The sequence below is a fragment of the Halomonas halmophila genome, assembly GCF_006540005.1.
GTDB classification, from domain to species: domain Bacteria; phylum Pseudomonadota; class Gammaproteobacteria; order Pseudomonadales; family Halomonadaceae; genus Halomonas; species Halomonas halmophila.
Genome location: NZ_BJOC01000023.1, coordinates 1 through 57,032, shown reverse-complemented (window position 1 = coordinate 57,032; position 57,032 = coordinate 1). Strand labels below are relative to the sequence as shown.

Here is a 57,032-nt window from a genome sequence, read left to right as displayed (position 1 = left end):
CGCGCATCGAAGGCGTCGGGATGCGTCAGCAGGTGGCTTATCACCTCCTGAAGACGCCAGGCGGGACGATCAGCCCGGTCGCGTCGCATAGCGTCCACGACATCGACCACGGCGGCAGCACGTTCAAGTTCTCCCAGCGTCTCGCCACCCAGGCCCTGTGGGTACCCATTGCCATCCAAGCGCTCATTGATGCGCTGCACCACCGAAGTATGCACCGCGCTGGCCAGCCAATGACAATGACGCATGCGCGGCTGGAGAATGTCGACATGCTCGCGCATCCGTTGTTTATCATCAGTACTCGGCGCGGCCAGCTCCCAGAGATCGGCCGGCAACAACGCCTTGCCCAGATCGTGCAGCATGGCCGAAGCCACAACCGCCTTGCACAACTCATGCGGCGGTGAAACCTCCTGCAGCAAATCGAGCAGATGTACTGCGACGCTCACGCAGTGGCGAACCAACCGGGTCTCCTCGTGCAGACAGTGCGTAGCGAACAGCAACGCCTCGCGATCCTCTTCATGCAGCAACAGCAGCAGGTCAGCGTGCCGCGATAACTGGACCGAGGAAACCTCGCCGCCTTGATGCAGTTCGAGAATCTGGGCATCCAGGTAGTCGGCGACACGCGACAGTCGCTTTGCCATGGGCGTGGCATAACGGCACATGTTGCGACGCCCTATCGTGGGGGAAGCAGTCACCGATGCCAGGAACAAGGGTGATGGCTGCCTGGAGGCATCTGCGCCCTCGACATGGCGTGCCGCCTCCTGCTCGATAGCGCGCACGAAATACCACAGTTTGCGCTCCTGCTCAGCACCTGCCTGCTCGAACCTGAAGCCCGCCTGAACTACGCGACGCACCATATCCGCGTTTCGGTGTCGCAACGACGCCCGACTAATGACGTAGCGTGTACCATCGGGGAAGCAGAGCTCGACTTCCTGCGGCACCGCTCCCTCTCCCAGCAAGCCACTGGCTGATAACGGCAATTCCAGCCGGCACCCCTCCAGGGACAGATCCTTGAGATCCCCCTGAATCGAGCGACCGCCAGCTTCGGTATTCCGCAGTATCGCACCAACTTCCATGCCGAGTCGCAACTGGGCACGAAACGTCTCACGACGCTGCAGGACTTCAAGACTGCGCGGATAGTCACTGCGACAGACCAGGCGTCCCTCGTCGTCCTGGCAAGACTGCATGGTCAGTGTCGAGGTCCGCACCAACTTTCCATGACTGCGCCCCAAAAGACGGAATGGCTGACCGCGCTGCAGCGTCCCCGCTATCTCGCGAATGGCGCTGATATCCAGCTGCAACTCCTCACCGGGCCGATGATCCTTCACCAGTACCGGTAGCGGCTCCCCGCCCGCGTCCTCCACTTGCAGCGAGGCGCCGCCCGGCGCCATCAGCGCCTCGAGCAATGCCTCGACCTCCATGGGACTTTCCACCCGATCGTAGCCGTCCTCCACCATCCCTGTGCCTCTCACCTTTCGCTATCAGTGGAACGATGCTGAATACATCGGCCGCCACCTGTACAACTTGAGTCCCTTGCTGACTTGTCTTGCACCCGGCCCCCAGGGCTTGCCGTATAACCGCCATAACCCGCACTCTCTCGATATAACGCCGAACACTACGGCACCGGAGTAGCATCCATGACCTGGGAGAGTGTACCCATGCCTGCTCGGATCACTGCCGAGGAGGCCTTCCGGCGACTCGCCGAAGGGCTTGGTCACAGCGGTTCCGACGACTTTTTCTACACACTGGTGGAGCGGCTGGCCCAGCTTCTCTCGGCCGACCATGTCCTGATCGCTCGAGTGCGGGACGACAAGGCCCAGACCCTGGCCATCTGGTCCCGGGGGCAACATCTGGCAAACGTGCAATATGCCTTGGCCGGCACGCCTTGCGAGACGGTGGCCAGCCACGAAATGTGCCTGTACCCCGGCAATGTGCAGTCCCGTTTCCCCCATGACCGCATGCTGCGGGAGCTCGAGGCCGAGAGTTATCTGGGACTGCCGTTGTTCACGACAGACGGCGCCCAACTGGGGCTGCTGGCCGTCCTCGCCAACCGCCCCATGGCGCCCAGCGACCAGGAGTACGAGCTGCTGCGCATCGCCGCGACCCAGGCTGGTGCCGAACTGGGCCGACGAGATGCCGAGTGCGCTCTGCAGGCAAGCGAGCGCCATGCCCGCGAGAGCGAGCGCCGGCTGAACACCCTGCTCAATCATCTACCGGGCATGGCCTACCGCTGCCTCAACGACACGGACTGGACCATGCTGCTGGTCAGTCAGGGGGCCACCGACCTGACCGGCTACTCCCCCGAGGATCTTACCCATAACCGGCGGATCAGCTACCTCGAGCTCATTCACCCGGACGACCGCCAGTACGCCGACGACGCCGTGCAGCAGGCCATCGCCCGGCGAGAGCCGTTCCAGGTCGTCTACCGCCTGCGGACCGCCAACAGCGGCCTTCGCTGGATGTGGGAACAGGGCCAGGCGGTGTTCGACGCCAACGGCCAGGTCGACTGCCTGGAAGGCTTCATCACCGACATCACCGAGCAGCACGAGGCCCAGCGCGTGCAGGAGGCGGTGATGCAGATCGCCTCCACCGTCACCAGCCGAGTCGGCGACGACTACTTCCATCAACTGGTAAGCACCCTGACCCGCACTCTCGAGGCCGACGCCGGCTTCGTCGCCCTGCTGGAGCCCGCCTCCAGGGCAGACGCCAGTGTCACGCCCCTTCCCGACGAGACCGTCGTCAGCCTGATCAGCGCCCTCTCCGATGGCCTCAGCCTGGCACCCTGCCGCCTGCCCCTGGCCGGGACGCCCTGCGCGACGCTGCTCCACGAACAGGAGATCATGATCCAGCACGAAGGCCCTTCCGGCCTACCCGGCTTCCCGGCGGACACCTGTGCCTGGATCGGCCGCCGGCTGGACAACACCCGAGGCGAGCCCATCGGCTTCATCATGGTGCTGTATCGCCAGCCGCTGGAGGCCGACGCCTTCGCCACCTCGGTGCTGCGCATTCTCTCCAACGGCGCCGCCGCCGAGCTGGAACGCCGCAACGACCACCGACGCATGCACCAGCTGGCCTATACCGACGGCACCACCGGCCTACCCAACCGCATTCGCTTCATGGAAGACCTGAGCCATCAGCGACAGGCCGCCGAGCGTGACCAGACCCCGCTGGCACTGCTGCTGATCGACATCCGCCGGTTCAAGGAAATCAACGACACCCTCGGCCATCAGGTCGGCGACCGGCTGCTCGCGACCCTCGGCGGGCGGCTGCGATCCGCCCTGGCGCCGCACGAGCGCCTGGCCCGCCTCTCCGGCGACGAGTTCGCCCTGCTGGTGCCCAGAGCCTCGGCGCCGGAGCTGGCACAATGCCTCGAGCGCATGCGCCAGGCCGTGGGCCGCCCCCTCACCCTCGACCACCACCGTTTCACGCTCTCGGTCAGCATCGGTACCGCCCAGTATCCGCGGGATGCCGTCACACCCGAAGAGCTGTTCAAGTTCGCCAGCATCGCCCTCTACCACGCCAAGCACCAGGCCGACGGCACCTGCCCCTTCGACCCCTCGATGACCCTGGCCCTGCAGCGCCACCAACGGATGACCGAGCGACTCCACCTCGCCCTCGGTGAAGGCAAGCTCGAGCTGTACTATCAGCCGAAGTTCGATCTCGCCAGCGGCGAGCTGGTGGGGGCCGAGGCGCTATGCCGCTGGTACGACGAGGACTGGGGCTGGGTCAGCCCCGGGGAATTCATCCCGCTGGCCGAGGAGCGCGGGCTGATTCGTCCACTGGGCGAATGGGTGCTCGAAAAGGCCGCTCGCCAACTGGCCACCTGGCGATGCAACGGCCATCCCCTGCCGGGCCGGCTGTCGGTCAACGTCTCGGCCCAGCAATTCACCGACCCCGACCTGGCCCGGCGTATCGCCGAACTGACCCGCCACACGCCGACCTCGTCCCTCGACCTGGAACTGACGGAAAGCGACGTCATGCGGGACCCCGAACAGGCCATCGCCATCACCCAAGCCCTGCGCCAGGCCGGCTACACCCTCTCGATCGACGACTTCGGCACCGGCTATTCCTCGCTGGCCTACCTGCGTCGCTTCGCCGCCGATACCCTCAAGATCGATCTCTCCTTCGTACGCGAGATGCTCGACGGCCCCCACGACCGCGCCATCGTGGAAACCATCATCGCCATGGCGCGCAGCCTGGGCATGCAGACCATCGCCGAAGGGGTGGAAACGCCGAAACAGGCCAGCGAACTGGCCCGGCTGGGCTGCGACCAGGCCCAGGGTTACTACTTTGGGCGCCCGTTGCCCCCCGCCGACTTCGTGGCAAGCTGGGGCGAGGCCATGACATCCCGATAAGGCCGCGCCGCAAGCGCCGTATCAACGCCTGTCCGGCGGCGCCGAGAGCCGCCGAATCCCCTCGAAGCGGCCCTCGGACGAGACATACAAGCGAAAGACGCCATGCACCCCGTCCCGCGTCACCACCCGCCGCAGCGCCTCGGCCGGAAACTGCACGCTACGCCCGTCCAGGCTACGGGTATGCACCACGCCCACCCGGCCCTCGTAGTGGGCCAGGCAGGCATCAGGCGATAGCTCGATAATCACGTCGATGGTGGGCATGGGGTTCAGAAGCAAGAAGTAAAGGGTAAGGAGTAAAGAGCGAGGGATCCGAGTCTATCACCGCTCTCCTGGCCCACCGCATCCCAGGTGACTTGGCTTGGTGTTCGCCTCGGGGCCGAGAGCAAAATTTTTCACTTCACACCCTAAAGGTCCCTTCCAGGCCACCGATATAAGGAGTAACGGCCAACGGCGCCGTTGCGGCAGGCCCGGAGCGCCAGCGTGACGGGTCCGCCAATGGAGCCCTCAACAGCTTGGAAGGAAATCACCATGTCAGTGATCAATACCAACATCACCGCGATGATCGCCCAGCAGAACCTGGGCGAATCGAAGAATGCCCTGGCTACCTCAATGGAGCGTCTGAGCTCCGGCCTGCGCATCAACAGCGCCCAGGACGATGCCGCCGGTCAGGCCATCGCCAACCGCATGTCCAGTCAGATCACCGGCCTTTCCCAGGCACAGCGTAACGCCAACGACGGCATCTCAGCGGCGCAGACTGCCGAAGGTGGCCTCAACCAGGTCAACGACAACCTCCAGCGCGTTCGCGAGCTGACCGTTCAAGCTCAAAATGGCACTAACTCACAGGCGGACTTAAACTCGATTCAGGACGAGATCAGCCAACGCCTTGAAGAAATTGATCGCATCTCACGCGAAACTGACTTCAACGGCACCAGTGTGTTGGCGGAAGGTGCCGACTCAATGACGATTCAAGTTGGTGCTAAAGACGGTCAAACCATTGACATTAACTTTAAGACAACCAATGTAGAGGAGCTAGGCTTAACTGGTTTTAATGTTAACGGTGTCGAGGGAACTGCAGCACAAGCTACAGCGGGTGATGATGGTAGCGGTAACGAAGTGGCAGTGACTACCGGTACAGCCACTGCCGCTGACGGCGGCACCCTTTCAGGCACCTATACGCTTCACCAAGACGCAGAAGGCAAATATTTTGCCAACGATGGTTCAGATAACTTTGCCGTTTCCAACGTTTCGATTGATGAGGCCACCGACCCCACTGCTCCGACAGCAGACTTCACTGTAGATGAAGCAGGCGGCCCTGTTGGCACGGTTACTGATGGGCCGCTGGCCTCTCTAGATGCAGCTCTCGGTGAAGTCGATAGCCTGCGCTCAGATTTAGGTGCCATCCAGAACCGCTTCGAGTCTGCCATCACCAATCTTCAAACCAACGAGACCAACCTCTCCGCCGCTCGCTCGCGGATCGAGGATGCCGACTACGCCACCGAAGTGGCAGATATGACCAAGAACCAGATCCTGCAGCAGGCAGGCACCTCCGTGCTGGCACAAGCCAACCAGCTGCCGCAGAGCGCCCTGTCGCTGCTGGGCTAAGTGACCGACTGGATACCACCGCGCCTTCCAGGCGGTGACAATGAACGGGCTCCTTCGGGGGCCCGTTTTTATAGGAGGAGCCGACATTGCCCGATACCGCCGAAACGCTATCGGCCCACGATGTGGTCTACGACCTTATCCCCAAGCTCCATGCCACCGAGCGGCTTGTGGATAGTACGCTTCAGGGCCGCATCGTGCGCTGTACCGATGAGGACGAGACGGCCAGGCTGGAGGAGCTGAAGATCGAGTTCGAGCTGGAGATCTCGATGATTCGCATGAACCTCGAGCACCTGATTCAGCGCTACTCCCGGCAGTTGGAAGACGCCAGCCAAGGATGCCAACAGGGCAATAGTGCCTCACTGACGCTCGATACCCATGAGGCCGTAGCCATCGAGAGCGCTCGAGTGCTCTACCGCCGCGTTCAGGAACTCGCCACATGACCGAAGACGAACACCGGCAGGTGATCGACGAGCTCGATGAGATGATTCGGGATGCCCGCACCCTTATGGATCGCTTCGAAGCCGGCGGCATGGATGAGGCCATGGCCGGCGACTACCAGCAGCTTCTCGACCTTCATGCCCGCGCGGTCGGCGATCAGAATGCCCACACCATGGCGATGCTGGCCGCCGATCAGTAGATCGCCCTGCCTCTCCGTCGAATCCGCCCCCTCACCGGTGCTCGGACACTTCCAGCACATGGGTGATCGCCTGTTGCCTGCCATCCCATAGATAGCGCAGATGCGGGCCCTGGTCCGGAATGCTGAGGGCGGGCGGCCGAAAGATAGCGGCGCACTCGTGACCAGGGTCGCGAACGCTCTGGTAGAGCAACCCGAACGCGCCCGCCTCGCGTCGTCGAGTGGCGAAGGCCTGAGCCTCCCCATAGCGCGCCGGGTCTGGGGCGTGCAACCCGTCATGGCCCTGCCGGATATCCTCCAGCTCTCGAGTGATGGTGTTGATATAGGTCCGCATGGTGATCTCGACAGTGCCCTCCCGAGTGGCCTGCAGAAACTCGGACAGATGGAAACGCGTCTCGGCGATGGCCGTATCCAGGCGGCTGGCGCAGTAGTAGACCCCGAAGGTGCCGTCGCTGAATCGTGACCGTCTGCCGATATGAGTGAAGGCGGCCATGATAGGCGTCGAGTCGGGCCCGGAGACGCGATCGACACGAGGCACGCGGGTCAGTTCGCCGGCCTTCTCGAGCAGCCTGTCGTTGGTCATTCCCTCGATGGCGAAGGCGAGTTCCAGGTCCTCGGGATCGAGCGTGTCCTCGAACACATCGATCGGCGGAAAGGCGCTGTTGATGACGCGATAGGCGTTGTGCCAGGCGGGCAGGATGCTCGGCAAGCGCAAGGGTCACCCTCTAACGGCATCGAGATACCGGCGCGTATCGGCCAGGTCCACCACGCGACCCTGGAGCATGTACGCGAGGGCCGATTGACCATTGAAGGGCGCCGCCTCATTGGGCTTGTGCACCCATTCGTAGGCCTTCTCCGGGCTGTTGCTGAACAGGATCCGCAGCGCCTTGTGGATGCCCATCAGGTAGGAAATCCGCTCCATGGTGTCGCGAGGCAGGCGTACCTCGGGCAGCTTTCGATACTTGTGGTAGGTGGTATTGCCGATGCCGCCCAGCAGGGTGCGCTGCTGGGTAACAGAGCACCCCCAGGCCTGCATGATGTTGAAGAAGAACTTGAGCGCGACGCGCCCTGCTTCCGGGGTATTGGTCGCAGGGCGCTGCTGTGCCTGTGCCGCCATCATGGCCGTTTCTCCGGTATCGGATTGAACATCCACATCCGAAGTATAAGCCATATTTTGTCCCTATGTGTTATTTCATGTCACCGGGACAAGGATACGACACCTCAGGCGAACGCTTCTTCGGCGTCTTCCTCGACGCGGCGTTGTGCCGGTGCCAGGCGAGCCTGCCAGCAAGTTGGCCTGGAAGGCGCTTCGGTGCATCAGGCTGACAATCTCGCTGATCTGCCACGAGGTGGAAGTAATACCTTCATGGCCTAAGCGAACTTTCGGGAACTTTAGCCAAGCACCGAAGATACCTGCAGCCACTAGACGCGCTTGGGCAAGCTCCCTGGCAATGACCTCGCTCATATCGCCTGCCAATGCGCGAGACTGTAAACGCTGGAGCGATACTCACGATCATTTGGCTGCCCGGTTGCTTCAGGCAACCGGTCGGGTAGTGCTTGCAGCCGATCCAGCGGCATTGGCTTCGCGAACAGAAATCCCTGCAGTAGATCACACTGGCGACGGCCAAGATCCCGCTGCTGATCAAAGGTTTCGATGCCTTCCGCGACGACCTGCAGATTCATGTGATGGGCCATGGTGATAATGCCCTGTACGATAGCCGCATTGCCCGAACAGGTCAGAATATCCTGGATGAAGGCACGATCCAGCTTGACCCTGTGAATGGGTAAATCGCGGAGGTAACTGAGGCTGGAGAAGCCCGTACCGAAATCGTCGATGGCAATCGTGATGCCCCGCTCGCGCAATTTCCCGATCAGCGCAATGGCCTGTTCGGCGCCCCGCATCAGGATGCTTTCGGTCACCTCCAGTTCGAGGAGTTCAGGCGGAAGTTGTGTCTCGTCCAGAATGCGCGTGACTTCATCCAGGAAACCATCGCGCCGAAACTGCAGGGGCGAGATGTTGACCGAGACCGGGAAGACTCGCTCACCCTGCGCCAGACGATTTGCCATGCTCTGACACGCATGCCTCAGCACCCAGCGTCCCAGTGTGATGATTTGCCCGGTTTGTTCAGCCAGGGGAATGAACTCCGCTGGAGAGATCAGCCCGTGCTCGGGATGCTGCCAGCGGACCAGGGCCTCGACACTGCGAATTCGCCCGCTGAACGCCTCCACGATCGGCTGATAATAGAGCTCGAACTGCTGCTCACGCAGCGCCACCTGCATATCATGTCGTAACAGGCATCTGGCATTGATGCGCTGTCTGAAACCTTCCTTGTACCACTGCCAGGTGTTGCGCCCTTGACGCTTCGCCTCTTCCAGTGCCAACCCCGCATTTTGCAGCAACTCCTGGGAACATACGGTGCCAGCATCGGTGTAGGCCACTCCAATACTGGTACTGATGTACAACTCACGTCCCGCGATCTCGATGGGCATATCAAATGCATCGAGAATTGACTGTGCCTTATCCGTCACTTCGTTCCGGTTCTCGAACCCCGGAAACAGCATGACGAACTCATCGCTGGCGATACGGGCCAATGTATCGCTGGCTCCGAGCAACAGACGCAGTCGGTCGGCGACGGCGGCCAGTAGCAGGTTGCCCACATGGTGGCCCAGGCCATCATTGATAACCCTGAAACCATCAAGGTCGAGGTACATCACAACCAGCGTATGGCGCTGCTCACGGCTTGAGCGAAATTCACTTTCGAGACGACCATCCAGGGCGGAACGGTTGGCTAACCCCGTCAGCACATCATGCGACGCCTGATAGGCAAGCTGCGCTTCCTGTTCCAGCTGTTGGGTAATTTCTTCCAGCGTCCCGATGAAGTGGGTGCACTTACCCGTCTCGTCGACCACAGGGCTGATCGACAGATTATTCCAGAATGTCGAGCCATCCTGACGATAATTGAGCAGTGTGACCTCCACGGCGGAGCACCTTCGCAAGGCATCACGGATGGTGTCTATGCTCGCCGGGGCGGTCTCACTGCCCTGAAGGAAACGACAGTTCCTGCCGATGACCTGGCTGAATTCATGGCCCGTTATCCGGCAGAAGGCACCGTTGGCATAGACCAGCGGCATGTCTTCCTGTGTGGCATCGGCCATGATCACCCCGACCGGGCTCGCCTCGATTCCTCGCTGCAATAATCGAAGGTCGGATTCCTGGTGCTTGCGCTGAGTGATATCGCGACAAATACCATAGACACCGACGACGTCTTCATCGATGGTCACCGGAAAATTGGTGATTTCCAGATGATAGACGTGGCCATTGGCATGGATGCCGGCCGTTTCGTAATGGCGAGTCTCTCCTGACCTTGCTGCATCGAAGGCATCCTGAGTGAGCTCCCGGTATTCAGGGTCGATGAAATCATTGAAATGCCGTCCCACAAGCGCTTCTTCTGCATAGCCGGATATCCGTTCAAGGGCCGTATTACCACGCTGGAAACGGCCTTTCAGGTCGAACTCATAGACCCCTTCCGGATGGTTATCAAACAGGGAGCGGTACCACTCGGCCAATGCCCGGTGAGAACGGCTTTCCTGGTCACGCATGATGGCAAGCGCCACCAGCGCAGCGCCCTGCCGCAACCACTGAAGGTTGCTCTCGGCAGGGGCCGCGGACTCTCGAAAATAGGCATCGAAGGTGCCCAGCAACTCCCCGGACGCGTTCAGTACCGGGCAGGACCAGCAAGCCTGCAACCCTTCGTCCAGCGCATCACGCCGCAGGTCATGCCAACGTGCATCGCTTACGATGTTGACCGTGACCATTGGCCGACGCCAGTAGCCAGCTGCACCAAAGGAGGGCGCATTCGGCCCGATCCCGACCTGCTGAAGGCGTTCGCAGTAACGCTTGGAAAAACGCTGGCTGGGCAACAGGCTGAGCGTGCACCGGGCTTGATCGAAACGCATGAAGGCGGCGCTGGCGCCGGGCAGCAGGATACCTGCCCAGCCGGCAATAGCGTCCAGCGTATTGTCCAGCGGCGCCTGACGGGCAATCAGCTCATGGACATCCTGCTGCGCTTCCAGCAGGGCAAGATCATCTGTCATCGACTGACTCCATACCGCACAGAAAGAAGAGCCATGGAGCTTGCTTCTTCTGCCAAAAAGGCTAGCAATACGCCAAAGCTTCCTTACACCAACTCGGTGCCTGACTCGACCTGCCGAGGTGCCGGCTCGGTGCGAGCCGAAGTCGTGTCGGCACGACGCTGGCTCAGGGTGAAGCCGCCCACGGCAGCGGACAGGCGGTCGGCCTGATCCTTGAGCTGTTCGGCGGCGGTGGTCGACTCTTCCACCAGGGCGGCGTTTTGCTGGGTCATGCGGTCAAGCTCGGAGACCGCCACATTGACCTGGCTGATGCCCTCACTTTGCTCACAAGTGGCGGCAGTGATCTCGCCCAGCACATCGGTAACCCGGGTGACACTCTCGACGATCTCGGCCATGGTCTCACCCGCCTGGCGCACCTGGCTGGCGCCTTCCTCGGTGCGTTCCACGGAGGTATCGATCAGGCCCTTGATCTGCTTGGCCGCCTCGGCACTGCGGCTTGCCAGCTGACGGACCTCGTCGGCTACCACCGCGAAGCCGCGTCCTTGCTCACCAGCGCGGGCCGCCTCCACCGAAGCGTTGAGCGCCAGCAGGTTGGTCTGGAAGGCAATGCTGTCCATCACGCTGACGATCTCGCTGATCTGCCGCGAAGAGTCGCTGATGCCTTGCATGGTCTCGACTACCTGGTCGACCGCCTCGCCGCCGCGCCGGGCGACATCGGAGGAGGATTCGGCCAGGCCGTTGGCCTGACGCGAGGACTCGGCGGTGTGTTCCACGGTGCTGGTGATTTCCTCCATGGAGGCCGAGGTCTGCTGCAGGCTGGAGGCAGCGTTCTCGGTGCGGCGCGAAAGGTCCTGCCCGCCGGTGGCGATCTCGGTGGCGGCGACCCGCACCGATTCGCTGCTGTCGCGGATGGTGGTCATCACCTCTTCCATGCGCGACACGAACTGGTTGAAGGCTGTCGCGATCTGCGCCACTTCGTCCTTGCCGTCCGCCGGCAACCTTCGGGTCAAGTCGCCGCTGCCGCTGGCCACGTTGTCCATGGCATCGCGCACCGCCAGCAGGCGACGGAAGACGACACGCAGCAAGGCACCCAGCAGGATGGCCGCACCCAGGGCGACCAGCACCAGGGTGATCGCGGAAGCGCTCATCACGCCTCGCAGGCCGGCAGTGGCCTCGAATTCGTCCAGCGCCACCACCAGTTGCCAGTCGGTACCGTCGATGGGCTGGCCACGCAGCAGCTTGTCCGACTCGCCCAGCATGACGTGCCTGGGGGCCTCGACTTCGGGTAGTTCACTCAATGACGCAGCCGTCAGGGCCGGGGAGAGCTCGACGACCGGCTCGAGGCTCATCTCGGGATCGGGATGGGCCACCAAGGTGCCGTCGTCGGACGCCAGGAACGCCAGGCTCGATGGAGTGGGGGCGATCTGGTCGACGATATCGACGATGGCGTCGATGGCCACGTCGCCGCCGGCCACGGCGATCAACTGGCCGTCGCGGTAGAAGGGGGTGGCGAAGGTCACCACCAGCTTGTCGGAGGTGGCGTCCTCGTAGGGCGCGGTGACCACGGTGGACTCGGCCTCCACGGCCTGGCGGTACCAGGGACGCTCGCGCGGGTCGTATCCATCCGGGGTCTCGCTGGCCGAGAAGACGACGTCACCATTCGCCGGATCGGCGATATAAGTATTCATGAAGCCCCCGGACACCAGCAACTGCTCGAGAGCGGGCATGGGGCTTTCGCTGGTCGCCACGGCATCCAGGGCCTCGAGCATGCCGATGCGGGCGTCGACCCACTCCTCGATGGCCTGACCATTGCCGTGCGCCACGGCCCGGAGATTCTGGTCGACCTGGCGTTCGTTGTGGGATTCGACGGTGAAGTAACTGGCCGCGCCGTTAATGATCAACGCCACGGCGATCACCGTCAGGGCGGCGATGAGAATACGCAGTCGCAAGGAGTTCAGCATGAACACTCTCGTGGATCGGGAGGTTGGGGTCGCCCGGCGCCTGTGTGCCAGGCGCGGAATCGCTATGATTGAAGGTTATCGGCGAAGATATGGACGACTTGAGCCCTTCCACGAGTCACGATACTCATGGCCTGCCCTGGGACTGGCGCCACCGAGCGTACGAGTAGTAGAGGAGAGAGGGTTAGCCAGCAGCGAGATTAAGCTTTGCCTGAAAGGTCGACGAGGGATGCTCAGGCAAGGCAAAAAACGACGAAAGGCGGAGCTTGCGTCGTGTAAATACTTATTTTGATTTAATTTTTAACGCTGGACGGGCAAGCGTAGCCAGTTTTCAGACACAGCATCGATACTGCCCGCCAAGACTCAGGCACGTCGAATCTGCGAAGAATGCCTGAGAACCGTGCGCCAGATCCGGCTCAAACCCGCATGTTCATGACATCCTTGTAGGCCGTGATCAGTCGGCTGCGCACCTGCTTGCCCATCTCGAAGGCCACGCTGGCCTTCTGCACATCGACCATGACGTCATCGAGTTCCACTCCCGGCTTGCCAGCCTGGAAGTCACGCGTCTTTTCCGCGGCTTCCTGCTTGAGCGTGTTGATGCGCTCGATGGAGGCCTGCAGCTCGTCGACGAAACCACTCTCTCCGACTGTCGTGGAGAGCTGCTGCCCCTTGGGCGACTGGCCGGCAGCCTGACTGGTGAGACTTTGCATCTGGGTCAGGGCCGACTCGAGAGCGGGTGAACTCATTGCGACTCCGGGAAAGGTCAGGGTTTCAAGGCATCGGCACCGAAAAGCCACAGGCTCGCCGACGGTTCGGGCAAAGCCTAGCAGGGTGCGACGGCCCCGCATGCCACCAAATAACGCGCAAAAACCGGGCTTTTCACACCTTTGGGTCGACGTGCGCCACGGATAATAGCCCCATCAAAGCTCCGCCCCCGACCCGGGCGGCGAACCGTGATGGACGGAACGCAGTCGATGCCTTCTTCTTTTGACACCCTGGACGCTGGCGCCGAACGAGCGGGGAGGCCCGCATGAGTAGTGGCGCTTCCGCCACCGGCCGCCAGGATAATCAGTCCTCCTCATCGTTCGCGCGACTGAAACGCCAGTTGCGCGGCAGTCCCCTCGTCCCCCTGCTGATCGCGGGCGCCGCCTCGATCGCGGTGATCGCCGCCCTGCTGCTGTGGGCCAGCGCCCCGCAGTACCGCGTACTGTACAGCAACCTCAGCAAGGCCGACGGCGGCAGCATCATCGGCGAGCTGGACAGCCGCGGGATTCCCTACCACTTCAGCCAGGGCGGCCAGGCCCTGATGGTGCCCGGCGAGCAGGTTCATAAGCTGCGTCTGCAGCTTGCCGAACAGGGCCTGCCGAAAGGCGGCAACGTGGGCCTGGAGCTGATGGAAAACCAGGCCTTCGGCATCAGCCAGTTCGCAGAGCAGATCAACTACCAGCGCGGTCTCGAGGGTGAGCTGGCGCGTTCCATGGAGTCGCTGGGACCGGTCGCCGGCGCCCGGGTACACCTGGCGCTGGCCAAGGACTCAGTGTTCGTGCGCCGCCGCGAGCCGGCCAAGGCCTCGGTGGTGCTGACCCTGGAGCCCGGCCGTGTCCTCGGCGAGGGACAGGTCAACGCCATTGCCCACATGGTCTCGAGCAGCGTGCCCGACCTGCCCACCGAAGCGGTCACGGTGGTCGACCAGGACGGGCGCCTGCTGTCGAGCCCTGACGGTGGTTCCACAGGGCTCGACGGTACCAAACTGGATTACGTCGCCGAGGTGGAACGCACCTATCGCCAACGCATCGAGGCCATCCTCACGCCGATCCTCGGTCGCGACAATGTCCGCGCCCAGGTCACCGCCCAGCTCGACTTCTCCCGGCGCGAAGAAACCGCCGAACGCTACACGCCCAACCAGCCGCCCAACGAGGCCGCGGTACGCAGCCGCCAGACCAGTATCAACCTCAACGGCAATGACCTGGCCAGTGGCGTTCCGGGGGCGCTGAGCAATACTCCGCCGGGTTACGCCGAATCGCCCATCGCGACACCGGTGGAAGAGGGCGAAGACGGAGCGGAGGACGAGGATCCGGGCGCCGACGACGAGGCGGCCGACCCGGCCACTCAGTCCCGGCGCCGCCTGAGCCGTGACGACGTGATCAACTACGAGGTCGATCGTCAGGTCTCCCACGTGGAGCACGAGCGCGGCCAGGTCGAGCGCCTGTCGGCAGCGGTGGTGATCGATTACCGACAGATTCCTGCCGACCAGCCCGACGGCGAACCGACGGCCGCCCCCCTCGACGAGGATGAGCTGGCCCAGGTGGAACGGCTGGTACGCCAGGCCATGGGCTTCTCCGAGGCACGAGGCGACCAGGTGACGGTGGTCAACCGCCCCTTCGCCGACCAGGCGTCGCCGGAGACCAAGCTGGCCTGGTGGCAGCGGCCCGAGCTGCAGCGCCTGGCATTTGCCTTGGGCCGCTATCTGCTGGTGGGCCTCGCCCTGCTGCTGCTCTACCTGCTGATCCTGCGTCCGCTGATAAGGCGCTACACCGAACAACCTCTGCCCGCCGCCGCGCCACCGGCGCCCAGCGTCGACGCCCGGGTCGGCGATGAGGCCCCGGACGAGGAGGCGACGGACGGCGAGGACGAAGCGGCGAGCTACGAGTCGCCCCGACGCCGGCGCAAGGCCTCGGCCTATGAGCAGAACCTCAATGACCTGCGGGAGATGGCCCAGGAGGATCCCCGCATGGTGGCCATGATCGTTCGCGGCTGGATGAACAAGCATGAGCAATAAGATGAGCGGTACGCGCCGCAGCGCCATCCTCCTGCTGGCCCTGGACGAGGACAGCGCGGCCGAAGTGTTCAAGCACATGACGGCCAAGGAGGTACAACAGATCAGCCTGGAAATGGCGACCCTGGAGCAGGTTTCTCACGAGGAGATGCGCCAGGTGCTGCAGCACTTCCACGACGAGACCGAGGAGTTCATCGCCCTGAACCTCAACTCCAGCGATCACATTCGCTCGGTGTTGACCAAGGCGCTGGGCAGCGAACGCGCCTCGAGCCTCATCGAGGACGTCATGGAAACCTCCAGTACCAGCACCGGCATCGATGCCCTCAACCTGATGGAAGCCTCCATGGTGGCCGAGCTGATCCGTGACGAGCACCCGCAGATCATCGCCACCATACTGATCCATCTCGAACGCCATCAGGCCGCCGATGTGCTCGAGATGTTCGACGACAAGCTGCGCAACGATGTGGTGCTGCGCATCGCCACCTTCAGCGGCGTCCAGCCGGCCGCCTTGCAGGAGCTCACCGAGGTACTGACCAACATGCTCGACGGCCAGAACCTGAAACGCAGCAAGATGGGCGGCGCCCGCACCGCGGCGGAGATCCTCAACCTGATGAACACCCATCAGGAAGAAGCCGCCATCGATACCGTGCGCTCCCACAACGAGGATCTCGCGCAGAAGATCATCGACGAGATGTTCCTGTTCGAGAACATGCTCGACCTGGACGACCGCAGCATCCAGCTGGTGCTCAAGGAAATCGACTCCAACTCCCTGGTGGTCGCGCTCAAGGGTGCGCCGGAGGCGCTCCTGGAGAAGTTCCTGCGCAACATGTCGCAGCGTGCCGCCGACCTGCTGCGCGAGGACATGGACGCCCGCGGGCCGATCCGGGTTTCCCAGGTGGAGGCCGAACAGAAGGCCATCCTGCAGGTGGTTCGCCGCCTGGCCGACGCCGGCGAAGTGGTGCTGAGCGGTGGAGACGAAGCCTATGTCTGACGACGCGCGAAACGCTCGGGACGCCGCCGCGATCTCGACCTGGCGACGCTGGCGCATGGGCGAGTTGCGCGCCGACCGGGAGAACGTCGCCACCGAAGCCGAGGCCCACGCCGCGCAGACGCGCCGCCAGGGAGCCCAGCGCCAGCAGGAAGCCCTCGACGCGCTCCGCGAACAGGTTCGTCGCGACGCCTACGAGGAAGGGCTGCGCCAGGGCCGGGAGGCAGGACATGCCGAAGGCCTCGCCCAGGGGCGCGAGGACGCACAGCGAGAAGCCGATGCGGCCTTCGAGCACCGCCTCGAGGAAGAGATCGCGCCCCTGCGGGAACTGACGAGCCAGTTCAACGAGGCGCTGACCGCGCTGGACGACGCCATCGCTGATGACCTGGTCGAGCTCGCCCTGGCCACGGGACGCCAGCTGGCCGGCGAGGCCCTCAAGGCACGACCGCGGCAGGTGCTCGAGCTGGTACGCGCCCTGCTGCACACCGAGCCGCCGCTGGTCGGCCAGCAGCGGCTCTGGCTGCACCCCCTGGACCTGCGGCTGGTGGAGAAGACGCTGGGCGATGAGCTCGCGGCCGCCGGCTGGCGCCTGCAGCCGGACGACCAGCTCAGTCGCGGCGGCTGCCGGGTGACCAGCGAGAGCGGTGAGCTGGACGCTACCTGGGAATCCCGCTGGCAGGCAGTACGCGACCAGCAGCGCAAGCGTCGGACGCGCCCGGCAACCACCGGCGCCACCACGGAGTGAATGATGAACGCGACAGGCCACCTCGACCCTCACCGTGACCACTGGCAGCGCGCGCTGCGCGGCATGCGCGGCCGCGTCGAGGCCCTGCCGACCCGTCGTGCCAGTGGTCGCGTGGTGCGCGCCACCGGCATGGTGATCGAGGTCGTCGGCCTGCAGGTCGCCCTCGGCAATGCCTGTCGCATCGAATTGCCCGACGTGCCCGGGCAACCGGCGACCCGTTATGCCGAGGCCGAGGTGGTCGGCTTCTCCGGCGACCGGCTGTTCCTGATGCCGCTGGCCGGCCTGTCCGGCCTGATGCCCGGCGCCCGGGTCCACCCACTGGGCGAAAGCACCGGCGACGCCGCGCGGCGTTTCCCGATCGGCGAGGCCCTGCTGGGCCGGGTGGTGGACGGCAACGGCGAGCCGCTGGACGACCTCGGCCCGCTGGACGATTCGCCGCGCGCGCCCCTGGCGCAGCCCCCCTTCAATCCCCTGGCGCGGGCCCCGATCGACACCCAGATCGACGTCGGCATCCGTGCCATCAATGCCCTGCTCAGCGTCGGTCGCGGCCAGCGCATGGGCCTGTTCGCCGGCTCCGGCGTCGGCAAGTCGGTACTGTTGGGCATGATGGCCCGCTATACCCGCGCCGACGTCATCGTGGTCGGCCTGATCGGCGAGCGCGGCCGCGAGGTCCAGGACTTCATCGACAATATCCTCGGCGCCCATGGCCGAGAACGTGCCGTGGTGGTCGCGGCTCCCGCCGACACCTCGCCGCTGCAACGCCTCCAGGGTGCCTCCTACGCCACCCGGCTCGCCGAGGGCTTCCGCGACCAGGGGCGCGACGTCCTGCTGATCATGGACTCGCTGACGCGCTACGCCATGGCGCAGCGCGAGATCGCCCTGGCCATCGGCGAGCCACCGGCCACCAAGGGCTATCCGCCCTCGGTCTTCGCCAAGCTGCCGAACCTGGTGGAGCGCGCCGGCAACGCCGAGCGCGGCGGCGGCTCGATCACCGCTTTCTACACCGTCCTGACCGAGGGCGACGACCAGCAGGACCCCATCGCCGACTCGGCACGAGCCATTCTCGACGGCCACGTGGTGCTGTCCCGCGTGCTGGCCGAGGCCGGCCACTATCCGGCCATCGATATCGAGGCTTCCATCAGCCGGGCGATGAACGCCGTCATCGACGACAACCAGCGACGCCAGGCCCAGCGTTTCAAGGGCCTCTTCTCACGCTATCAGCGCAACCGCGACCTGATCAGCGTCGGTGCCTACCATCCGGGCAACGACGAACGGCTCGACGACGCCGTGCGCCGCTATCCGGACCTGGAGGCCTTCCTGCAACAGGACATCGACGAATGCGCCGATCTCGAGGCCTCGCGCCTCGCCCTGGCCGGCGTATCGGGAGGCACGCCATGAGCCGCACACCACTGGACACCCTGACCGAAATGGCCCGCCAGGCCCGCGACCAGGCCGGACAGCGCCTGGCCGGCGACCGCCGCGACGCCCAGCAGGTCGCCGAGCAACTGGAGGCCCTGCAACGCTACCGCGCCGAGTACGCCGCGCGGCTGCAGACGGCCCTGCGCGAAGGGATCGACCCGGCCTCCATGCACAACTACCAGCGCTTCCTGGCCTCGCTCGACGACGCCTTGGAGCGCGCCCGCCAGGCCCTGGGCGAACAACAGCAGCGCGTCGACCGGAGCCAGCAACACTGGCAGAGCGAGCAGCGGCGGCTGCGCTCCTACGACACCCTGGCCGAGCGCCGTGACGCCTCACGCCGGCGCACCGAGCAACGACGCGAACAGCGCGCCAGCGACGACCTGGTGAACAGCACACGGCAACGAGCGCCTCTGTTCGGGGGCTGAGACGAACATCAAGGAGACATTGATGGATACCCTACCGCGACTCATGGGCGCGCTCGGCAAGAATGCCTCGACCGACGCCACTGGCGCCGTCGCCAAGGCCGACGCCCCCGAACGAGGCGCCTTCGCCGAGGCCATGGCGTCGCTCTCGGGCGGCGGGCGTGACGGTGCTTCGAATGCCGCGGCAACCGGTACCGCCACGGCCGAGACCGCAACGCTGGTGCGGCACGCCAATGACTGGACGCAACGGATCGACACGGCCACCTCCGAGCCGTCGCCCGAGCTGACGGCCGCCATGGAGCGCCTGCTGTTGATCGAACAGGCCGGCACTCAGGCCGCGGCACAAGGCCCTCTGGCGGTCGCACAAGGCCCCGGACAAGCGACCCGGGGCACCCAGGCCGCGACGGCCTCGGGCCAGCTGGAGACGACGGCTCGCCTCCCCGGAGATGCCACGGCCCGGGCCGCCGCCGTGAATGCCGGCGCGCCTCGGGAAAGCCTCGCGCCGGGCGGCATGCCACGGGTCGATATGTCGCAACAGGCCATATCGCGAGGCGCCATTCAACAAGCCACCGTCGCCCGGCAGGCCGGGACCCCGTTCGATGCGGCCATGACGCGCGAGGCACGCGCCGCTGCCGAGGCGCTCCGTCCGGCCACAACCTCCGGCGAGCTGCCCTCGGCCCGGATGCAGGCCCAGGCCCCGGAACAACGGCCGAGCCCGATCGCCCAGGCGGTGTCCTCCGCCCTCGCTGTGGCACAACGCACCCCGGCGGACGCCACGGCCTTCGTGCCGACACGGGGCGATGCCGGCGCGACCTCGCCACTGCTCGACACGACCACCTCAGCCTCGATGCCGGCCCAGCATGCCGGTACCGGCGCTCCCGGCCAGGTAACGTCCACCCTGGCCGGCGCCGCCACGACGCCCGCCCAGGCCAGCCTGACCGCTCCGGTGGGCAGTCAGGACTGGACTCAGCAACTGGGGCGACAGTTACTGCGCTTCAGCCAGGGAAGTGGCGAGCAGCGTATCGAAATGCGCCTCCACCCTGCCGAGCTGGGCCCGCTCTCGGTCTCCCTGAAGATCGGCGACCAGGGGGCTCATGCCCAGTTCCTCTCCGCCCACGCAGCGGTCCGGCAGGCCCTGGAACAGGCCATGCCGCAATTGCGCGAGGCCCTGGCGGAGCAGGGCATCACCCTCGGCGAGACCTCGGTGGGCGAGCACCAGCAGGGTAGCGCCGACGACACGGGCAGCGGCCTTGCCGGCAGCGACCCGGGCCTGCCCGGAGCCGATGACGAACCGACCGGCGGCGCACTCGCCACCGACCGGCAAGCGCCCCTGGAGGTACCCCTGGATGGACGAGTCGACCTCTACGCCTGAGAGGGCGTCGACAACTTGCCGCTCTCGAGCCGAAGCGCGAGCAAAAACCCAAGATAGGCCCATTCACTGGGCCTGTTCGTTTCATCATGGCCGGCCTCGAGTCGGCATAATCCCCCACACATTGGCCCTCATCGACAAACAGGAGCGGTAATGGCGACATCCGTAGGCGGCTCGCGGAAGCTGCTGTGGTTGCTGGTGGTATTGGTCGTCCTGAGCCTGTCGGCCGCCGCCACGGCACTGTTCATGCTGTTTACCCAGCAAGGGGGCATGGAACAGGCCCGTGCGGAAGAGCCAGCGGCCATCGAGTATCAGGCGCCGATCTTCGTCCAGATCGACCCCTTCACCGTCAACCTGGCCGAGGATAACTATGGTGCCAGGCTGCTCTATGCCGGCATCTCACTGAAGGTGGCCGACGCCCAGAGTCGCAAACTGCTCGAGACCCACATGCCGCAGGTGCGCAGCCGGTTGCTGACCCTGCTCTCGGGCAAACAGGCAGAAGGCCTGACATCGGCAAACGGCAAGAAGCGCCTGGCCGACCAGATCATCGCCGCGCTCGAGGCCCCGATGTCGGAGACACAACCCGACCTCGCCATCGAGGATGTGCTCTTTACCGAATTCATCGTGCAATAGCGGCGAGGTCGCGGAGTCACCCCATGTCTCAGGACGATCTACTGTCCCAGGATGAAATCGATGCCCTGCTCAAGGGCGTCAGCGGAGATGATGAGCCCAGTGGCGGCGGCGGCAACACCCCCAAGGTGCGCCCCTTCGACCCGGCCTCTCAGCACCGCATCATCCGTGAACGCCTGCATACGCTGGATATCATCAACGAGCGCTTCGCTCGTCATTTCCGCGTGGGCCTGTTCAATCTGATCCGGCGCAGCGCCGATATCACCGTGGACTCGGTGCGCTATCAGAGCTACAGCGAGTTCTCGCGCAACGTTCCGGTTCCCACCAACATCAACATGATCGCCATGAAGCCGCTGAAGGGCTCGGCGCTCATCGTCTTTCCGCCCAACCTGGTGTTCATGGTGGTGGACAACCTGTTCGGCGGCGACGGCCGCTTCCTGGCCAAGTCGGAAGGGCGGGAGTTCACCAACACCGAACAGCGCATCATCCAGCGCATGCTGCGCCTGGCCATCGAGGCATACAGCGAATCCTGGCGATCGGTCTACCCGCTCGAGATCAGCTTCCTGCGCTCCGAGATGCAGGCGAAGTTCGCCAACATCACCAATTCGCCCAACGAGATCGTGGTCAACACCAGCTTCAATCTCGAGGTGGGCAACCTGGCCAGCAGCTTCCAGGTATGCATGCCTTATTCGATGATCGAGCCATTGCGCGACCTGCTCACCAATCCCTTGAGCGATGGCCATCAGGACCAGGACGGCACCTGGACGCGGCGCATGGCCGGCGAGATTCGCCATTCGGCAGTCGAGCTGGTCGCCGATTTCGCCGACCTTCCCTCGCGAATCTCCGATGTGACGAAGCTCGAGGTGGGCGACATCCTGCCCCTGGAGTTGCCCGAAACGGTGACCGCCAAGGTGGATGGCGTGCCGGTCATGGAGTGCGAGTACGGCAGCCAGCACGGCCAGCGGGCACTGCGCGTCTTGCACCTGTTCGACCACGCCGCCGACCACGCGCCGTCCGATGCCTTCGTCAAGGCGTCCGAGCCGAAACCCGAGGACCCCCATCATGACTGACCCCAACAAGCCCGATAAGAACGTCGGCGACGACGACTGGGCCGACGCCATGTCGGAACAGGAGGGCGACAGCGCGTCCGAGAATGCCGCGGAGCAGGCGGATCCCTGGGCCGAAGCCCTGGCCGAGCAGGATGCCGCCGAGGGTACCGATACCGAGGCGTCCGATGCCTCGTCGGAGGCCGCGCGCGCCGCCTGCGACAGCGTCTTCCAGCCACTGGAGCAGGGCGACAACGCCGCCTTGCCCCGCGACCTCGAAATGATCATGGACATCCCGGTCAAGTTGACCGTGGAGCTGGGCCGCACTCGCCTGACCATCAAGCAGTTGCTCGAGCTGGCCCAGGGCTCGGTGATCGAGCTCGAGGGGCTGGCCGGCGAGCCCATGGATATCCTGATCAATGGCTACCTGATCGCCCAGGGCGAGGTGGTGGTCATCGAAGACAAGTACGGCATCCGCATCACCGAGATCATCACGCCGTCCGAACGGGTCCAGAAGCTGAACCGATGAGCCAGAACGCCGAGCTCGACGGCGCCGTCGCCGACGGCATCGCCCAGGGAGGCGATGCCCTGGTCGGCATGGCGACCCTGGGCAAGACGGTCGCCGCCCTGGCGCTCGTCATCGCCATCATCCTGATCTGCAACCACCTGCTGCGCCGCCTCGGTGGCGCCGGCACAGGTCGAGGACAGCGCCCGAAGCTAATCGGCGGCACCAATGTGGGCAACCGCGAGCGGGTGGTGATCGTCGAAGTCGAGTCCACCTGGCTGGTGCTCGGTGTCGGCGGCGGCCAGGTCAACAAGCTGCATGAACTGCCGGCGCCGCAGGATGAGGCACCACCGGCCGCCACGGATACCGACGAAGGCGGCTTTGCCAGGCGCTTCGCACGGGCCTTGCGACAGCAAGCCACGGGGCGCGATGACGGGCCGCGGGGGACGTCATGACCGGCACGCCGCATCGCCCCTGTCGCTTCTCTCCGCTGCTTCTGCTGACACTGTCCTTGCTGACGCTGTGCCTGCTGGCCCTGCCCTCCCCGGCACTGGCCCAGCAGATTCCCGGCATCATCAGCGAGCCCATGGAAGACGGTGGCCAGAAGTGGTCGCTGTCGCTGCAGACCCTGTTGCTGCTCAGCTCCATGGCCTTCCTGCCGGCGGCCTTGCTGATGATGACCAGCTTCACCCGCATCATCATCGTGCTGAGCCTGCTGCGCACCGCCATGGGCACCCAGGCCACTCCGCCCAACCAGGTCCTGCTGGGGCTGGCACTGTTCCTGACGTTCTTCATCATGGCGCCGGTCTTCGGCGAGGTGCATGCCCAGGCTTGGGTGCCGCTGTCCAACGGCGACATCAACTTTCCCGAGTTTCTGAACCAGGCCCAGGGCCCGCTGAGGGAATTCATGATGGCCCAGACCCGGGAACCGGACCTGGCGCTGTTCGCTCGCCTGGCCGACATCGGCGAGATGCAGGGCCCGGCGGACGTACCCTTGCGGGTCCTGGTACCGTCCTTCGTGACCAGCGAGCTGAAGACGGCTTTCCAGATCGGCTTTACCATCTTCATTCCCTTCCTGATCATCGACCTGGTGGTGGCCAGCACCCTGATGTCGCTGGGCATGATGATGGTGCCGCCGATCACCATCTCGTTGCCGTTCAAGCTGATGCTGTTCGTGCTGGTCGATGGCTGGCAGCTTTTGATCGGCTCGCTGGCGGAAAGCTTCTATATCTAATGCCCGACCCGAGGAGACACGCATGACGCCCGAGACGGTTATGACCATTGCCTACCAGGGCATGCGCGTCACCTTACTGCTGGCCGGTCCCTTGCTGCTGACGGCACTGCTTACCGGCCTGCTGGTGAGCCTGTTCCAGGCAGCCACCCAGATCAACGAGATGACGCTGTCGTTCATCCCCAAGATCCTGGCGGTCTTCGCCGTGCTGGTTCTGGCCGGCCCCTGGCTGCTCAAGCTGATCACCAACTTCACCCGGGAGCTGTTCAGCAACATCCCGACGCTCATTTCCTGACAGCGGACGCCCGGCATGGTCGAGGTCACCTTCGCCCAACTGCACGGCTGGCTGGTCGCCTTCCTGTGGCCCTTCGCCAGGATCACGGGCCTGATGCTCAGCTCGCCGGTGTGGGGGCACTCCGGCGTCCCCCGCCAGGTCAAGATTGCGCTGGCCGGCGCGCTGACGATGGTGATCGCGCCCATCCTGCCGCCGATGCCGGACGTGCCGATCGTCTCCTGGCAAGGGCTCGGCATCCTGGCGGAGCAGCTGTTGATCGGCGCGGCCATGGGCCTGGTCATGCGCGTGACCCTGACGGTGGTGCAGGCCACCGGCGAGTTCATCGGCCTGCAGATGGGGCTGGCCTTCGCCACCTTCTTCGACCCTTCCAGCGGCACAAATATGATGGTGCTCTCGCGGCTGCTCTACATGATCACGTTGCTGATGTTCCTGGCCTTCGGCGTGCATCTGGTGGTGCTCGAGGTCCTTGCCGACAGCTTTCGCACCCTGCCCATCGGCATGGGGCGCTTCGATCCCGAAGCCTTCATGATGCTGGCTCGTTACGGCGGCACCATCTTCTCTTCTGGCATGCTGCTGGCCCTGCCACTGGTAGCTTCGCTGCTCATCATCAACCTTTCGCTTGGCATCCTCAATCGTGCGGCGCCGCAGCTCACGGTGTTCAATATCGGCTTTCCCGCCTCTCTGACGGTGGGCATTATCCTGTTGATGGTACTGATGACCGACCTCGACCGTTTCCTCGAGCGACTCTTCGATCAGGGAGTCGGCGCCCTGCGGGGGCTGCTCGAGATGCTGGCATCCTTGCCGCCGGCCGTCTGAGCCAGCATGAAAAAAACCAGGCCGGGAAGCCTGGGCGGGACAAGGGGCCATGGAGTCAAAACGTTCCACCATGACCGACAGGGAAACTCTCCCTTATAAGTACTGGAACAACGACATCCCCTTCAGATCCGCAAAAGTCTTCTGGGAGGCCTGCATGCCGACCTGGCGCATGCTGTACTCGGAAATCGCCTCGGCGTAGTCCAAGTCGACCAGGTCCGAGAGGGTCTGCTCGTAGTTGAGCATTCGGTTGTCGCTCACCGAGTCGACCACATCGAGCTCGTTGAGTCGCGCGCCCATGGAGGCACGCAAGGTCAGGACGTTGTCGAGACTGTTGTCGAGCTCGCGCATCGACGTGTTCAAGGTGTTACGGAGTGCTGCCTGCTCCTGGGAGGTCTCGGCGGGAGTTTCCAGCACGCCGATCGCTTTCTCGAGGGTCTTGAAGAGATCGGTGTTCATGGTATCGGCGGGGCCAACCGAGAGACTGTCGCCATCCTCGGGATCGCCTTGCAACTCCATGCTCAGTCCGCCGACCTGCAGGAGCTCGCCTGACTGATAGGCGATATCCTGCATGCCCGCCACGGGCTCGCCTTCGGCACTCACCGAGTAGGTCATGGTATTGCCGTCCTCGGCGAAACTGACCTGGAAGCGCTTGCCGTAGTCGTCGGCCTCGGCGTCGAGGATTTCCGGCCCCTTGAAGGTCAGGCTACCGGCATTGTCGGCATTGGCCTCGGCCACGTAGCCGGCACCACTCGGCACGCTCTGAAAGATGTCCTGGCCGCTGTTGCTCACATCCATCAGGCGCGAGGCGTCGATGCGCTGTTGCCGAACCTCGCTACCACCGACGTATTCGATATCGCCGTCACCGTTCTTGACGAAGGGCTTGCTGCCATCCTCATAGCCGCCGAACAGATAGCGACCGTTGCCATCGGTGGCATTGGCCTGACCGATCAGGGTTTCATAGACCCCGCGCAGCTCACTGGCCACGGACTCGCGGTCGGCGTCGCTCAGGGTGTCGCTGGAGGCCTGAATCAGCAGTGTCTTGGCGCTGGTCACAGCATCGCTGACACTGTTGAGCACGCTCTCGCTCTGAGAAAGCGCATTACGCGCGCTGACTCGCGAGTCGGTGTACTGCTGGGTGATAGCCATGGACTGGTCGACCCCCACCGCCCGCGCGGCAGCCTGGGGATCATCGGAGGGATTGACCACCCGACGACCGCTGGCGATCTGCTGACTGACATCGAGAAAGCCGCTCTGCTGCTGGTTCAGGGAGGAGACGCTCTGCTCGAACATGGTGACGGTACTGATACGCATGTGAGGTGACTCCCTGAATCAGGCGCGCAGGCCGAGAATGGTGTCGATCATCGTCTTGCCGGTTTCGATGACCTTGGCGTTGGCCTGGTAGTACTGCTGGTAGCGGATCAGGTTGGCGGCTTCCTCGTCCAGGTTGACGCCGGACTCGGACTGCCGAGAGGCTTCCAGCTGCTCGGTGAGCCCCTGCCGGGCCTCCAGGTTGACCTGGACGACATTGGTGCGGTTGCCGACATCGCTGACCATGGCACCATAGGCGCCGCTGAGCGAGGCCGAACCGCCGACCAGGCTGGCGTCCTGCAGGTCCTGCATGGCCAGGGCGTTCTCGTTGTTGCCGGAGCCCCCCGAGACACTGGCCGCTGCGATCCGGTCCAGATCACTGATCGCCGTCTCCAGGCCACCCGCCGCGCTACGCACCGGCTGGACCTCGAAGCTGTCATGCTCGGCCAGCTTGCCGGCATCATCGAAGGTCAGGGTCACCCCACCGAAGCTCAGGGTGGCATCGCTGCCGTCATTATTGGGGTCGTTGGAGGTCACCTCGTCGGCGCCCAGCACCTGGCCAGTGTCACGCCGCCTGACCTCGAAGACCGGCGGATTGCTCTCGCTGTCGGTGACCTTGACGGTGTAATCGCTGGCACGCAGGCGATCGATGTTCTCGGTGTCGAAGCTCGCATCGGTGATTGCGGCCCCGCCCGGATTGTCGGCGGCGGCATAGGTGCGCGGCTGCCCGATTTCGAAGAAGTCGCCGCCGGCCTCGCCATCCAGGTCGACGCCTTCGGCATGCTGTGCGTTGAAGGCCGTCGCCAGCGACACCGCCATCTGGCCGATCTGGTTCTGGGTCTTGTCCAGGGTCTCGGAGCGGAAGCTCATCAGGCCCCCCAGGCTGCCGCCGGTCACGGCGTCCTCTTCCATGGGCACGACATCGCCGCCCGAGTTGCGGTACCCAAGCACGGTACGCTGCGGATCATCGGGCGAGTCGATGGCCTGCAGCTCGAACGACTGACTCCCGCCTACCAGGGGCTGGCCATTGGGCAGACTGATGTTATAGGCCTTGCCATCCTGGACATCGAGACGCACGTCCAGGCGCTCGTTGAGTTCATGCACCAGTTGGTCGCGCTGATTGAGCAAGCCATTGGGCGCTTCGCCATCGCGCGCCCGGGCCAGGGAAATTTCGCGATTGATCCCGGCCAGTTGCTCGGTGGTGTTGTTGATCTGGGTGACCTCGTCACGGATCTGGCCGTTGACCCCCCCCTGCATGTCACGCAGATAACCGTCGAAGGAACGGAACTGGGCGCTCAGGGTATCCGCGCTGCCCAGCACGCCCTGACGGGCGGCAGGGTCGGCAGGAGCGCTGGCGAGGTCTTCCAGCGACGAGAAGAAGCCCTGCATCAGGGGTGCCAGCCCCGCCTCGCGATCGGCCAGCAGGCTGTCGATCTGCTCCACCTGGTTGCGATAAGTCTCCAGGGCACTGGACTCGGAGGTCGCCGCATTGAGTTGGTCGGCGACATAACGATCGAACTGACGCTGGATGTCGTTGACCTGAACCCCGCTGCCGGAGGTGCTCTCGCCAAGAATCGCCACCTCGCGGTTGTAACCCGGCGTGAAGACGTTGCTGATGTTGTTGCTGGTGGTGCTCAGGGCGTTTTGTGCGGCGTTGAGCCCACTGAGTCCGATGGAGAAGATGCTCATGTCGGAGATTCCTTGTGCCGATGACACCCCTATCGGCCGATGGGCATCCGGCTTGAGGCCTGTCTCGGCGAAAAAAGCCGGCTCGTCGTGACAATCAGGTCAGGCGTGAACGTCGGACGATCAGCGTTGTGCAAGTCGGGAGCCTGCCAGGGGCCCCAGCGTATCCATAACCGCGACCAGCTTGTCGGCATAGGCCGGGTCGGTGGCATAGCCGCCACGCTGCAGGGCGTGGGCGGCCTGGTCGGCCGTGGCGGCCTCGGTGACCCCGGCGTAGCGCGGGTTGTCGCTGATCAAGCGGGCATAGTCGGTGAAGGCCGCCTCGAAGGAATCGTAGACGCGAAAGCGATCACGCACCGCCCGGCGTTCGCCGTCGATGACTTCATGGGTGGCAATCTCGGTCGTCTCGCCCTGCCAGCTCTCTCCCGCCTTGATACCGAAGAGGTTGTGACTGTTGCCACCGTCATGCGTGGCGATCTCATGGCGGCCCCAGCCGGTTTCCAGGGCGGCCTGGGCGAGGATGAGCTCGGCCGGCACGCCGGAGGCCTCGCTGGCCACCTGTGCCGGTGCCGCCAGGCGGCCGACGAAATCACGCACATGCGCGGGGCGGTCATCGGCGACGGCGGGCGAGTTGTCCGCGGCGGAGACGGCCTTGACTTCATCGAGGAAGTTCTCGGGCATGCTGACCTCTGGTTCGTCCTTCGGCACCAGCGCATCCTCCAGGGGGCGTGGCGTGCCGCGCGGAATGCCGGCGATCAGTGCTTCGATGGACTCGCCCTGTTGCGAGCGAGCGTTGTCGAGCCGGTCGCCCAACTGGGCGAAGAGTTGCTCGGCCAGCCCGGTGCCACGCTCGGCGATATGCTGGGAGAGCTGCTTGTCCAGCATGGAGGTGTAGAAGTCGGTATTCCGGCTATCGAGCAGCCCCGAGCTCGGCACGGCATCGCGCATGCTCTTCATCATCATCTGCACGAACATCGCCTCGAACTTCCTGGCCGCCACTTCCAGGCCTTCTTCCGGGGCACGGTGCGCGGTGTGCTTGAGCCGCGCCAGTCCCTGCACGTCCATGGCGAGATGTTCGCCGATACCTTGTCCGCCACCCAGGCTCATCAGATGATCTCCAGTTCGGCCCGCAACGACCCCGCCACCTTCAGGGCCTCGAGGATCGACATCAAGTCATTGGGCGTGGCGCCCAGGGAATTGAGGGCATCCACCACATCGAGCAGGTTGGCGCCTTCCACGACCTTGAGGGTGCCAGGCTGCTGCTCGATGCTGACCTCGGTGTCCTGCACTACCACGGTCTCGCCCTCGGTGAAGGGATTCGGCTGGCTGACGCCATAGTCGCTGTCGATGATGATGGACAGGTTGCCATGGGCTACCGCAGCCTGGTGCAAGGTGACGGCGCCATTGAGCACGATGGCCCCGGTACGCGAATTGAGCACCACCTTGGCCGGTGCCTCGGTAGGGGTAACCTCGAGGTTTTCGATCCGGGCCATGAAGTTGACCCGAGCATTCGCATCACCGGGTCCATCCAGGGAGATGACCCGGCCATTTTGCGCCGACGCCACCGAGTAGCCGAACGATCGGTTGATGGCCTCGACCACTCGCTGGACCGTGCCGAAATCGCTCCGATCGAGCTGCAGTTCCAGGCGACCACCGTTGCTGCCCAATGCCAGCGGCACTTCCTTTTCCACCGTGGCGCCATTGGCGATGCGGCCGCCGGCCTGCTGGTTGATCTGCACGCTCGACCCACCGGCGGAGGCACCCGCGCCACCGACCAGCAGATTGCCCTGGGCGATGGCGTATGTCGCGCCATCGGCCCCCTTGAGCGGCGTCATCAGCAGGGTGCCGCCACGCAGGCTGTCGGCGTTGCCCACCGATGAGACCACCACATCGATACGCTGCCCCCGACGTGCGAAGGGCGGCAGATCGGCGGTCACCATCACCGCCGCTACATTACGCAGCTGCATGTTGGTGCCGGCGGGCACGGTGATGCCCAACTGTGAGAGCATGTTGGTCAGACTCTGGCCGGTAAATGGCGCCTGCATGGTCCGGTCACCGCTGCCGTCCAGGCCGACCACCAGCCCATAGCCCACCAGGGCGTTGTCGCGTACACCGGCGAAACTGGCAATCTCGCGAATGCGCTCCGCCTGGGCCGGCAGGGCGACCAGGCAAGTCAGCACCAGCACCAGCCGGCGCCAGTCGAAAAACGTCTTGCGCATGCTACCGAATCTCATCCTGACACCACTAGAAAGGCGAAACATTGAGGAAGAAACGCTGCAGCCAACCCATGTGCTGCGCCTCGTTGATATAGCCATCGCCAACATACTCGATGCGGGCATCGGCCACCGAGGTCGAGGGCACGGTATTGTTGCCGGTGATCGAGCGCGGATTGACCACGCCACCGAAACGGATGAACTCGGTACCCTGATTGATGGCGATCTGCTTCTCGCCTCGGACCCTCAGGTTCCCGTTGCTCATCACATCGATGACCGTCACCGTGATCGTGCCGGTAAAAGAGTTGGTCGCCTGGGCACCACCGCCGCCTTCGAAGTCACTTTCACCCTCGATATCGAAGCCATACTCGCCAAGCGTCTCGAGTGCATCGGGCAGCTGGTCGAGAGTCAGGCTGGAGGAGCCGTTGCGGTCGGCGTTGGAACGGGCGTTCTTGCTGGCACTGACCTGTTCGTCCAGAATGATGGTCAACACGTCACCGACCTGTCTTGGCCGTCGGTCCTCGAACAGCGGCTGGTACCCTTGATGAGCCTGATAGATGGACCCATTGGGTATCGGCCTTTGAGGCTCGGGAATATCGATCTTCTCCTGCTCGCCGACCACCGATGCTCGTGGAATCTGGGCGCAACCACCCAGCAGCAGCACCATCAACACGGCCACACCGAGCAGCCGGAATCCGGCACCCGCCTTCCTCCCGCTCATGCTCGCGCCTCCCTGCCATTGCACCATCGAGTCATCGTGCCGCTTCCCGTTATAGCTGGGTGAGACGCGCCAGCATTTCGTCGCTGGTCTGTACCGCCTTGCTGTTGATCTCGTAGGCTCGCTGGGTCTGGATCATGCTGACCATTTCCTCGACCACGTTGACGTTGGACGTTTCGACATACCCTTGAAGGAGCCGGCCAGCGCCATTCATCCCCGGAATGCCCTCGTTGCGGGGCCCCGAGGCAGCAGTCTCGCGATAGAGGTTGCCACCGATGCTCTCGAGACCCGCGGGATTGACGAAACTGGATACGGTGATCTGGCCGACCTCATTGGACGCACTGCTGCCCGGTTCAGTGACCGAGACGATGCCATCCTCGCCGATGCTGACCGACAGAGCGTTCTGGGGAATGATGATGGCCGGCTCCAGGGGATAACCGTTGGCGGTGACCATCTGGCCGTTCTCGTCCAGTTGGAAGCTGCCGTCGCGGGTATAGGCCGTGGTGCCATCCGGCATGCGAACCTGAAAGAAGCCCTTGCCGTTGATGGCCAGGTCACGGGAGTTCTCGGTGTTCTCGAGGCCCCCCTGGGTATGCAGCCGCTCGGTGGCCACCGGACGCACCCCGGTACCGACCTGCATGCCCGAGGGCAGGCGATTCTGCACATCGTTCTGGGCCCCCGGCTGGCGCAGGTTCTGGTAGAGCAGGTCTTCGAACACCGCCCTGGAACGCTTGAAACCGTTGGTGTTGACGTTGGCCAAGTTGTTGGAAATGACGTCCAGCTTGACCTGCTGGGATTCCAGGCCGGTCTTGGCCGTCCACAATGAGTTGATCATCTCGGGTTCCTCGTGTCCTGTCGCGTCAGCCCTGCAGGGCGAGCAGACTATTGGCGCGTTGAGCGTTCTCGTCGGCGGTTTCGATGGCCTTGGTCTGCAGCTCGTAGCGGCGCGCCACACCGATCATCGACACCATGGCATCCACGGCGCTGACGTTGCTGCCTTCCAGAGCGCCGCTGACCACACGGGCGTCCTCGTCGGCGGGCAGCGCCGCTACTGCTCCCCCCTCCCCGGGCGGCGTCCGGAAGAGGCCATCGACGCCACGCGTCAGTCCATCGTCACCGGGCGTGACCAGCTTGATGCGTCCCACCGCCGCCAGAGCATCGGCTTGCTGCCCGGGCGCGATGGCACTGATCGTGCCGTCGCTGCCCATGGAAAGTTCCGAGCCGAGAGGCACCTGGATCGGGCCGCCGTTCTCGCCGATCACCGGACGACCGGCACTGCGCAGCAGGCCGTTGCCATCTACCTGCAAGTCGCCACGTCGCGTATAGGCTTCGGTGCCGTCAGATGCCTGGACGGCCAGCCAGGCATCACCCTGCATGGCGACATCCAGGGTGCGTCCGGTGCGGTTCATGGGCCCCGGCGAGAAGTCCGAGCCGGGGGTGGAAGCCGCCACCGAGACCCGTGTGTCCAATTGGCCATCGCCCTGGACCGGTACCGCGCGCATGGCGTGCAGCTGGGCGCGAAAGCCGGTAGTGGAGACATTCGACAGGTTGTGGCTGACCACCCCCTGTTGCTCCATGCTTTGCCGAAGTCCGCTCATGGCGGTATAGAGCATGCGATCCATGTGTCACTCCGGCGCGATCAGCGCAGGTTGATGGCGGTCTGCAGGACTTCGTCCTGAGTCTTGATGGTCTGGGAGTTGGCCTGGTAAGCCCGCTGAGTGACGATCATTTCCACCAGTTCCTGCGCCATGTCCACGTTGGAGCTTTCGACGACACCGGACTGGACACCGCCCAGCTGGCCGGTTCCCGGTGCGCCGATCAGTTCCTGGCCGGAGGCGGCGGTGGCGGTCCAGGCGTTGTTGCCCGCCGGATCAAGGCCTTCGGGATTACGGAAGCTGGCCATCGCGATCTGACCGGCCGGACGCGACTGCTCGTTGGAGTAGTTGCGCATGATAGTGCCGTCGTCTTCGATACTGGTACCCACAAGGGCACCGGAGGTATAGCCGTTCTGGGTCAGATCACTGGAACGCGAGGTGTTGCCGAACTGGGTGGAGCCGGTGATATTGAGGCTGAAGGCCAGTTCAGCCGGCTCACCACCCAGCGGGGTTGTATTGTCGCTGGCCACGCTGATGGCCGGCATATTGGCCGGGTCATTGGCATCGTTACCATTGATGGTGTCTAGTTGCCCGCTATTGTCGAAATTGAGGGTGAAGTCGTTGTCCGCGCTGTAATGGCCGTCCATCGTCACCCGTCCGGTCCAGCTGTTGGCCCCGGACTTCTCGTAGTAGACGGTGGCGTTGCGCGGATTACCCAGCGAGTCGTAGGAAGTGAAGTTGTTGGCGTAGTGGTAGTTCAGGGTCTGCTGGTTATTGGCCGGGTCCGACACGTCAGTCGTCACGTCAACCTGGTCGAGCTCCTCATCGGGCACTTCACGGGAATCCAGGTTGAGCGTGGTGGAAACATCCGTGGTGGCACTGGCCGCCATTTCCTCGGCCGAGACCTGCAGCACCTCGGGCTGGCCCCCAGTCTGCACCTGGCCTTCGGCATTGACGCCGAAGCCCATCAAGCGCGCCCCCTGGGCATTCTGAAGGTATCCATCGGCGGTCATGGAGAGCTGGCCGTTGCGCGAGTAGACAACCTCGCCGTTCTGCTGCATGCGCAGAAAGCCTTCGCCACTGATGCCCAGATCCAGATCACGGCCGGTGGATTCCAGGTTACCTTCGCCGAAGTCCTGCAGCACTCGGGAAACCTTGGTACCCAGCCCGACCTTGGAGTTGGCATAGACATCCGAGAACAGGGTATCGCTGCCCTTGAAACCCACAGTCTGGGAATTGGCGATGTTGTTGCCCAGCACATCCAGGCTGGATGAGGCCGCGTTGAGGCCGCTGAGTGCTTGTGAAAAGCCCATGTGTCGTTCCCCTTGTCACTCGGTTGTCGTTACAGGATCTGCTTGATATCGGACAGGACGACCCGGCCGTAGACGGCCCCCAGGTCGAGTTGGATGTCACCGCTTTCGCCGGCCGGCGTGACGCTGTTGACTTGGGCGTAATTAAGGGTCTCGACCGGGACCGACTCCCCTTCCTGGGTGGCCTCGACCGCGACCTTGTAAGCCCCATCGACTGCGGCTTCGCCATCGCTGGTCTTGCCGTTCCAGCTGAAGGAATCAATGCCACTATCCACAGCGCCCACGTCATAGCGATTGATGACCTGGCCATCTCCATTGGTAATGGTAACGGTGACGTTGTCGGCGGGGCTCTGCAGCTCGACACCGAAGGGCGTGGTGTTCACCTCGCCTTCTTCGCCCTGGCTCAGCAAGACGCGGTCACCCGGCACCAGCACGCCCTTGCCGATCAGGCCGGATGCCTGCAGGGACTGACCGGCATCGATCTGGCCATTGATCTCGGAGAGGGAGTCGTTGAGCTTCTCGATCCCGCTGACGGTATTGATCTGGGCCAGTTGCGAGGTGGTCTGCTGATTGTCCATCGGGTTGAGCGGGTCCTGGTTCTGCAACTGCGTCACCAGCAGGGTCATGAAGTTCTCGCGCAGCGCCCCGGACTGGCTGGCGTTCAAGCCTCCCGTGCCGCTTCCACTACTGTTGAGCGTGTTGACCACTCCAGAATCAATGGTGCTGGCCATGATGTCACCCCTTGCCCATGGTCAATGTCTTGAGCAATAACTGCTTGTTGGTCGTCATGACTTCGACGTTGGCCTGATAGGAGCGCGACGCGGAAATCATGTTGACCATTTCCTCGGCCGGATCGACGTTGGGCATGTCCACATATCCCTGGTCATCGGCCAGCGGGTGTTCGGGACGGTATTCCCGACGCAGCGGCGAAGGGTCCTCGACCACTTCCCGGACAGCGACCCCGCCGACACCGGAGCGCGACTGGGCACGCGTCTCGAACAGCACCTGCTTGGCGCGGTACGCCTCACCATCGGGACCGGCCACGCTGTCGGCATTGGCCAGATTGCTGGCCGTCACGTTCATGCGTTGCGACTGAGCGCTCATCGCCGAGCCGGAAATATCAAATATGGAAAACATCGACATAATGGCCGCTCCTGGTCATTCGGGCTGCATGGCCGATTTCAGGCCCTGGATCCGGCGTCCGATAAAGGTCAGCGCCGCCTGATAGCGCACGGAGTTATCGGCAAACTGAGCACGCTCGCGATCCATATCCACGGTATTACCATCCAGGCTTGGCTGGTCGGGCACGCGATAGAGCAGGTCCCCGCGGGGCAGAGCGGGTGCCTGCCCGGGCAGGTGCCGTGACGCTGTCTGCTCCAGAGCAAGTCCTTCGCCACCTCCCCCAGCCTTTTGCATGGCACGCTCCAGGGCACTGGTAAAGTCCATGTCGCGGGCCTTGTAGCCCGGTGTGTCGGCGTTGGCGATATTGCTTGCCAGGACCTGCTGGCGCTCATGGCGGAGAGACAAGGCCTGTTGATGGAAGTTGAAGGCGGCATCGAGCTGATCGATCATCCGGCACCCTCCGGCAAAAAGGATTCGTCGACGTTGGAGAATAGCGATTCCCTTGTCCTTCCAAAGGCGTGAACAACCGACATTACCTAGGCCATTTCCACGATTCCCTCGGCGCGACGGGCGCTAGACTCTACGACTAGGCTCACCAACCCCGATAACAAGATGACTCGAACAACGCTGGCGACAACGCACCTGATCTTCGTCCTGGTGGTAGCAAGCCTCGCCACTTTCCAGGCCCAAGCCGCCGATGAGGCGATGCTGGACAATGTGCGACAGTTCCTCGAGGTCCAGGCCAACTCCTTGGGGGATGACACCGAAGTGACGCTATATCCTCCTGCGGCAAAATTTCCGGCCTGTCCCTCGCCGAAACCATTCTTGCCCAATGCTTCCCGGCCGCCGCTCGGCCGCATCTCGGTGGGCGTCAAGTGCGGCGAGCAGGGAAGACGCACCCGCTTCCTGCAAGCCGAGGTTTCGGTGATCGGCACGCACCTCGAGACCGCCCGGGACATTGCCGCCGGCGAAACAATCACCCATGACAATGTGGTATTTCGTCATGGCGACCTGGCTCGCCTGCCGCGCCAAGCCCTGCGAGAGTCCGAACAGGCCATCGGGCGCGTCACCATGCGTCCTCTTTCAGAAGGGCAGGTACTGCAGGACTATCAACTTCGCACGCCACGACTGGTCAACCGTGGCGAGAAAGTCATTCTCGAAGCCCGCGGCGACGGTTTTCGCATCACCCGGTCCGCCGAAGCACTGGCACCAGGCGGACGTGGCGACAAGATTCGCGTGCGTCTCGGCAACCGCGAGGTCATTGATGCCCAGGTGATCGGCAAACGCCACCTGATCGTGGACAACTGATGCCGTCGTGCCCACACTATGACCCATATTGGAAGGTTTTTCTGAGGCCTGATAGGTAATAATCAACGAATGCAGGCATTTTTCGCACTAGATCCTAAAGTGCAAGGCGCACGCGCCGATAGCCTCCCTATCAGTACCGGTCACGAGGCAACCAGAGTGAAAGTCGACAACCACCAGCCAATGCGCCCCGACCAGACAACGCAGGGGGAACCGGCTCGCAAGACACAGGAGACGCCGTCTCCTCAACGCGCCAGTGACGACCCGGCAAGCATGACGCACCTGCGCCATGCCGGCACCGATACAAGTCAGGACATCGATGCCGCCCGCGTGGACGAGTTGCGCGATGCCATCCGCGAGGGCCGCCTCGAAATACATCCCGAGCGCATTGCCGACGGCCTGATCGCCAGTGTACAAGACCAGCTGGTGGTGGGAGACTCTGAGACATGAGCCTGACGCAACTGCTCGACGACCAGCGAGCTCGACTCGATAAGCTCGGCACCCTGCTGGAAGAAGAGCGCGCCCTGCTGTTGGATGGTCAACCCGATGGCAAAGCCCTGCAGCGCCTGGCCAGGGACAAGGCGCACTTGCATGACACGTTAGAAGCGACGGAAGCCAAACGCGCCAGGGTACAGCGACGGCTGGGCTATGCGTCGGGTCCAGCAGGAGCTCGGCAAGCTGCCAAAGATGCTGACTGCCTGCCGCAGTGGCAAGCGACGCTCGACGCTGCAAGGCGCATATCGCGCCTCAACACAGGTAATGGCAACCTGTTGTCAGTGCGCATGGCACATAATCAGAGTACGCTGGATTACATCCACCGCATCGCCGAACCTGACGTCTATGCAGCCAATGGACGCGCAGGATTGCAGGCACGACGCTTGAACGCACGAGCATGATGATCAATCTCCTGCATCCAACCAGGCTGTCAATGCCTCGGCCTCCAGCGCCTCACACACACCATCGCCCTGAACGAAACCCGACACCAGGCACCCGGCAACTTTCCGTTGAGTCTCGGTAGAAACGCCGGTCACCACGCCCTCGAGTTGCAAGGCCTCCAGGCAGCGCACCAAGGCTTCGAGGCCACGAGCGGGCGGAGTATCCGGCTGGCGGATTGCATCAGCAACGCCCCGACCAAGCGTCACCCGGGATACCGGCAGACTGGCGAGCCTCATGATATCCACAGGCCCATGGCCGGAATGACTCACTGCCAGTCGCACACCGAGGGCAACCAGCCGCCGCAGGAGATGCATCTGTTCGGCAGCCTGGTCAATGAAAGCCCGCTCATCCAGCTCGACGCATAGCCAACTCAGGTCCAGATTCAAACCGCGCAGGAAGACATCCAGCGGGCGGCGGTCTGCTACGGACTGATCCAGTGTCGCCATACTGACATCGAGAGAAAGACCAAGTTTTGCCAGCTTCCCCCCCGCCTCTTGCCAATGCACACGTTGAGCCGCCATAAGCTCAATGCGCCAGCGATCCAGGCGAACAGCCTGCCCCAATTCGACCACCAGTGGCAGGAAATCTTTCGGTAGCAACTCTCCCAGCTCCGGATGCATGAGACGCAATTGAGCCTCTACATCTCGGCACCTGCCGTCATGAGGGGACACACGCGGCTGATAAACAACTCGAAAGTTTTTTTCCGGATGGTGTAAGGCGTCCTGTACAAATCTCTTCAATGCCAAACGACTCCCCAGAACCGACCTGAGTGAAGAGTCATAAAAACTATAGTTTGCTGGTTCCGAACGAGAAATTGCCGATTCCGCGCTCCCCACCAAGCACTCGAGCATGTCACCATCCTGAGGATAAATCGCAATGCCCATGGAAAGCGATAATAACGGTGCCTCATGTCCTACTCGAAATGGAGCCTCCATCGCTTCCTGACAACGCAAGGCTACAGTCTGCAAACTACCCGGGGTTACCGCTTGTTCGATCAAGATCCCCCAGCGTCCTTGCCCCAAGCGACTCAGGCTATCTTCGTTCCGCAAGGTTTGAATCAGGCGCCGTCCGACCTGTTGCTGAAGCATGTCAAGGCTTTCATCACCGAGGCGCTCTCGCAATACCTCGAAGCCATCCAGGCTGACCAGCAATAAGCCAATCTGACCATCATGACGCTCAGCACGCTCCAGGGCATGACTGACACGATCTTCGAACAGCCAGACAGAAGTCATTCCGGCCAGGGACCCAGGGTAGGCATGAGCTTTCCCTGAAGATACAGGCGGTGCATCATTGCATGGATCGATGAACGTCCACATGATTGACGCCCCGTTCTGGTGAGAGGGAAGCCTGTTTTCAAACATGAAAGCATCGTGAGAACTACCCTCTTCACCCGAACGATTGACCTGAACTCGCTGCCAATTACCAGAGACCGGCTCGTTGGAAAACCATGATGACTGTAGCGACGGTCGACGAACCAGGCTGTGACCCGCCTGCCCTACAAGATCGGATGGCTCACAGCTCGACAATGCATAAAATGCGTCATTGGCCCACAGTACTCGATAGTGCTTGTCCAGCAGGACAATACCCGCGGCCGTGCGAGAGGCGGCCAGCATCGGCCACTGAAGCACAGGATGCTTAACCACTTCGGCGCCGTCAGAGTGCTCTCCGGCACCAGGCCCTTCAGGTTTGCCCTTTTCATCCGACATGACGTTTCCTACCAAGAATATTACGATCTATTATAGGTTTTTTCGACACATATGATTCGAACTTTAGCCCAAAACAATCATGTGGCTCGCTTTATCAAAGCCCAAGCGTCTAAAAAGCCATTTTCGTCTTCAAAACCGGAACCCGCCACTCACCTTCTCGAATTTCTGCATGAGCCCACCGCTGTGATGAATATCATCAGAAAACACTGAGCTTTGGCTGGTACCTCTCCTCTCATGATAATTAAGGTCAAGGAATGAGTACTCGAAGGGTCACGCAACCCTGTTAAGTCACATGACTGCTCTTGCATGCGCTGCCTAAGTCTGCATCCCTTTTTTTCTAGGTTATACCAGTAACTGTGCATCAGGATCTGCCGAATTTTCATCGCGCCTCTTTACTGCCCCCTCATCCCCGACAGAAGGGCCACACCTGGTAGAAGGCGTCGCACTGGAACTCGGCCTCGCAGGAGGGCAGTTGCGAGCGGTAACGCGATGCCGTGGTGGCGACCTCACCGGCGGCGCGGAGGACGACCGGCTTACCGCGATAGCTGCCGCGATTATAGCCGCCCTGGCCCTGATGGTAGGCCAGGTAGAGGTGGCGTGGATTGTTCAGTGATACTCCGGTCATGCGTTGAGTGCGCGCGTTGTACCAACCGATGAAGTCCGTGGCGTCTTCCATGTCCGAGCGGCTGGCGAAGATACCGCCAACATCGTCCTGATACTCGTCCCACACCGGATCCAGCGCTTGGGCGTAGCCAAAGGCCGAAGACGGCCGCGTCCAGGGAATAAAGCCCAGCAGGTAGGTGCGCGGTGGGCGCACATGGCTGCGGAAGGACGACTCCCGCTCGATGAAGGCCATCTGCGTCGAGATAGGCGTTCCCCAGCGCTGCTCCGAAGCCTTCGCCGCGTCATACCAGTCCGGCTGTTCGCGGAAGATCTCGCAGATGTTGGACTGCCGTTCCGGCGGCGACGGCGCGAAGATCGCACAACCGGATAACATCCCCAGGAGCGGCACCTGGAGCACCAGCCGAAAAATGGTCCCACCAAAGGGCGTGAAGGGCATCATAGTGGTCTCGCTCTTGAGAAGAAGCCGCCAGGGTAACGTCATGGTACTTCAGTTAGGGAATCACTGCTTAAATGCCTGCGCATGCAAATCGCTTCGTTGCGCGGTGCTCGAAAGCTCGCCTAACTATCAACGCCGGATAGTCCGACTTGCAATCAATAAGCTGCCTCCTAAAGGATGCCTCGACAGAGCAATAACCAGGCAAAGTGTAGGGTGTAAGAGCGGCCAACGGCTCAACCAGTGAGCGAGACGAGGAGGACACGTAGATGATCCACCTGCTGCTGATCGGCGGCGGCCATGCCCATGCCTTCGTGCTGGAGGCCTTTGCGCGCCAGCCGGAGCCAGGGGTATCAATCACCCTCGTCATGCCGGGAGACAGGGCGCCCTACTCCGGCATGGTGCCGGCCTGGCTGGCGGGGGAGTACACCACCGACGACATGACCCTCGGCATGGCCTGGCTGGCGAAGCGCGCCGGGGCGCGGCTGGTCCAGGATTCGGTAGTCGCGATTCGTGCCGCCGAGCAGCGTGTGCAACTGGCCAGCGGCGACTGGCTGGAGTACGACCAGGCCTCGCTCAATGTCGGGGCGACGCTGGCGGCCCCGGCCCGAGAACCCAGCGCCCAGGCGCCGGAATTGCTGCCCATGCGCCCGCTGGATGCCCTGCAGGAGCGCTGGCCGGCTTTGCTGGCCGAGGTCGCCGCATGGCCCACCAAGCCACCGCGCCGGGTGCTGGCGGTGGGTGCCGGAGCAGCGGGCTGCGAGACCCTGCTCGCGGTGCTGGCGCGCTTGCGTGCTGAGCGCCCGGATATCGACTGGCAGGGCACCCTGCTCGGCCATTCGGCGCAACCGCTGCCGGGCTCCGGACGCCTGCCCGCCTGGCTGATGCGCCGTCAGCTAGCACGGGCCGGGGTCGCCTGGCACGGGGAACATGGCGCCAGCCAAATCGTCGACCAGGGCGTCGAGGATGAGCGTGGCCAGGTGCATCCGGCAGACCTGGTGCTCTGGGCCACCGGCGCCTGCGGCCATGATTGGCTGGCCAATAGCGATCTGCCCCTGGATGATCGCGGTTTCATTGCCGTAACCGATACACTGGCAGTACGCCAGCCTCGGGCTGGCCCGCCGAGTCTCTGGGCGGCTGGCGACTGCGCGGCCTTTGCCCCACCCTTGCCCAAGGCCGGAGTCCACGCCGTACGCATGGGCCCGTTGCTGGCAGAGAACCTGCGGCACGCCTGCCGCAGCGAGCCAACCCGGCCTTATCAACCGCAGCGCCAGGTTCTGGCGCTGATCGGCACCGGTGATGGCCGGGCCATCGCCAGTCGCGGCGCCCTGGGCATCGCCGGCCGCTGGGTGTGGCGCTGGAAGCAACGCATCGACCGGCGCTTCATCGCCCGTTTCACGCCGCCGCCGGAGGATTAGGTGAATGCGAGGTGTAAGGATTCGCCCGCGCGGACGACATAACCTTGGGGCAAACCAGAGGAGCACGACATGAGACATACACGGGGCCTGCTGCTGGCCGCCATGCTGGCCGTACCCGGCATCGGTCAGGCCTTTGAGCTGTCCGAATGGTCGACGGTGACCGAGGCCGCCAGCGGCCAGACCGTCTACTGGAGTGCCTGGGGCGGGGATTCCCGCGTCAATGGCTATATCGACTGGGTGGCCGAGCAGGTCGAGGTGCGCCATGACATCGAGCTGGTACACGTCAAGGTCGGCGATATCGCCGAGACGGTCGGCCGCATCCTGGCCGAGAAGTCGGCCGGCAATACTCAGGAAGGCACCACCGACCTGCTATGGATCAACGGTGAGAACTTCGCCGCCATGAAGGAGCGCGAACTGCTCTACGGGCCCTGGGCCGAGCAGCTGCCGAACTTCTCGTTGACCGCACCCGAGCAGAACCCCGAGGTGCGTGAGGATTTCACCCTGCCGGTAGAGGGCTACGAGGCGCCCTGGGGCCGCGCACAGATCACTTTCTATTACGACAGCGCCCGGGTCTCAGAGCCGCCGCGCAGCATGCCGGCCCTGCTGGAGTGGGCCCGGGAGAACCCGGGCCGCTTCACCTACCCCAAGCCGCCGTCCTTTTTCGGCACCAGCTTTCTCAAGCAGGCCCTGCTGGGGCTGGTCAAGACGCCCGAGGTGCTTTACGAGCCCGTCGATAACGCCGATTTCGAGGCCGTCACTGCGCCCCTGTGGCGCTATCTGGACCAGCTCCACCCGCACCTATGGCGGGAAGGCGAGGATTTTCCCGCCGGCGGCCCGAAGATGCGCCAACTGATGGGCGACGGCTCGCTCAGCCTGGCCTTCACTTTCACGCCCTCGGCCCCGGCCGCTGGCGTGCTCGACCATCAGCTACCGCCCAGTACGCGCAGTTACTTTCTCGACGACGGCACCCTGGGCAATGTGCACTTCGTGGCGATCCCCTTCAACGCCCAACATAAGGCCGGTGCTCTGGTGGTCGCCAACTTCCTGATGTCGCCCGCGGCCCAGGCACACAAGCAGGATCTGAGTGTCTGGGGCGATGCCTCGGTACTCGAGATGTCACGGCTTTCCGCCGAACAGCGTGAGGCCTTCGAGACCGATAGTCGCGCCGCCGAGAGTCTGCCGCCGCAGGCCGCCGGCGCGCTACTGCGTGAGCCGCACCCCTCCTGGATCGAGCCGCTCGAAAGCGCCTGGCGGCAGCGCTACGGCAGTCAATGACAGCGGCACTGTCCTATCGACTGGTCATCCGGACCCTACCCTGGCTGACCATCGGCCTGCTCAGCCTGCCGGTGCTCAGCGGCCTGGCCGGGGCACTGGCTCCGGCCTTCGGCTGGCTGCCGGCGCTGGGCGGTGAACAGCTGAGCCTGGCCCCCTGGCGCGAGCTGGCCCGGGTACCGGGCCTGGGCGAGATGCTGCGCCTCAGCCTCGTCTCGGGATTGGGCAGTGCGCTCATCTCGCTGGCGGTGGTGGTGCTGTTTCTGGGCAGCTTCCTGCAGTCCCCGGTGTACCGCCGCCTGCAGGGCTGGCTGGCACCGCTGCTGGCCGTGCCACATGCCGCCGCGGCGATCGGGCTGGCCTTCCTGCTGGCGCCTTCCGGCTGGGTGATGCGGATTGTGTCGCCCTGGCTGACCGGTCTCGACTACCCGCCCGATTTCGCCTTTCCCGGCGACGACTGGGGGCTGGCGCTGATCCTCGGCCTGGTCATCAAGGAAGTTCCCTTCCTGCTGTTGATGAGCCTGGCGGCGCTGGTGCAATGCCGGGCCGATGAGCGCATGATGGTGGCCCGCAGCCTGGGCTATCCACCGCTGACGGCCTTTCTCAAGACGGTGATGCCCGGGCTCTACCCGCTGCTGCGGCTGCCGGTCTATGCGGTGATCGCCTTCGCCACCTCCAACGTGGAGGTGGCCATGATCCTCGGGCCGACGACTCCTTCGACGCTGGCGGTGGCCGTGGTCGGCTGGCTGCATGATCCCGATCTGACGACACGCTTCATGGCCTCGGCCGGGGCCCTGCTGCAGCTGCTGGTGACCCTGGTGGCGCTGCTCGGCTGGTGGTTGGTGGAGCGCCTGGTGGTGCGTCTCAGCCGCGGCTGGTGGCAGGATGGTCACCGCCACTGCGGGGAACGCAGCTTGAGCCTGCTGGCGCGCTGGGCGATGCGCCTGGTGCTGGGCCTGATGCTGCTCGCGCTGGCCGGGCTGGCGCTGTGGTCGGTGGCCGGTTACTGGCCCTTCCCGCAGTCGCTGCCCTGGCCGCCCACCCTCGGCAACTGGCAGGACGCCGCCGACGGCCTGTTGAGCCCGGTGACCCAGTCGCTGGCGGTGGCGCTGGGTGCTACCCTGCTGTCGCTGGTGCTGGTGCTGGGCTCGCTGGAAGCCGAGACACTGCGCCGCCGCCCGCTGCGCCCGGGCGCTCAGCTGATTCTGTATCTGCCGTTGCTGGTGCCCTCGGTGGCCTTCCTGTTCGGTCTGGTGATGCTGCAGGCCCAACTGGGCCAGCAGCCAGGCATGCTGGCGGTGATCCTCGGCCACGCGGTCTTCGTGCTGCCCTACCTGTTTCTATCGCTGGCCGAAAGCTACCGGCGCCTGGACCCGCGCTGGGCCCAGCAGGCGCGCAGCCTGGGCGCCGGCCCCTGGCGGGTCTTTATGGGCGTACGCCTGCCCATGCTGCTGGCGCCCATTCTGACCGCGGCGGCGGTCGGCTTTGCCGTGAGCATCGGCCAGTACCTGCCGACCCTGCTGCTCGGGGCCGGCCGGGTGGAGACCGTGACCACCGAGGCCGTCAGTCTGGCCAGCGGCGGCGACCGTCGCCTGACGGCCATCCATGCCCTGTTGCAACTGGCACTGCCGGCACTGGGCTTTGTAGTGGCGCTGTTGCTGCCACGCCTGCTGTTCCGGCGGCGGCGCGGCCTGCTGTTGTCACACTGATCGGAAGGCAAGCGTTCATGGCGACCCTGCACCTCGACAATGTTCAGATTCACCAGGGCCTGCAGTCACTGCTGAGCCTCGACACCGCCATCGCGCCCGGCGAGATCGTGACCGTGATGGGCCCCTCCGGCGTGGGCAAGTCGACCCTGCTGGCGTATATCGCCGGCTTTCTGAGCCCGGCCTTCCAGGCCAGCGGGCAGGTGCGGCTGGATGACACCCGCCTCGACACCCTGCCCGCCGAGCAGCGCCATCTCGGCCTGTTGTTCCAGGATCCGCTGCTCTTTCCCCATCTTGATGTGGAAGGCAACCTGGCCTTCGGCATGCGCCGCGGCGGTGAACGCCGTGAGCGTATCCGGGCGGCACTGGCCTCGGTAGGGTTGGAAGCCTTTGCGCGGCGCGACCCGGCGACGCTTTCCGGCGGCCAGAAGGCGCGGGTCGCGCTGCTGCGGGTGCTGCTCTCGGCGCCACGCGCCATACTGCTCGATGAGCCCTTTTCCAGACTCGACGCCGCGCTGCGCGACGAGATCCGTCAATGGGTCTTCGAACGGGTTCGCGACCATCACCTGCCAACCCTGATGGTGACTCATGATGAAGCCGATGCCCGGGCCGTGGGCGGACGCATCCTGACCCTCACCAAGCCTGACGGCTCCGGGAACCTGTATGGTCGAGAATACGGTGCCCCAGGCAGCTAGCGGTGTCTTGCCGCCCGGAACATCACACCAATACCCGCTGATCTCGGTGGGCCCAAGGAGAACACGGTGAAACAACGCTTGCTGATCCTCGCGATAGTGCTCTCGCTGATCGCGCTGTTCTTCGGCGCAGGCCTCGATGACTACCTGACTCTGGCGTCCATCCAGTCGCTGCAGTCGCGCTTCGACCAGTGGTTCGCCGCCTCGCCGTGGCTGGTGGCCGGTGGCTTCTTTGTCATCTATGTGCTGATGGCCGCGCTGTCGCTGCCCGGTGCCGCCCTGCTGACCCTATTGGGCGGCGCCCTGTTCGGTCTCGGTTGGGGGCTGGTGCTGATCTCCTTTGCCAGCAGCCTCGGCGCCACCCTGGCGTTCCTGCTGTCGCGCACCCTCTTCCGCGAGACCGTGGAGCGACGCTTCGCCCGCCAGATCGAGACCATCAACCGCGGCGTCGAGCGCGACGGTGCGCTCTACCTGTTCAGCCTGCGCCTGGTGCCGATCTTTCCGTTCTTCGTCATCAACCTGGTGATGGGCCTGACCCGGCTGCGCACCCCGGTGTTCTACCTGGCCAGCCAGATCGGCATGATTCCCGGCACCTTCGTCTACGTAAACGCCGGCCAGCAGCTCGGCCAGCTGGAGTCGGTCGGCGGCATCGTCTCGCCCTCGCTGCTGCTGTCCTTTGCGCTGCTGGGCATCTTCCCGCTGGTGGCACGCTGGGGCGTCGACTGGCTGCAGCGCCGCCGGCGCTATCAGGACCATCAGCGGCCAGCAAGCTTCGACTACGATGTGCTGGTGATCGGCGGCGGCTCGGCAGGACTGGTCACAAGCTATATCGCCAGCGCAGTAAAGTCCCGTGTGGCACTGGTCGAGCGCGAGGCCATGGGCGGCGACTGCCTGAACACCGGCTGCGTGCCCTCCAAGGCGCTGATCCGCGCCGCCCGTGCCGCTCAGCAGGTCCGCGAGGCACCACGCATGGGCGTGCACGCCGGTGAGCCACGCATCGACTTCGGCGAGGTCATGAATCACGTCCACCAGGTGATTCGCGAGGTGGAACCCCATGACAGCGAGGAGCGCTATACCGGCCTGGGCGTCGAAGTCCAGCGCGGTTCGGCAAAACTGACGTCGCCCTGGACGGTGGACGTTGATGGTCGCCGCCTGAGTGCCCGGCATATCGTCATCGCCACCGGGGCCACGCCCTTTGTGCCGAGCATCCCCGGCATCGAGCAGATCGAGGTGCTGACCTCCGACAACCTCTGGTCGCTCACCGAGCTGCCCGAACGCCTGGTGGTCATGGGTGGCGGGGCCATCGGCTGCGAGCTGGGCCAGAGTTTCGCCCGCCTGGGCAGCCGGGTCACGCTGGTCGAGGGCACGCCCCAGTTGCTGGGCCGCGAGGACGCGGAGGTCGGCGAGCTGGTCGAGCGCACCCTGAGCGACGAGGGCGTCACGGTGCATACCGCCACCCAGGCGGTGGAGGTCTGTGTCGAGGCAGGCGAGAACTGGCTGGTGGTCGAGAACACCGCCGGCGAGCGCTCGCGCCTCGCCTTCGACCGGCTGCTGGTCAGTGTCGGTCGCCGGGCCAATGTCGAGGGGCTGGGTCTCGAGGAACTGGGCATCACCACCCGCGATAACGGCGCCCTGGAAGTCAACGAGCAGTTGCAGACCCACCTGCCCAACATCTGGGCCTGCGGCGATGTGGCCGGCCCCTACCAGTTGACCCATGCTTCGGCTCATCAGGCCTGGCATGTAGCGGTCAATGCGCTGTTTGGCGAGTTCAAGCGCTTCAAGGTCGATTACCGCATCATGCCCGCCGTGACCTATCTGCAGCCCGAGGTGGCGCGGGTCGGCCTCAACGAACGAGAGGCACAGGCGCAGGGCATCGCCTACGAGGTCACCCGCTATGAGATGGCCGAGAGCGACCGCGCCATCGCCGAGCGTGCCACGAGCGGCTTCATCAAGATCCTCACCCCGGCCGGCAAGGATCGCATCCTGGGTGCCACCCTGGTCGGCGAACATGCCGGCGAATGGCTGGCCGAGGTCACCCTGGCCATGAAGCAAGGCATCGGCCTCAACAAGCTGCTGGGCACCATTCATCCCTACCCGACCCTGTCGGAGGCCGTGAAGGGCTCCGCCGGGCTGTGGAAGAACGCCCACAAGCCGGAACGCCTGCTGGGCTGGCTGGCCCGCTATTTCGCCTGGCGACGCGGCGAGACAGCGTCGTCCCGGAAAGTGCCCGGCAAGGGCGGACGCACCGAGTAACCGGGGGAATGGCAGCGCTCGCATATTTAGGCGGCTACATTTATACTTTCGTCGTATTTATCCGCGATCCTGGCATCACGCCAGGATCGTTTTTTGTTGGCAAGGAGCGTCGCCATGTCGACCGACAGGAAACACAACCCCCGACTGGCCGAGGTTGCCCTTGCCCTGGGCGGATTCGGCATCGGGACCAGTGAGTTCGTGATCATGGGCCTGCTGGAGCGTGTCGCCGCTGATCTGCAGGTCGCCACCGCCGAGGTGGGCTATGCCATCTCGAGTTATGCCCTGGGGGTCGTCGTCGGCGCGCCGCTGATCTCCGCCCTGGCAGCCCGCCTGCCGCGCCGCATGCTGTTGATCGCGCTGATGCTGGTCTTCGCCGTGGGCAATATCGCCAGTGCCATGGCGACCTCATTATGGCCTTTCGTCGGCCTGCGCTTTCTAGCCGGCCTGCCCCACGGCGCCTATTTCGGCATCGCCGCCCTGGTGGCCGCCGCCGCCGTGCCGGTGGAAGAGCGGGCCAGGGCGGTGAGCCGAGTGATGTTGGGCCTGACGTCGGCCATCGTGGTGGGCGCACCGCTGGCGACCTGGACCGGCCAGTGGCTGGGCTGGCCCAGCGCTTTTCTCGGAGTCGGCCTCATCGCGCTGGTGACGGCGCTCATGATCCGCCTCTGGGTACCCAGCCAGCCCCGCGATCCCCATGCCAGCCCCAAACGCGAGATGTCAGCGCTGGTCAAACCGCGCGTGCTCTTCACGCTGGGCGTCGGCAGCATCGGCTTCGGTGGCATGTTTGCGGTCTTCAGTTATGTGGTACCCACTCTCTCTAGCCAGGCCGGCATGGCCGAGACCCTGGGTCCCTGGGTGCTGACGATCTTCGGCGTGGGGACCATCATCGGCAACCTGGCCGGCGCCCGCGCGGCGGACAAGAACCTGACCCGAGCCATTCCCTGCATCCTGGTGTGGTGCCTGCTGGTTCAGGGGGGCTTCTACTTCGCCGCCAACCATCTGGTCAGCGGCCTGCTCTTCGTCGGCCTGGTGGGCACCAGCATGGCCCTGGGGCCAGCCCTGCAGACTCGGTTGATGGATGTCGCCGGCGATGCCCAGACCATGGCGGCCTCGATGAACCATGCCGCCTTCAACGGCGCCAATGCGCTGGGTGCCTGGCTGGCGGCGGTGGTCATCAAGGCCGGAGCCGACTGGTCGTCTTCTGGCCTGGTCGGCGCCGGGCTGGCCTTGTGCGGCCTGGTGGTCTTTGCCATCGGCCTGTGGCAGGAGCGGCGACAGCCGAGCACGACCCGGGCGGCGTAACCCCGGCCAGACAGGCACGGCTCGGGGCTGGGGCCGGGGGAGGAGATATGCGATACTTTCCCGTCCCATGAGCCATGAGCCGCCCACTGCTTAGGACCCCTGCCCATGCCACAAGGTACGCTGTTCATCGTTTCCGCTCCGTCCGGCGCCGGCAAGACCAGCCTGGTGCGCGAGCTGATCGAGAGCCTCGACGGCCTCAAGGTATCGGTCTCGCATACCACCCGGCCGCGCCGGGAAGGCGAGGTCGACGGCGTGAACTACCACTTCGTCGATCATGCCGAGTTCGAGTCGTTGATCGAGCAGGGCGAGTTCTTCGAATACGCGCAGGTTTTCGACAACCTCTACGGCACCTCGCGCGGAGCCGTCGAAGCCCTGCTCAAGGCCGGCCAGGACGTGATCCTGGAGATCGACTGGCAGGGCGCGCGTCAGGTCCGCGAGCGTTTCCCGGATGCCGTCTCGGTCTTCATCCTGCCGCCATCCCGCGAAGAGCTGGAACATCGCCTGGCCGGTCGCGGTACCGATCAGCACGCCGTGATTGCCTCACGCATGCGCGAGGCAATCAACGAGATGTCTCATCATCACGAATATGATTACCTGTTGATCAATGATGACTTCACCACGGCACTACGCGAGCTGCAGTCGCTGATCATCGCCCAACGCCTGAGCCAGGCGCGCGCCGGCCAGCGCCTGGCCCCCCTGCTGGAGGCGCTCTTGTCAGAGGCACCAGGCGTCGAGTAATCTATCCCGTCTATCCACTGGAATCCCTGGGGCGCCATGACGCCGACCGGGGTTTTTCCCGTCAGCATTCAGGAAGGCACCCATGGCCCGAGTCACCGTCGAAGATTGTCTGGAAAACGTCGAAAACCGCTTCAAGCTGGTGATGATTTCCACCCACCGTGCCCGCCAGCTGTCCCGCGGCTCGCGTGATGCCCTGCTGCCCTGGGAAAACGACAAGCCCACGGTCATGGCGCTGCGCGAGATCGCCGGAGGCCTGATCGATGCCAGCGTGCTCGATGAGCCGATCGAGGCGTCTCAGCCGCCGGTTCGCCGCGAGTACAATGCGCCGGATGCTGAACAGGAAGCCCCCCTCGACGAATGAGGCCTTCATGGGCCCGGCCACCTGGCCTGTCGATCTTGCTCGGGGCTGATACAACGTTCGGGGCTCTCACGACGTACTCAAGGCGCGCTGCATGTTCACCATCGATGACCTGGCCGACCGACTCGGCGGCTATCTACCCCAGGATGAGATCCAGCAGGTCAAGCGTGCCTTCTATTACGCCGAGCAGGCACACGACGGTCAGCGTCGCCGCTCCGGCGAGCCCTATGTAACGCACCCCCTGGCGGTCGCCAATATCCTGGCCAACATGCACATGGACCATCAGAGCCTGATGGCCGCCATGCTGCACGATGTCATCGAGGATACCGGCATCGACAAGCAGGCCCTCGGCAAGCAGTTCGGCAAGCCGGTGGCCGAGCTGGTGGACGGCGTCTCCAAGCTGACCCAGATCACCTTCGAGGACAAGGCGGTCGCCCAGGCCGAGAACTTCCAGAAGATGGTGCTGGCGATGTCCCGCGACATGCGGGTGATCATCGTCAAGCTGGCCGACCGACTGCACAACATGCGTACGCTCGGCGCCCTGCGCCCCGAGAAGAAACGGCGTATCGCCCGCGAGACGCTGGAAATCTATGCTCGCATCGCCAGCCGTCTGGGTATCAACACCATCCGCGTCGAGCTCGAGGACCTCTCCTTTCAGGCCCTGCACCCGATGCGCTCGGAACGCATCAAGCGCGCCGTGGCCAGTGCCCGGGGCCATCGCCGGGCATCGATCCGCCAGATCCAGAACAGCCTGCAGCAGAGCCTCGACGACGAAGGCCTGAAGGGCTCGGTGGTCGGCCGGCAGAAGCACCTGCTGTCGATCTATCGCAAGATGCGCGATCAGCGCAAACCCTTCGCCGAGATCATGGATGTGTTCGGGTTCCGCATCATCACCCAGGATGTGGATACCTGCTACCGCATCCTCGGTGTGGTACACAACCTCTACAAGCCGGTGCCCGGGCGCTTCAAGGACTACATCGCGATCCCCAAGGCCAACGGCTACCAGAGCCTGCACACCACCCTGTTCGGCACCGGCGGCATGCCCATCGAGGTGCAGATCCGCACCCGCGAGATGGAAGCCATGGCCAACAACGGCATTGCCGCTCACTGGTTGTACAAGGCCGGTCAGACCGAGCATCCGATTGCCGAGGGCAGCCATGCCCGGGCGCGAGCCTGGGTCAAGGGCCTGCTCGAGATGCAGCGCCATGCCGGTGACTCGCTGGAGTTCATCGAACACGTCAAGAACGACCTTTTCCCGGACGATATCTACGTGTTCACGCCCAAGGGCGACATTCGAGAACTGCCCCAGGGCGCCACGGTGATCGACTTTGCCTATAATGTGCATACCGATATCGGCAACCGCTGCATCGCCTGCCGCATCGACCGCCATCTGGCGCCGCTGTCGACCCGGCTGGAAAGCGGCCAGACCCTGGAGATCATCACGGCGCCCGGCGCCAAGCCGAATCCGGCATGGCTCAACAGTGTGGTGACCGCCAAGGCGCGTTCGGCGATTCGGCATGCCCTCAAGCACCAGCAGCAAACGGAGGCCGCACAGCTGGGTCGCCGGCTGCTCAACAAGTCGCTGGCCGCCTACGAGACCAGCCTCGAGGAGCTGCCCGAAGGCGCCATGACGGCCGTGCTGAAAGAGCTCGAGCTGGACGATACCGATGCCTTGCTGACGGCCATCGGGCTCGGCACCCGGGTGGCGAATGTGGTGGCACGGCGTCTGGTGGCTCTGCCACATGACGACCAGGTGCCAATGGCCAGCGAGCAGGTCCAGGGGCCGATCATGATCAGTGGCGCCGAGGGCATGGTGATCAAGTATGCACGCTGCTGCCATCCCTTGCCGGGCGATGAAGTGATCGGCCACCTGTCGGCCGGCAAGGGTATCGTCGTGCACCGTTCACGGTGCCGTAATCTGGCCGAAATTCGTCGCGACGACCCGGAAAAGCTGTTTCCACTCAGCTGGGCTGACCAGGGCGACGAAGACTTCCCGGTGCCACTGCGCCTCGAGGTCGAGAGCCGGCGGGGCCTGATCGCCGAACTGGCCAGCGTGGTCACCGATGCGGATGCCAACATCGAACGCGTGGATATCGAGGAGCGCGACGCTCGGCTGGCGATCGTCAGCCTGACCCTGGCGGTACATAACCGCGGCCACCTGGCGCGCATCATCAAGCGACTGCGCAACCTGTCACACGTCAGCAAGATCAACCGCCTGAGCAATTGATTCAATCTGCCCTCGGCCTGTCGTCATCGTCGGCAGGCCAGGTTAGCTATTTCATCAACATCACAACACCATCACGGGAGCGCACCATGAGCAACAAGGCCGTCATCAATACCCAACAAGCGCCTGCCGCCATCGGCCCCTACTCTCAGGCCATCAAGGCGGGCAACACGGTTTATCTCTCCGGCCAGATTCCGCTGGACCCGGCGACCATGGAGATCGTTTCCGACGATTTCGAAACCCAGGCCCGTCAGGTCTTCGCCAACCTCAAGGCGGTCTGCGAAGAGGCCGCCGGTGGCCTGAAGGATGTGGTCAAGCTCAACCTCTATCTGGTGGACCTGGACAACTTCGCCATCGTCAATCAGCTCATGGAAGAGGTGTTCGACGCACCCTATCCGGCGCGCGCTGCGGTGGGCGTCAAGGCGCTGCCGAAGGGTAGTCAGGTCGAGGCGGAAGCGGTGTTGGTCATCGGCGACTGAGGAAAGGATGATTCATTGCTGCGCTCGATATCCTGGCCGCCGGCGGTGCCGAAGCGTCGGACCGTCGCTATCCTCATGTAGCAGGCTACACTCCGGTAGCTGCGCTCCGACAGCGACCAGCCTATCTTCGCTCGCAACATGAATCTTCTCTTTCCTTTTACTGCTAAATGAGACTTTTCCTCGCGCTGATTCCCCCGCCCGGGCTGCGCCGGCAGCTCGGGCAGCTGGCCGATGCGGCTCACGCCCAGTGCGGTGGCCAGCGCATCGTCGATGACAACCTGCACCTGACCCTGGCGTTTCTGGGCGAGCAGTCCGAGGCGGCGGCCGAGTCGCTGAGCCGCTGGCTGGAGAGCCAGGTGTTCGGCGCGGGACAGTGGCGGCTGGATCGCTGGGGCCATTTCGCCGGGCCGCGCATTGTCTGGGTGGGTGGCCCGGGGTCCGCTGAGCTGCAGCGGCGTCAGGCGTCGCTGGTCGAGTCGCTGGCAGGCTTCGGTATCGAGGTGCAGCCCCGGCAGTTCAGGCCGCACATCTCGCTGTTGAGGAACGCCTCTCCCCCGCCCGCCACAGACTTGCCCACGGTCGAGCTGGATTGGTCCTATGCGCGTGTATCACTGGTCAGTTCGGTGCCCACGCCACAGGGCAGCCGCTATACGACCCTCGCCAGCTCACGCCCTTGAGCAGCTCGCGTGCTCACTTGTCCGGCAGGTGGCCGCCGGCCCGCAGGACGTCGGTATAGCCCTCGCGGAAGGTCGGGTAACGGAACCGATAACCGCTATCCAGCAGCCGGGTATTGTCACAGCGCTTGCTGGCCCGGCGGCGCAGCGGCGACTGGATGGTCTCGCTGGATTCGACCTTGAGCTGCTTCGCCATCCAGGTCATGACGTCATGAATGGGCGCGGGTTCGCAGTCACTGGCCAGATACAGCTCGTGCAGGGACTCGCCGTCCAGCGCCTTGCCGATCAGGTGAGCGAGCACGCCGGCACAGTCATCACGGTGAATGCGGTTGGAGTACATGACCGGAGTGGCGGCGGCGATGCGGCCTTCCTTGACCTGACGGATCAGGCGGTCGCGCCCCGGGCCATAGATGCCCGAGAAGCGTATCACGCTACCCGGCAGGTCATGCGCGATCAGCGCCTGTTCGGCCTCGCGCATCAGCTTGCCGGAAAACCCGCCAGGTTGAGTCTCGCTGGCCTCGTTGACCACCTCACCATCCTGCTGGGCGTAGACCCCGGTGGATGAGACAAAGAACACATGGCGCGGTGGCGTCGCGCGACGGCCCAGTTCGGCGAGCACCGTCTTCAGCCCCGCCGGGTAGGCGGCCCGGTAGGCATCCTCCTCGAAGCGATCCGCACTGACCACATAGACCACGATATCGGCATCCGGCAGCGTCTTCAGCGCCTCGGCATCGCCCAGGTCGAGGGCCAGCGTTTCCAGCCCGGTGTCGGCCAGTTTGCGCGCATCACGGCGCACCCCGACGACCCGGTGGCCCGCCTGCTGCAGCTCGCCACCAAGGATCGTGCCGATATCGCCACAACCCAGAATCAGCGTTGTCGTCTTCACTCTTCTTTCGCCCCCTGATAAAAAGTCTCTATCATACGAGGATGCCCTGACGGCGGGACCCCCTACCACATGAAAGGATGCCCGGCACCACAATGACTCTAACAGAACTCCGCTATATCGTAACCTTGGCCCAGGAGCGCCATTTCGGGCGCGCCGCCGAGAATTGCTTCGTCTCGCAGCCGACACTGTCGGTGGCCGTGAAAAAGCTCGAGGAAGAGCTCGGCGTGGCCCTGTTCGAACGCTCCAAGTCCACCGTACAGGTCACCCCCCTGGGGGCGCGAATCGTCGAGCAGGCCCAGCGCGTGCTAGAGCAGAGCAGCGTGATCAAGGAACTGGCCACCGCCGGCCGCGACCAGTTGGCCAGCCCGCTGCGCATCGGCGCGATTTATACCATCGGCCCTTACCTGTTCCCGCACCTGGTGCCCGAGCTGACACGCCAGGCACCGCAGATGCCACTCTACATCGAGGAAGGCTTCACCGGCGACCTGCGGCGCAAGCTGCGCAGCGGCGAGCTCGATGCCATCATCGTCGCCCTGCCGTTCACCGAGACGGATGTGGTGACCAAGCCGCTGTATGACGAGCCCTTCGAGGTGCTGATGCCGGCCGATCATGCCTGGGCCAACCGCGACACCATTGCCAAGGAAGACCTGCTGGATGAGCGCCTGCTGCTGCTCGGCGAGGGACACTGCTTCCGCGACCAGATCCTCGAGGCTTGCCCGGCCATCAGCCACAAGCTCAACAGCCCCAACAATACGCTGACCGCCGAGGGCGGGTCGCTGGAGACCATTCGCCACATGGTCGCCTCCCGGCTGGGCATCACGGTGCTGCCGCACTCGGCCATCGGCCATCACTACGAACAGGGCCTGCTGACCACGCGCCCCTTCGCCGACCCGGCTCCCGGCCGCACCGTGGCGATCGCCTGGCGCGCCAGCTTCCCGCGGCCGCAGGCCATCGATGCGGTGACCCAGGCCATCGCGACATGCCGCAAGACCGAACCGGCCATGGCATGACACAGCTCGACGCCCCTGTCACCAACCTCAAGGGGGTGGGCGAAGCCCTGGCCCTCAAGCTGGCTCGGCTGCGCATCGAGAGCGTGGCCGACCTGCTGTTTCACCTGCCCCTGCGCTATCAGGACCGGACCCGCGTCACGCCCATCGCCACCCTGCGCTCGGGCAGCGAGGCCGTGGTCGAGGGCGAGGTCGCGGCAGCCGAGGTGGTGCGCGGGCGGCGTCGCAGCCTGCTGGTGCGCCTGCGCGACGGCTCGGGCATTCTCAGCCTGCGCTTCTTTCATTTCTCGCCGGCTCAGCAGCAACAGTTTCGCGCCGGGGTGCAGGTGCGCGCCTTCGGCGAGGCCCGTGCCGGGGCCACCGGCCTGGAAATCTATCACCCGGAATACCGGCTGCTGAGTGATGCCAACGCCCCGGTGGAGGATCACCTGACGCCCATCTACCCGGCCACCGAGGGCCTCCACCAGACCCGCCTGCGTGCCCTGATCGGTCAGGCGCTGGAGCGCCTGGAGGCCGCCCCCGAGGAGCTCCCGGAATGGTTGCCCGATGAGCTGCGCCAGCGCTTTCAGCTGCCGGCCCTGCACGACTGCCTGAAGACCCTGCACCTGCCCCCGCCGGATGCCGATCCGGAGGCACTGGCCGATGGCAAGCATCCGAGCAGCCGGCGCCTGGCCCTCGAGGAACTGCTTGCGCACCAATTGAGCCTGCGCGAGGTGCGCCTGCGCATCCAGCAGGATGGCGCACCGCCGCTGCCGGACGGCCGCGGCCTGCAGGCCCGCTTCCTGACCCAGCTGCCCTTCTCGCTGACCGGCGCCCAGCGCCGCGTGCTCGACGAGATTCGCGCCGACCTGGCCGGCGAGATGCCCATGCTGCGCCTGGTGCAGGGCGACGTGGGCTCCGGCAAGACCGTGGTGGCCGGCATGGCGGCCCTCTCGGCCATCGCCGGCGGCTGCCAGGCGGCGATCATGGCGCCCACCGAGATCCTCGCCGAACAGCATTACCGCGCCTTCCGCGACTGGTTCGAGCCACTCGGCATCGAGGTCGCCTGGCTGGCCGGCAAACTCAAGGGCAAGGCCCGGCTGGATACCAAGGCGGCCATCCAGGATGGTCGGGCACAGATGGTGGTCGGCACCCACGCCATCTTCCAGGGCGATGTGCATTTCCAGCGCCTGGGCCTGGCGATCATCGACGAGCAGCACCGCTTCGGCGTCCACCAGCGTCTGGCCCTGCGCGAGAAGGGCGAAGCCGGCGGCCTGACGCCGCACCAGTTGATCATGACCGCCACGCCGATTCCGCGCACCCTGGCAATGAGCGCCTACGCCGACCTGGATGTCTCGGTGATCGACGAATTACCCCCCGGGCGCACGCCGGTGAAAACCGCCGTGATCCCCGACGAACGCCGCCCCGAGGTGGTCGATCGCATTCGCCATGCCTGCGACCAGGGCCGACAGGCCTACTGGGTGTGCACCCTGATCGAGGAATCCGAAGCCCTTCAGTGCCAGGCCGCCGAGGCCACCCGCGACGAACTGGAAGAGGCGCTGTCGGGGCTCAACATCGGCCTGGTGCATGGCCGCATGAAGGCCAGCGAAAAGGCCGAGATCATGGCCGCCTTCAAGGAGGGCGAGCTGGACCTGCTGGTGGCCACCACCGTCATCGAGGTCGGCGTCGACGTGCCCAACGCCAGCCTGATGATCATCGAGAACCCCGAGCGCCTGGGGCTTTCGCAGCTTCACCAACTGCGCGGCCGCGTCGGCCGCGGCTCCACCGAGAGCTACTGCCTGCTGCTCTATCATCCGCCGCTCTCCGACACCTCGCGCCAGCGCCTGACGGTGATGCGCGAGACCACCGACGGCTTCCGCATCGCCGAACGCGACCTGGAGATCCGCGGCCCCGGTGAGGTGCTCGGCACCCGCCAGACCGGCCTGGCACAGATGAAGATCGCCGACCTGGAGCGCGACGCCGACCTGCTGCCCCAGGTCTCGCCCCTGGCCGAGGCGCTGCTGGCCAGCCGCCCGGACGCCAGCCAGGCACTGATTCGTCGCTGGCTCGGCGAAACCGCCGATCGTTACGGGCAAGTGTAGCCGCGAGCGCCGGGGCGACGCCCCGGCGACGAGTCACGAGTAACGAGCTGCTGGCAGATTCAAGCCAATTCCAGTGTACTGACCTGATCTCACGGCTCGAAGCTCG

At 64.3% G+C, this 57,032-nt stretch carries 54 protein-coding genes (1 of these 54 running past the window's edge); 33 read left to right on the top strand and 21 right to left on the bottom strand.

Annotated features, from left to right (window positions below):
* A protein-coding gene (locus HHA01_RS09360; RefSeq protein WP_170214859.1) for an HD domain-containing phosphohydrolase crosses the window boundary here: on the bottom strand, positions 1-1,418 show its 5' portion. 232 nt of this gene lie to the left of the window's left edge; only the first 1,418 of its 1,650 coding nucleotides appear in the window; the start codon lies at positions 1,416-1,418; its stop codon lies off the left edge, out of view.
* Positions 1,419-1,655: 237 nt separating this feature from the next.
* Here HHA01_RS09360 and HHA01_RS09355 point away from each other — a divergent pair, with 237 nt between their 5' ends.
* Positions 1,656-4,352 (top strand): EAL domain-containing protein, encoded by a 2,697-nt coding sequence (locus HHA01_RS09355; protein ID WP_141320021.1) that lies wholly within the window; start codon positions 1,656-1,658, stop codon positions 4,350-4,352.
* 21 nt (positions 4,353-4,373) lie between these two features.
* Here HHA01_RS09355 and HHA01_RS09350 read toward each other — a convergent pair whose 3' ends face one another.
* Complete coding sequence (locus tag HHA01_RS09350; protein ID WP_141320019.1) at positions 4,374-4,613, bottom strand: DUF2835 domain-containing protein; 240 nt, start codon at positions 4,611-4,613, stop codon at positions 4,374-4,376.
* A gap of 267 nt (positions 4,614-4,880) precedes the next feature.
* Between HHA01_RS09350 and HHA01_RS09345 the strand changes: the two genes are divergently transcribed.
* The 3 genes from HHA01_RS09345 (at position 4,881) to HHA01_RS09335 (ending at position 6,591) form a co-directional block, all read left to right on the top strand.
* Positions 4,881-5,954, top strand: coding sequence for a FliC/FljB family flagellin (locus HHA01_RS09345; protein ID WP_141320017.1), 1,074 nt, complete (start codon positions 4,881-4,883; stop codon positions 5,952-5,954).
* Between the two features lie 86 nt (positions 5,955-6,040).
* Complete coding sequence (locus tag HHA01_RS09340; RefSeq protein WP_141320015.1) at positions 6,041-6,394, top strand: hypothetical protein; 354 nt, start codon at positions 6,041-6,043, stop codon at positions 6,392-6,394.
* The gene (locus HHA01_RS09335; RefSeq protein ID WP_141320013.1) at positions 6,391-6,591 is read left to right on the top strand and encodes a hypothetical protein; all 201 of its coding nucleotides are present in this window, start codon (positions 6,391-6,393) and stop codon (positions 6,589-6,591) included. Before HHA01_RS09340 ends, HHA01_RS09335 begins: the two co-directional genes overlap by 4 nt.
* A gap of 31 nt (positions 6,592-6,622) precedes the next feature.
* On the opposite strand, the gene HHA01_RS09330 is transcribed toward HHA01_RS09335, so the two are convergent.
* The 5 genes from HHA01_RS09330 to fliE all read right to left on the bottom strand — a co-directional run bounded on the left by HHA01_RS09330 (position 6,623) and on the right by fliE (position 13,384).
* Positions 6,623-7,303, bottom strand: a complete 681-nt coding sequence (locus HHA01_RS09330; protein ID WP_218023793.1) for an RES family NAD+ phosphorylase — start codon at positions 7,301-7,303, stop codon at positions 6,623-6,625.
* 3 nt (positions 7,304-7,306) lie between these two features.
* Entirely contained in the window at positions 7,307-7,759 is a 453-nt protein-coding gene (locus tag HHA01_RS09325; RefSeq protein WP_246053867.1) for an MbcA/ParS/Xre antitoxin family protein, read from the bottom strand.
* Positions 7,760-8,049: 290 nt separating this feature from the next.
* Entirely contained in the window at positions 8,050-10,683 is a 2,634-nt protein-coding gene (locus HHA01_RS09320) for a sensor domain-containing phosphodiesterase (protein ID WP_141320011.1), read from the bottom strand.
* A gap of 83 nt (positions 10,684-10,766) precedes the next feature.
* Complete coding sequence (locus tag HHA01_RS09315; RefSeq protein WP_141320009.1) at positions 10,767-12,641, bottom strand: methyl-accepting chemotaxis protein; 1,875 nt, start codon at positions 12,639-12,641, stop codon at positions 10,767-10,769.
* A gap of 413 nt (positions 12,642-13,054) precedes the next feature.
* A complete protein-coding gene (gene fliE, locus HHA01_RS09310; protein WP_141320007.1) occupies positions 13,055-13,384 on the bottom strand; it encodes a flagellar hook-basal body complex protein FliE in 330 nt (109 codons plus the stop codon).
* Between the two features lie 284 nt (positions 13,385-13,668).
* Between fliE and fliF the strand changes: the two genes are divergently transcribed.
* The 13 genes from fliF to fliR all read left to right on the top strand — a co-directional run bounded on the left by fliF (position 13,669) and on the right by fliR (position 24,880).
* Complete coding sequence (gene fliF, locus HHA01_RS09305; protein WP_141320005.1) at positions 13,669-15,417, top strand: flagellar basal-body MS-ring/collar protein FliF; 1,749 nt, start codon at positions 13,669-13,671, stop codon at positions 15,415-15,417.
* Complete coding sequence (gene fliG / locus HHA01_RS09300; RefSeq protein ID WP_141320003.1) at positions 15,407-16,405, top strand: flagellar motor switch protein FliG; 999 nt, start codon at positions 15,407-15,409, stop codon at positions 16,403-16,405. The genes fliF and fliG overlap by 11 nt, the downstream gene beginning before the upstream one ends.
* Positions 16,398-17,147, top strand: coding sequence for a flagellar assembly protein FliH (locus HHA01_RS09295; RefSeq protein ID WP_141320001.1), 750 nt, complete (start codon positions 16,398-16,400; stop codon positions 17,145-17,147). The genes fliG and HHA01_RS09295 overlap by 8 nt, the downstream gene beginning before the upstream one ends.
* A 3-nt stretch (positions 17,148-17,150) precedes the next feature.
* Positions 17,151-18,545 (top strand): flagellar protein export ATPase FliI, encoded by a 1,395-nt coding sequence (gene fliI, locus HHA01_RS09290; RefSeq protein ID WP_141319999.1) that lies wholly within the window; start codon positions 17,151-17,153, stop codon positions 18,543-18,545.
* Positions 18,542-18,991 carry a flagellar export protein FliJ gene (gene fliJ / locus HHA01_RS09285; RefSeq protein ID WP_141319997.1) on the top strand — a complete coding sequence of 150 codons (450 nt, stop codon included), beginning with the start codon at positions 18,542-18,544 and terminating at the stop codon, positions 18,989-18,991. Before fliI ends, fliJ begins: the two co-directional genes overlap by 4 nt.
* 22 nt (positions 18,992-19,013) lie before the next feature.
* On the top strand, positions 19,014-20,360 hold the full coding sequence (locus HHA01_RS09280; RefSeq protein ID WP_141319995.1) for a flagellar hook-length control protein FliK: 1,347 nt from the start codon (positions 19,014-19,016) through the stop codon (positions 20,358-20,360).
* 150 nt (positions 20,361-20,510) lie between these two features.
* Positions 20,511-20,990, top strand: coding sequence for a flagellar basal body-associated protein FliL (fliL, locus tag HHA01_RS09275; RefSeq protein ID WP_141319993.1), 480 nt, complete (start codon positions 20,511-20,513; stop codon positions 20,988-20,990).
* Between the two features lie 23 nt (positions 20,991-21,013).
* Entirely contained in the window at positions 21,014-22,057 is a 1,044-nt protein-coding gene (gene fliM, locus HHA01_RS09270; RefSeq protein WP_141319991.1) for a flagellar motor switch protein FliM, read from the top strand.
* Positions 22,050-22,562 (top strand): flagellar motor switch protein FliN, encoded by a 513-nt coding sequence (gene fliN / locus HHA01_RS09265; protein ID WP_141319989.1) that lies wholly within the window; start codon positions 22,050-22,052, stop codon positions 22,560-22,562. The genes fliM and fliN overlap by 8 nt, the downstream gene beginning before the upstream one ends.
* The gene (gene fliO, locus HHA01_RS09260; protein ID WP_141319987.1) at positions 22,559-22,993 is read left to right on the top strand and encodes a flagellar biosynthetic protein FliO; all 435 of its coding nucleotides are present in this window, start codon (positions 22,559-22,561) and stop codon (positions 22,991-22,993) included. Before fliN ends, fliO begins: the two co-directional genes overlap by 4 nt.
* Positions 22,990-23,772, top strand: coding sequence for a flagellar type III secretion system pore protein FliP (gene fliP, locus HHA01_RS09255; RefSeq protein WP_246053866.1), 783 nt, complete (start codon positions 22,990-22,992; stop codon positions 23,770-23,772). Before fliO ends, fliP begins: the two co-directional genes overlap by 4 nt.
* Positions 23,773-23,794: 22 nt before the next feature.
* Positions 23,795-24,064: a flagellar biosynthesis protein FliQ gene (gene fliQ, locus HHA01_RS09250; RefSeq protein WP_141319985.1), complete on the top strand. Its 270-nt coding sequence runs from the start codon at positions 23,795-23,797 to the stop codon at positions 24,062-24,064.
* A 15-nt stretch (positions 24,065-24,079) separates the two neighbouring features.
* Positions 24,080-24,880, top strand: coding sequence for a flagellar biosynthetic protein FliR (gene fliR, locus HHA01_RS09245; RefSeq protein ID WP_141319983.1), 801 nt, complete (start codon positions 24,080-24,082; stop codon positions 24,878-24,880).
* A 93-nt stretch (positions 24,881-24,973) separates the two neighbouring features.
* Here fliR and flgL read toward each other — a convergent pair whose 3' ends face one another.
* The 11 genes from flgL to flgB all read right to left on the bottom strand — a co-directional run bounded on the left by flgL (position 24,974) and on the right by flgB (position 35,282).
* The gene (flgL, locus tag HHA01_RS09240) at positions 24,974-26,191 is read right to left on the bottom strand and encodes a flagellar hook-associated protein FlgL (protein ID WP_141319981.1); all 1,218 of its coding nucleotides are present in this window, start codon (positions 26,189-26,191) and stop codon (positions 24,974-24,976) included.
* An 18-nt stretch (positions 26,192-26,209) separates the two neighbouring features.
* The gene (flgK, locus tag HHA01_RS09235) at positions 26,210-27,877 is read right to left on the bottom strand and encodes a flagellar hook-associated protein FlgK (protein WP_141319979.1); all 1,668 of its coding nucleotides are present in this window, start codon (positions 27,875-27,877) and stop codon (positions 26,210-26,212) included.
* Between the two features lie 120 nt (positions 27,878-27,997).
* Positions 27,998-28,981 carry a flagellar assembly peptidoglycan hydrolase FlgJ gene (gene flgJ / locus HHA01_RS09230; protein WP_141319977.1) on the bottom strand — a complete coding sequence of 328 codons (984 nt, stop codon included), beginning with the start codon at positions 28,979-28,981 and terminating at the stop codon, positions 27,998-28,000.
* Positions 28,981-30,093: a flagellar basal body P-ring protein FlgI gene (locus tag HHA01_RS09225; RefSeq protein WP_246053865.1), complete on the bottom strand. Its 1,113-nt coding sequence runs from the start codon at positions 30,091-30,093 to the stop codon at positions 28,981-28,983. The genes flgJ and HHA01_RS09225 overlap by 1 nt, the downstream gene beginning before the upstream one ends.
* Positions 30,094-30,118: 25 nt before the next feature.
* Positions 30,119-30,754, bottom strand: coding sequence for a flagellar basal body L-ring protein FlgH (locus HHA01_RS09220; protein ID WP_373862943.1), 636 nt, complete (start codon positions 30,752-30,754; stop codon positions 30,119-30,121).
* A 103-nt stretch (positions 30,755-30,857) separates the two neighbouring features.
* Positions 30,858-31,640: a flagellar basal-body rod protein FlgG gene (flgG, locus tag HHA01_RS09215; RefSeq protein ID WP_141319971.1), complete on the bottom strand. Its 783-nt coding sequence runs from the start codon at positions 31,638-31,640 to the stop codon at positions 30,858-30,860.
* A gap of 25 nt (positions 31,641-31,665) precedes the next feature.
* Entirely contained in the window at positions 31,666-32,427 is a 762-nt protein-coding gene (locus HHA01_RS09210) for a flagellar basal body rod protein FlgF (protein ID WP_141319970.1), read from the bottom strand.
* 17 nt (positions 32,428-32,444) lie between these two features.
* Complete coding sequence (gene flgE, locus HHA01_RS09205; RefSeq protein ID WP_141319968.1) at positions 32,445-33,713, bottom strand: flagellar hook protein FlgE; 1,269 nt, start codon at positions 33,711-33,713, stop codon at positions 32,445-32,447.
* 29 nt (positions 33,714-33,742) lie between these two features.
* Complete coding sequence (gene flgD, locus HHA01_RS09200; protein ID WP_141319966.1) at positions 33,743-34,441, bottom strand: flagellar hook assembly protein FlgD; 699 nt, start codon at positions 34,439-34,441, stop codon at positions 33,743-33,745.
* 4 nt (positions 34,442-34,445) lie between these two features.
* A complete protein-coding gene (flgC, locus tag HHA01_RS09195; RefSeq protein ID WP_141319964.1) occupies positions 34,446-34,853 on the bottom strand; it encodes a flagellar basal body rod protein FlgC in 408 nt (135 codons plus the stop codon).
* 15 nt (positions 34,854-34,868) lie between these two features.
* Positions 34,869-35,282 carry a flagellar basal body rod protein FlgB gene (gene flgB / locus HHA01_RS09190; RefSeq protein ID WP_141319962.1) on the bottom strand — a complete coding sequence of 138 codons (414 nt, stop codon included), beginning with the start codon at positions 35,280-35,282 and terminating at the stop codon, positions 34,869-34,871.
* A 162-nt stretch (positions 35,283-35,444) separates the two neighbouring features.
* Here flgB and flgA point away from each other — a divergent pair, with 162 nt between their 5' ends.
* The 3 genes from flgA (at position 35,445) to HHA01_RS09175 (ending at position 37,033) form a co-directional block, all read left to right on the top strand.
* Entirely contained in the window at positions 35,445-36,140 is a 696-nt protein-coding gene (gene flgA, locus HHA01_RS09185; protein WP_141319960.1) for a flagellar basal body P-ring formation chaperone FlgA, read from the top strand.
* 156 nt (positions 36,141-36,296) lie between these two features.
* Positions 36,297-36,587: a flagellar biosynthesis anti-sigma factor FlgM gene (gene flgM, locus HHA01_RS09180; RefSeq protein ID WP_141319958.1), complete on the top strand. Its 291-nt coding sequence runs from the start codon at positions 36,297-36,299 to the stop codon at positions 36,585-36,587.
* On the top strand, positions 36,584-37,033 hold the full coding sequence (locus HHA01_RS09175) for a flagella synthesis protein FlgN (RefSeq protein WP_141319956.1): 450 nt from the start codon (positions 36,584-36,586) through the stop codon (positions 37,031-37,033). The genes flgM and HHA01_RS09175 overlap by 4 nt, the downstream gene beginning before the upstream one ends.
* Before the next feature lie 3 nt (positions 37,034-37,036).
* Here the strand turns inward: HHA01_RS09175 and HHA01_RS09170 are convergent, their stop codons facing one another.
* Positions 37,037-38,779, bottom strand: coding sequence for a GGDEF domain-containing phosphodiesterase (locus HHA01_RS09170; protein WP_141319954.1), 1,743 nt, complete (start codon positions 38,777-38,779; stop codon positions 37,037-37,039).
* 403 nt (positions 38,780-39,182) lie between these two features.
* Positions 39,183-39,839: a transglycosylase SLT domain-containing protein gene (locus HHA01_RS09165; protein ID WP_373862942.1), complete on the bottom strand. Its 657-nt coding sequence runs from the start codon at positions 39,837-39,839 to the stop codon at positions 39,183-39,185.
* Positions 39,840-40,105: 266 nt separating this feature from the next.
* Between HHA01_RS09165 and HHA01_RS09160 the strand changes: the two genes are divergently transcribed.
* The 11 genes from HHA01_RS09160 to thpR all read left to right on the top strand — a co-directional run bounded on the left by HHA01_RS09160 (position 40,106) and on the right by thpR (position 52,955).
* A complete protein-coding gene (locus HHA01_RS09160; protein ID WP_141319952.1) occupies positions 40,106-41,254 on the top strand; it encodes an FAD-dependent oxidoreductase in 1,149 nt (382 codons plus the stop codon).
* 69 nt (positions 41,255-41,323) lie between these two features.
* Positions 41,324-42,529 (top strand): ABC transporter substrate-binding protein, encoded by a 1,206-nt coding sequence (locus tag HHA01_RS09155; RefSeq protein WP_141319950.1) that lies wholly within the window; start codon positions 41,324-41,326, stop codon positions 42,527-42,529.
* Positions 42,526-44,235: an ABC transporter permease gene (locus tag HHA01_RS09150; protein WP_141319948.1), complete on the top strand. Its 1,710-nt coding sequence runs from the start codon at positions 42,526-42,528 to the stop codon at positions 44,233-44,235. Before HHA01_RS09155 ends, HHA01_RS09150 begins: the two co-directional genes overlap by 4 nt.
* Before the next feature lie 17 nt (positions 44,236-44,252).
* Complete coding sequence (locus HHA01_RS09145) at positions 44,253-44,927, top strand: ATP-binding cassette domain-containing protein (RefSeq protein ID WP_141319946.1); 675 nt, start codon at positions 44,253-44,255, stop codon at positions 44,925-44,927.
* Positions 44,928-44,993: 66 nt separating this feature from the next.
* Entirely contained in the window at positions 44,994-47,177 is a 2,184-nt protein-coding gene (locus tag HHA01_RS09140; protein WP_141319944.1) for a dihydrolipoyl dehydrogenase family protein, read from the top strand.
* Between the two features lie 114 nt (positions 47,178-47,291).
* Complete coding sequence (locus tag HHA01_RS09135; protein ID WP_141319942.1) at positions 47,292-48,479, top strand: MFS transporter; 1,188 nt, start codon at positions 47,292-47,294, stop codon at positions 48,477-48,479.
* Between the two features lie 105 nt (positions 48,480-48,584).
* A complete protein-coding gene (gene gmk, locus HHA01_RS09130) occupies positions 48,585-49,217 on the top strand; it encodes a guanylate kinase (RefSeq protein WP_141319940.1) in 633 nt (210 codons plus the stop codon).
* 82 nt (positions 49,218-49,299) lie between these two features.
* Complete coding sequence (rpoZ, locus tag HHA01_RS09125) at positions 49,300-49,578, top strand: DNA-directed RNA polymerase subunit omega (protein WP_141319938.1); 279 nt, start codon at positions 49,300-49,302, stop codon at positions 49,576-49,578.
* Positions 49,579-49,669: 91 nt separating this feature from the next.
* Positions 49,670-51,802 (top strand): RelA/SpoT family protein, encoded by a 2,133-nt coding sequence (locus HHA01_RS09120; RefSeq protein WP_141319936.1) that lies wholly within the window; start codon positions 49,670-49,672, stop codon positions 51,800-51,802.
* 86 nt (positions 51,803-51,888) lie between these two features.
* Positions 51,889-52,278, top strand: coding sequence for a RidA family protein (locus tag HHA01_RS09115; protein WP_141319934.1), 390 nt, complete (start codon positions 51,889-51,891; stop codon positions 52,276-52,278).
* Between the two features lie 167 nt (positions 52,279-52,445).
* Positions 52,446-52,955, top strand: a complete 510-nt coding sequence (gene thpR, locus HHA01_RS09110; protein WP_141319932.1) for an RNA 2',3'-cyclic phosphodiesterase — start codon at positions 52,446-52,448, stop codon at positions 52,953-52,955.
* 13 nt (positions 52,956-52,968) lie between these two features.
* Here the strand turns inward: thpR and HHA01_RS09105 are convergent, their stop codons facing one another.
* A complete protein-coding gene (locus HHA01_RS09105) occupies positions 52,969-53,838 on the bottom strand; it encodes an SDR family oxidoreductase (RefSeq protein WP_141319930.1) in 870 nt (289 codons plus the stop codon).
* 92 nt (positions 53,839-53,930) lie between these two features.
* On the opposite strand from HHA01_RS09105, the gene HHA01_RS09100 reads away from it, so the two are divergent.
* Together HHA01_RS09100 and recG are read left to right on the top strand one after the other, a co-directional pair.
* Entirely contained in the window at positions 53,931-54,848 is a 918-nt protein-coding gene (locus HHA01_RS09100) for a hydrogen peroxide-inducible genes activator (RefSeq protein ID WP_141319928.1), read from the top strand.
* Entirely contained in the window at positions 54,845-56,926 is a 2,082-nt protein-coding gene (gene recG, locus HHA01_RS09095; protein ID WP_141320097.1) for an ATP-dependent DNA helicase RecG, read from the top strand. The genes HHA01_RS09100 and recG overlap by 4 nt, the downstream gene beginning before the upstream one ends.
* Positions 56,927-57,032: the final 106 nt, after the last annotated feature.

Bases quoted from the DNA above. Each gene is read 5' to 3' on its own strand.
- HHA01_RS09355 (WP_141320021.1), top strand. From the start codon at position 1,656: ATGCCTGCTCGGATCACTGCCGAGGAGGCCTTCCGGCGACTCGCCGAA.
- HHA01_RS09350 (WP_141320019.1), bottom strand. From the start codon at position 4,613: ATGCCCACCATCGACGTGATTATCGAGCTATCGCCTGATGCCTGCCTG.
- HHA01_RS09345 (WP_141320017.1), top strand. From the start codon at position 4,881: ATGTCAGTGATCAATACCAACATCACCGCGATGATCGCCCAGCAGAAC.
- HHA01_RS09335 (WP_141320013.1), top strand. From the start codon at position 6,391: ATGACCGAAGACGAACACCGGCAGGTGATCGACGAGCTCGATGAGATG.
- HHA01_RS09325 (WP_246053867.1), bottom strand. From the start codon at position 7,759: ATGGCTTATACTTCGGATGTGGATGTTCAATCCGATACCGGAGAAACG.
- HHA01_RS09320 (WP_141320011.1), bottom strand. From the start codon at position 10,683: ATGACAGATGATCTTGCCCTGCTGGAAGCGCAGCAGGATGTCCATGAG.
- HHA01_RS09315 (WP_141320009.1), bottom strand. From the start codon at position 12,641: ATGCTGAACTCCTTGCGACTGCGTATTCTCATCGCCGCCCTGACGGTG.
- fliE (WP_141320007.1), bottom strand. From the start codon at position 13,384: ATGAGTTCACCCGCTCTCGAGTCGGCCCTGACCCAGATGCAAAGTCTC.
- fliF (WP_141320005.1), top strand. From the start codon at position 13,669: ATGAGTAGTGGCGCTTCCGCCACCGGCCGCCAGGATAATCAGTCCTCC.
- fliG (WP_141320003.1), top strand. From the start codon at position 15,407: ATGAGCAATAAGATGAGCGGTACGCGCCGCAGCGCCATCCTCCTGCTG.
- HHA01_RS09295 (WP_141320001.1), top strand. From the start codon at position 16,398: ATGTCTGACGACGCGCGAAACGCTCGGGACGCCGCCGCGATCTCGACC.
- fliI (WP_141319999.1), top strand. From the start codon at position 17,151: ATGAACGCGACAGGCCACCTCGACCCTCACCGTGACCACTGGCAGCGC.
- fliJ (WP_141319997.1), top strand. From the start codon at position 18,542: ATGAGCCGCACACCACTGGACACCCTGACCGAAATGGCCCGCCAGGCC.
- HHA01_RS09280 (WP_141319995.1), top strand. From the start codon at position 19,014: ATGGATACCCTACCGCGACTCATGGGCGCGCTCGGCAAGAATGCCTCG.
- fliL (WP_141319993.1), top strand. From the start codon at position 20,511: ATGGCGACATCCGTAGGCGGCTCGCGGAAGCTGCTGTGGTTGCTGGTG.
- fliM (WP_141319991.1), top strand. From the start codon at position 21,014: ATGTCTCAGGACGATCTACTGTCCCAGGATGAAATCGATGCCCTGCTC.
- fliN (WP_141319989.1), top strand. From the start codon at position 22,050: ATGACTGACCCCAACAAGCCCGATAAGAACGTCGGCGACGACGACTGG.
- fliO (WP_141319987.1), top strand. From the start codon at position 22,559: ATGAGCCAGAACGCCGAGCTCGACGGCGCCGTCGCCGACGGCATCGCC.
- fliP (WP_246053866.1), top strand. From the start codon at position 22,990: ATGACCGGCACGCCGCATCGCCCCTGTCGCTTCTCTCCGCTGCTTCTG.
- fliQ (WP_141319985.1), top strand. From the start codon at position 23,795: ATGACGCCCGAGACGGTTATGACCATTGCCTACCAGGGCATGCGCGTC.
- fliR (WP_141319983.1), top strand. From the start codon at position 24,080: ATGGTCGAGGTCACCTTCGCCCAACTGCACGGCTGGCTGGTCGCCTTC.
- flgL (WP_141319981.1), bottom strand. From the start codon at position 26,191: ATGCGTATCAGTACCGTCACCATGTTCGAGCAGAGCGTCTCCTCCCTG.
- flgK (WP_141319979.1), bottom strand. From the start codon at position 27,877: ATGAGCATCTTCTCCATCGGACTCAGTGGGCTCAACGCCGCACAAAAC.
- flgJ (WP_141319977.1), bottom strand. From the start codon at position 28,981: ATGAGCCTGGGTGGCGGACAAGGTATCGGCGAACATCTCGCCATGGAC.
- HHA01_RS09225 (WP_246053865.1), bottom strand. From the start codon at position 30,093: ATGCGCAAGACGTTTTTCGACTGGCGCCGGCTGGTGCTGGTGCTGACT.
- HHA01_RS09220 (WP_373862943.1), bottom strand. From the start codon at position 30,754: ATGGTGCTGCTGCTGGGTGGTTGCGCCCAGATTCCACGAGCATCGGTG.
- flgG (WP_141319971.1), bottom strand. From the start codon at position 31,640: ATGATCAACTCATTGTGGACGGCCAAGACCGGCCTGGAATCCCAGCAG.
- HHA01_RS09210 (WP_141319970.1), bottom strand. From the start codon at position 32,427: ATGGATCGCATGCTCTATACCGCCATGAGCGGACTTCGGCAAAGCATG.
- flgE (WP_141319968.1), bottom strand. From the start codon at position 33,713: ATGGGCTTTTCACAAGCACTCAGCGGCCTCAACGCGGCCTCATCCAGC.
- flgD (WP_141319966.1), bottom strand. From the start codon at position 34,441: ATGGCCAGCACCATTGATTCTGGAGTGGTCAACACGCTCAACAGTAGT.
- flgC (WP_141319964.1), bottom strand. From the start codon at position 34,853: ATGTCGATGTTTTCCATATTTGATATTTCCGGCTCGGCGATGAGCGCT.
- flgB (WP_141319962.1), bottom strand. From the start codon at position 35,282: ATGATCGATCAGCTCGATGCCGCCTTCAACTTCCATCAACAGGCCTTG.
- flgA (WP_141319960.1), top strand. From the start codon at position 35,445: ATGACTCGAACAACGCTGGCGACAACGCACCTGATCTTCGTCCTGGTG.
- HHA01_RS09175 (WP_141319956.1), top strand. From the start codon at position 36,584: ATGAGCCTGACGCAACTGCTCGACGACCAGCGAGCTCGACTCGATAAG.
- HHA01_RS09170 (WP_141319954.1), bottom strand. From the start codon at position 38,779: ATGTCGGATGAAAAGGGCAAACCTGAAGGGCCTGGTGCCGGAGAGCAC.
- HHA01_RS09165 (WP_373862942.1), bottom strand. From the start codon at position 39,839: ATGCCCTTCACGCCCTTTGGTGGGACCATTTTTCGGCTGGTGCTCCAG.
- HHA01_RS09160 (WP_141319952.1), top strand. From the start codon at position 40,106: ATGATCCACCTGCTGCTGATCGGCGGCGGCCATGCCCATGCCTTCGTG.
- HHA01_RS09155 (WP_141319950.1), top strand. From the start codon at position 41,324: ATGAGACATACACGGGGCCTGCTGCTGGCCGCCATGCTGGCCGTACCC.
- HHA01_RS09150 (WP_141319948.1), top strand. From the start codon at position 42,526: ATGACAGCGGCACTGTCCTATCGACTGGTCATCCGGACCCTACCCTGG.
- HHA01_RS09145 (WP_141319946.1), top strand. From the start codon at position 44,253: ATGGCGACCCTGCACCTCGACAATGTTCAGATTCACCAGGGCCTGCAG.
- HHA01_RS09135 (WP_141319942.1), top strand. From the start codon at position 47,292: ATGTCGACCGACAGGAAACACAACCCCCGACTGGCCGAGGTTGCCCTT.
- gmk (WP_141319940.1), top strand. From the start codon at position 48,585: ATGCCACAAGGTACGCTGTTCATCGTTTCCGCTCCGTCCGGCGCCGGC.
- rpoZ (WP_141319938.1), top strand. From the start codon at position 49,300: ATGGCCCGAGTCACCGTCGAAGATTGTCTGGAAAACGTCGAAAACCGC.
- HHA01_RS09120 (WP_141319936.1), top strand. From the start codon at position 49,670: ATGTTCACCATCGATGACCTGGCCGACCGACTCGGCGGCTATCTACCC.
- HHA01_RS09115 (WP_141319934.1), top strand. From the start codon at position 51,889: ATGAGCAACAAGGCCGTCATCAATACCCAACAAGCGCCTGCCGCCATC.
- thpR (WP_141319932.1), top strand. From the start codon at position 52,446: ATGAGACTTTTCCTCGCGCTGATTCCCCCGCCCGGGCTGCGCCGGCAG.
- HHA01_RS09100 (WP_141319928.1), top strand. From the start codon at position 53,931: ATGACTCTAACAGAACTCCGCTATATCGTAACCTTGGCCCAGGAGCGC.
- recG (WP_141320097.1), top strand. From the start codon at position 54,845: ATGACACAGCTCGACGCCCCTGTCACCAACCTCAAGGGGGTGGGCGAA.